The organism is Pseudarthrobacter sp. As-47, from assembly GCF_058215595.1.
In genome coordinates, this window is the sequence record NZ_CM177088.1 from 837,896 (window position 1) to 895,566 (window position 57,671).

At 63.8% G+C, this 57,671-nt stretch carries 39 protein-coding genes, 2 tRNA genes and 3 rRNA genes (2 of these 44 running past the window's edge); 29 read left to right on the forward strand and 15 right to left on the reverse strand.

The window, feature by feature from the left end; translation table 11 throughout:
• Window positions 1-95 carry the 3' end of an aldo/keto reductase gene (locus AC4BCK_RS04005; protein ID WP_174182100.1) on the forward strand. Its footprint begins 751 nt before the window's first position, so 95 of the gene's 846 nt are visible here — the last part of the coding sequence; its start codon lies off the left edge, out of view; it ends in the stop codon at window positions 93-95.
• A gap of 59 nt (window positions 96-154) precedes the next feature.
• On the opposite strand, the gene AC4BCK_RS04010 is transcribed toward AC4BCK_RS04005, so the two are convergent.
• Both AC4BCK_RS04010 and AC4BCK_RS04015 read right to left on the reverse strand, forming a co-directional pair.
• Window positions 155-340 carry a hypothetical protein gene (locus AC4BCK_RS04010; RefSeq protein WP_174182102.1) on the reverse strand — a complete coding sequence of 62 codons (186 nt, stop codon included), beginning with the start codon at window positions 338-340 and terminating at the stop codon, window positions 155-157.
• Between the two features lie 38 nt (window positions 341-378).
• Window positions 379-1,329 (reverse strand): hypothetical protein, encoded by a 951-nt coding sequence (locus AC4BCK_RS04015; protein ID WP_490566602.1) that lies wholly within the window; start codon window positions 1,327-1,329, stop codon window positions 379-381.
• Between the two features lie 235 nt (window positions 1,330-1,564).
• Here AC4BCK_RS04015 and AC4BCK_RS04020 point away from each other — a divergent pair, with 235 nt between their 5' ends.
• Window positions 1,565-3,214 carry a hypothetical protein gene (locus tag AC4BCK_RS04020; protein WP_490566603.1) on the forward strand — a complete coding sequence of 550 codons (1,650 nt, stop codon included), beginning with the start codon at window positions 1,565-1,567 and terminating at the stop codon, window positions 3,212-3,214.
• 195 nt (window positions 3,215-3,409) lie between these two features.
• Here AC4BCK_RS04020 and AC4BCK_RS04025 read toward each other — a convergent pair.
• From AC4BCK_RS04025 to tmk, 4 genes are all read right to left on the reverse strand, one after another.
• Window positions 3,410-3,482 (reverse strand) — tRNA-Thr (locus tag AC4BCK_RS04025).
• Between the two features lie 103 nt (window positions 3,483-3,585).
• The gene (locus AC4BCK_RS04030; RefSeq protein WP_490566604.1) at window positions 3,586-5,151 is read right to left on the reverse strand and encodes an alpha/beta hydrolase; all 1,566 of its coding nucleotides are present in this window, start codon (window positions 5,149-5,151) and stop codon (window positions 3,586-3,588) included.
• 16 nt (window positions 5,152-5,167) lie between these two features.
• Complete coding sequence (locus tag AC4BCK_RS04035; RefSeq protein WP_363938493.1) at window positions 5,168-6,310, reverse strand: DNA polymerase III subunit delta'; 1,143 nt, start codon at window positions 6,308-6,310, stop codon at window positions 5,168-5,170.
• Window positions 6,307-7,005 (reverse strand): dTMP kinase, encoded by a 699-nt coding sequence (gene tmk / locus AC4BCK_RS04040; protein WP_490566605.1) that lies wholly within the window; start codon window positions 7,003-7,005, stop codon window positions 6,307-6,309. Before tmk ends, AC4BCK_RS04035 begins: the two co-directional genes overlap by 4 nt.
• A 114-nt stretch (window positions 7,006-7,119) precedes the next feature.
• On the opposite strand from tmk, the gene AC4BCK_RS04045 reads away from it, so the two are divergent.
• Complete coding sequence (locus tag AC4BCK_RS04045; protein ID WP_400641555.1) at window positions 7,120-8,310, forward strand: trans-sulfuration enzyme family protein; 1,191 nt, start codon at window positions 7,120-7,122, stop codon at window positions 8,308-8,310.
• A 9-nt stretch (window positions 8,311-8,319) separates the two neighbouring features.
• Window positions 8,320-8,673: a DUF2516 family protein gene (locus tag AC4BCK_RS04050; protein WP_174178642.1), complete on the forward strand. Its 354-nt coding sequence runs from the start codon at window positions 8,320-8,322 to the stop codon at window positions 8,671-8,673.
• Window positions 8,674-8,769: 96 nt separating this feature from the next.
• Here AC4BCK_RS04050 and AC4BCK_RS04055 read toward each other — a convergent pair whose 3' ends face one another.
• Window positions 8,770-9,606 (reverse strand): class I SAM-dependent methyltransferase, encoded by an 837-nt coding sequence (locus AC4BCK_RS04055; RefSeq protein WP_400512734.1) that lies wholly within the window; start codon window positions 9,604-9,606, stop codon window positions 8,770-8,772.
• 97 nt (window positions 9,607-9,703) lie between these two features.
• On the opposite strand from AC4BCK_RS04055, the gene AC4BCK_RS04060 reads away from it, so the two are divergent.
• The gene (locus AC4BCK_RS04060; protein ID WP_251421643.1) at window positions 9,704-10,450 is read left to right on the forward strand and encodes a phosphoglyceromutase; all 747 of its coding nucleotides are present in this window, start codon (window positions 9,704-9,706) and stop codon (window positions 10,448-10,450) included.
• 212 nt (window positions 10,451-10,662) lie between these two features.
• Here AC4BCK_RS04060 and phoU read toward each other — a convergent pair whose 3' ends face one another.
• Window positions 10,663-11,325 (reverse strand): phosphate signaling complex protein PhoU, encoded by a 663-nt coding sequence (gene phoU, locus AC4BCK_RS04065; protein WP_104189080.1) that lies wholly within the window; start codon window positions 11,323-11,325, stop codon window positions 10,663-10,665.
• 205 nt (window positions 11,326-11,530) lie between these two features.
• Here phoU and AC4BCK_RS04070 point away from each other — a divergent pair, with 205 nt between their 5' ends.
• On the forward strand, window positions 11,531-12,781 hold the full coding sequence (locus AC4BCK_RS04070; protein ID WP_363958427.1) for a sensor histidine kinase: 1,251 nt from the start codon (window positions 11,531-11,533) through the stop codon (window positions 12,779-12,781).
• Window positions 12,778-13,458, forward strand: a complete 681-nt coding sequence (locus AC4BCK_RS04075) for a response regulator transcription factor (RefSeq protein ID WP_066273817.1) — start codon at window positions 12,778-12,780, stop codon at window positions 13,456-13,458. Before AC4BCK_RS04070 ends, AC4BCK_RS04075 begins: the two co-directional genes overlap by 4 nt.
• A gap of 126 nt (window positions 13,459-13,584) precedes the next feature.
• On the opposite strand, the gene AC4BCK_RS04080 is transcribed toward AC4BCK_RS04075, so the two are convergent.
• On the reverse strand, window positions 13,585-14,148 hold the full coding sequence (locus AC4BCK_RS04080) for a hypothetical protein (protein ID WP_374724860.1): 564 nt from the start codon (window positions 14,146-14,148) through the stop codon (window positions 13,585-13,587).
• 257 nt (window positions 14,149-14,405) lie between these two features.
• Here AC4BCK_RS04080 and AC4BCK_RS04085 point away from each other — a divergent pair, with 257 nt between their 5' ends.
• The 8 genes from AC4BCK_RS04085 to AC4BCK_RS04120 all read left to right on the forward strand — a co-directional run bounded on the left by AC4BCK_RS04085 (window position 14,406) and on the right by AC4BCK_RS04120 (window position 22,000).
• On the forward strand, window positions 14,406-14,888 hold the full coding sequence (locus tag AC4BCK_RS04085) for a CarD family transcriptional regulator (RefSeq protein ID WP_011690592.1): 483 nt from the start codon (window positions 14,406-14,408) through the stop codon (window positions 14,886-14,888).
• A 121-nt stretch (window positions 14,889-15,009) separates the two neighbouring features.
• Complete coding sequence (gene ispD / locus AC4BCK_RS04090; RefSeq protein WP_364275413.1) at window positions 15,010-15,792, forward strand: 2-C-methyl-D-erythritol 4-phosphate cytidylyltransferase; 783 nt, start codon at window positions 15,010-15,012, stop codon at window positions 15,790-15,792.
• Window positions 15,793-15,809: 17 nt separating this feature from the next.
• Window positions 15,810-16,310 (forward strand): 2-C-methyl-D-erythritol 2,4-cyclodiphosphate synthase, encoded by a 501-nt coding sequence (gene ispF, locus AC4BCK_RS04095; RefSeq protein ID WP_174178758.1) that lies wholly within the window; start codon window positions 15,810-15,812, stop codon window positions 16,308-16,310.
• Between the two features lie 9 nt (window positions 16,311-16,319).
• Window positions 16,320-17,795, forward strand: a complete 1,476-nt coding sequence (gene cysS / locus AC4BCK_RS04100; RefSeq protein ID WP_400598130.1) for a cysteine--tRNA ligase — start codon at window positions 16,320-16,322, stop codon at window positions 17,793-17,795.
• 102 nt (window positions 17,796-17,897) lie between these two features.
• Window positions 17,898-18,887, forward strand: coding sequence for a 23S rRNA (guanosine(2251)-2'-O)-methyltransferase RlmB (gene rlmB / locus AC4BCK_RS04105; protein ID WP_066273821.1), 990 nt, complete (start codon window positions 17,898-17,900; stop codon window positions 18,885-18,887).
• Between the two features lie 105 nt (window positions 18,888-18,992).
• Window positions 18,993-21,104 carry a glycogen debranching protein GlgX gene (gene glgX, locus AC4BCK_RS04110; RefSeq protein ID WP_366285618.1) on the forward strand — a complete coding sequence of 704 codons (2,112 nt, stop codon included), beginning with the start codon at window positions 18,993-18,995 and terminating at the stop codon, window positions 21,102-21,104.
• 33 nt (window positions 21,105-21,137) lie between these two features.
• Window positions 21,138-21,635, forward strand: a complete 498-nt coding sequence (locus tag AC4BCK_RS04115; RefSeq protein ID WP_174178630.1) for a guanyl-specific ribonuclease — start codon at window positions 21,138-21,140, stop codon at window positions 21,633-21,635.
• An 8-nt stretch (window positions 21,636-21,643) separates the two neighbouring features.
• Window positions 21,644-22,000, forward strand: a complete 357-nt coding sequence (locus AC4BCK_RS04120) for a barstar family protein (protein WP_174178628.1) — start codon at window positions 21,644-21,646, stop codon at window positions 21,998-22,000.
• Window positions 22,001-22,015: 15 nt separating this feature from the next.
• Here the strand turns inward: AC4BCK_RS04120 and AC4BCK_RS04125 are convergent, their stop codons facing one another.
• Together AC4BCK_RS04125 and glgP are read right to left on the reverse strand one after the other, a co-directional pair.
• Complete coding sequence (locus tag AC4BCK_RS04125) at window positions 22,016-23,800, reverse strand: thiamine pyrophosphate-requiring protein (protein ID WP_490566606.1); 1,785 nt, start codon at window positions 23,798-23,800, stop codon at window positions 22,016-22,018.
• Window positions 23,801-23,848: 48 nt separating this feature from the next.
• The gene (gene glgP, locus AC4BCK_RS04130) at window positions 23,849-26,467 is read right to left on the reverse strand and encodes an alpha-glucan family phosphorylase (protein WP_174178624.1); all 2,619 of its coding nucleotides are present in this window, start codon (window positions 26,465-26,467) and stop codon (window positions 23,849-23,851) included.
• Between the two features lie 192 nt (window positions 26,468-26,659).
• Between glgP and AC4BCK_RS04135 the strand changes: the two genes are divergently transcribed.
• From AC4BCK_RS04135 to AC4BCK_RS04170, 8 genes are all read left to right on the forward strand, one after another.
• Entirely contained in the window at window positions 26,660-28,702 is a 2,043-nt protein-coding gene (locus AC4BCK_RS04135) for an alpha-1,4-glucan--maltose-1-phosphate maltosyltransferase (protein ID WP_490566895.1), read from the forward strand.
• Window positions 28,699-30,495 (forward strand): maltose alpha-D-glucosyltransferase, encoded by a 1,797-nt coding sequence (gene treS / locus AC4BCK_RS04140; RefSeq protein WP_174178622.1) that lies wholly within the window; start codon window positions 28,699-28,701, stop codon window positions 30,493-30,495. Before AC4BCK_RS04135 ends, treS begins: the two co-directional genes overlap by 4 nt.
• A gap of 1 nt (window position 30,496) precedes the next feature.
• Window positions 30,497-34,192, forward strand: coding sequence for a 1,4-alpha-glucan branching enzyme (locus AC4BCK_RS04145; protein WP_490566607.1), 3,696 nt, complete (start codon window positions 30,497-30,499; stop codon window positions 34,190-34,192).
• A gap of 465 nt (window positions 34,193-34,657) precedes the next feature.
• Window positions 34,658-36,180: ribosomal RNA gene (locus AC4BCK_RS04150) — 16S ribosomal RNA — on the forward strand.
• Between the two features lie 532 nt (window positions 36,181-36,712).
• Window positions 36,713-39,839, forward strand: a 23S ribosomal RNA gene (locus AC4BCK_RS04155).
• 214 nt (window positions 39,840-40,053) lie between these two features.
• A 5S ribosomal RNA gene (rrf, locus tag AC4BCK_RS04160) occupies window positions 40,054-40,170 on the forward strand.
• Together the 16S, 23S and 5S rRNA genes form the textbook arrangement of a ribosomal RNA operon.
• Before the next feature lie 586 nt (window positions 40,171-40,756).
• Window positions 40,757-41,248: an SRPBCC family protein gene (locus tag AC4BCK_RS04165; protein ID WP_363938910.1), complete on the forward strand. Its 492-nt coding sequence runs from the start codon at window positions 40,757-40,759 to the stop codon at window positions 41,246-41,248.
• A gap of 95 nt (window positions 41,249-41,343) precedes the next feature.
• On the forward strand, window positions 41,344-42,726 hold the full coding sequence (locus tag AC4BCK_RS04170) for an FAD-binding oxidoreductase (RefSeq protein WP_490566608.1): 1,383 nt from the start codon (window positions 41,344-41,346) through the stop codon (window positions 42,724-42,726).
• 2 nt (window positions 42,727-42,728) lie between these two features.
• Here the strand turns inward: AC4BCK_RS04170 and AC4BCK_RS04175 are convergent, their stop codons facing one another.
• The 4 genes from AC4BCK_RS04175 to AC4BCK_RS04190 form a co-directional block, all read right to left on the reverse strand.
• The gene (locus tag AC4BCK_RS04175) at window positions 42,729-44,144 is read right to left on the reverse strand and encodes a DUF4032 domain-containing protein (RefSeq protein WP_490566609.1); all 1,416 of its coding nucleotides are present in this window, start codon (window positions 44,142-44,144) and stop codon (window positions 42,729-42,731) included.
• A 181-nt stretch (window positions 44,145-44,325) separates the two neighbouring features.
• Window positions 44,326-45,408 (reverse strand): ABC transporter ATP-binding protein, encoded by a 1,083-nt coding sequence (locus AC4BCK_RS04180; RefSeq protein WP_174179677.1) that lies wholly within the window; start codon window positions 45,406-45,408, stop codon window positions 44,326-44,328.
• A 230-nt stretch (window positions 45,409-45,638) separates the two neighbouring features.
• On the reverse strand, window positions 45,639-46,475 hold the full coding sequence (gene otsB, locus AC4BCK_RS04185) for a trehalose-phosphatase (protein WP_490566610.1): 837 nt from the start codon (window positions 46,473-46,475) through the stop codon (window positions 45,639-45,641).
• Window positions 46,465-47,967 carry an alpha,alpha-trehalose-phosphate synthase (UDP-forming) gene (locus AC4BCK_RS04190; protein ID WP_490566611.1) on the reverse strand — a complete coding sequence of 501 codons (1,503 nt, stop codon included), beginning with the start codon at window positions 47,965-47,967 and terminating at the stop codon, window positions 46,465-46,467. The genes otsB and AC4BCK_RS04190 overlap by 11 nt, the downstream gene beginning before the upstream one ends.
• Window positions 47,968-48,148: 181 nt before the next feature.
• Here AC4BCK_RS04190 and AC4BCK_RS04195 point away from each other — a divergent pair, with 181 nt between their 5' ends.
• The 6 genes from AC4BCK_RS04195 to AC4BCK_RS04220 all read left to right on the forward strand — a co-directional run.
• A complete protein-coding gene (locus AC4BCK_RS04195) occupies window positions 48,149-49,021 on the forward strand; it encodes a DsbA family protein (RefSeq protein WP_251425819.1) in 873 nt (290 codons plus the stop codon).
• A gap of 162 nt (window positions 49,022-49,183) precedes the next feature.
• Window positions 49,184-49,260: transfer RNA gene (locus AC4BCK_RS04200), tRNA-Thr, on the forward strand.
• A gap of 137 nt (window positions 49,261-49,397) precedes the next feature.
• Window positions 49,398-49,625: a helix-turn-helix transcriptional regulator gene (locus AC4BCK_RS04205; RefSeq protein WP_490566612.1), complete on the forward strand. Its 228-nt coding sequence runs from the start codon at window positions 49,398-49,400 to the stop codon at window positions 49,623-49,625.
• 107 nt (window positions 49,626-49,732) lie between these two features.
• Window positions 49,733-50,866, forward strand: a complete 1,134-nt coding sequence (locus tag AC4BCK_RS04210) for a tyrosine-type recombinase/integrase (protein ID WP_490566613.1) — start codon at window positions 49,733-49,735, stop codon at window positions 50,864-50,866.
• Window positions 50,867-51,071: 205 nt separating this feature from the next.
• Entirely contained in the window at window positions 51,072-56,252 is a 5,181-nt protein-coding gene (locus AC4BCK_RS04215; protein WP_490566614.1) for a DEAD/DEAH box helicase, read from the forward strand.
• A protein-coding gene (locus tag AC4BCK_RS04220) for a DUF8741 domain-containing protein (protein ID WP_490566615.1) crosses the window boundary here: on the forward strand, window positions 56,249-57,671 show its 5' end (the start). The gene runs 1,439 nt beyond the window's last position; 1,423 of the gene's 2,862 nt are visible here — the first part of the coding sequence; it begins with the start codon at window positions 56,249-56,251; its stop codon lies off the right edge, out of view. Before AC4BCK_RS04215 ends, AC4BCK_RS04220 begins: the two co-directional genes overlap by 4 nt.

Sequence of the window (57,671 nt, forward strand, 5' to 3'; positions counted from 1 at the left end):
ACGCCGAGGACATCGAGGCGATCAACGCCCTTGACCGCTCGGCCCAGGGCGAAGGCCGCATCGGCGCAGACCCGGCTGTTTCCGACTTCGCGTAACTGCCAGGCGGCGCCCGCGCCAGGGCTTTAGCCGCGCTTTGTGTTTAAGCGGAAACTGTTTAGGCGGCTGTGCGGAGCTGCTCTATGGCCACGGCGTCAACGACAGCCCAGCTGTCCTCCCCGGCGCAGTGCCGGCTGGCGAAGCGCTCCGCCTCTGCCAGGGTGTCAAAGACCTCAGCCCGTGCCCGGCCGCAGTCGGCGTCGAAGTACGTGACGTGAAATTCCTGTACCAGTTGCTTTTCCATGAATCCAGTCTGCAACCGGGGTCTGACAATCACGGGAATCAGTCCCGCGTGTTGCCCAGCCGAAGGACCCGTTCCTGCGCAAGGACTGCCGTTCGCTCGGCTTTGTCCGCGGCCCGCACCGCCTGTTTCGCCTCGGCGACGGTGGCCGCCAGCTTCTTCTTTGAGCGCTCCAGCTGTTCTTCTGCTGTCCCCAGCCGGGCACGAAGATCTGCGGCCTCCCGGACCAGTTCCGCAATGTCGGTCCGTAGGTCGTCGGCCTGGTCCTGCAGCTCCCGTGCCGCAAGGGCCGCCGCGGCCTCTGCTGCCTGTGCTTCTTTTAGGACCGCCCTGGCCCTTTCCAACGCCGGCGGTGACGCAGGCCGCGGAGTCTGCCGGACCGCCTCAAGCCGCGGCTTGTCCGGCTTGCGCTGTTGCGGCGCTGCCGCCGTCGTCGAACGCATCTTCCTGCCGGCGGGAGCTGCGGCAACGGGCGGAAGGACCGAGGGGACTGCCACGGTGCCGTCCAGGTCAACGGCGTTCACGCCGTCTGCCTGCAATGTCTTGAGCAGCCGCCCGCTCCGCACGGCCGCTGCTGCTCCCTCATCCGCTGTCAGCGCGCGAAGTGTCTCCTCGACCTCGCCTGCCATGGAATCGCTGATGGCCCGGCCGTGCTCCCGGGCCACGGAACGGGCGGTGTCGACCGCGGCGGCGAGCGAAGTGCGGCGCTCACGTCCCAGGTCACGGAGCGACGCGGCGTCCAGCGCCACCTGTGCCGCGCGCATCCTGCCGCCGAGTTCCGTCAGCTGGGCCAGGACATCCGGTTGGTGCTGGGCCAGCATATTCACCGCCCAGGCGGCAACCGAGGGCTTCGGCAGTGCCCGCACCGCAGCCGCCAGCTCTTTGTCCGCCGAGGCTGCTTCCTTGGCAGCACTGGCCCGGGCTGCCACAAAATCTTCCAGCGGCCCGGCGTAGAGCTGGTTGGCGACCTCTGCCAGGACCTTGTCTTCCATGCACGCCATCTTAGATACCCGACGCACACGCGCCCCAACAACCGGCGGCATGACGCCGGTTGTTGGGGCGACCGTGGTAACCGCCGCAACCGCGCGGGATATCCTCCGCCGGAGTTCCTTGGGTCAGAGACGCTCTCCGAAGGTGTTCATCCCGGGCTTGGGCGCGCCCGGGACCCTGCATGATCACCCACGGATACGATGCCACTGCATCATTGGAAGCTTTCAAGGGGGAAGCATGTCTAAAACCATTCCGCAGGCATCGAAGAGGTCTCGTGCCTGGATCTGGCTGATTGTAATCGGCCCCATTCTGAGTGTTGTTGGTCTCATCACAGGTTTCGCGAGTGCAGGAGCGGCGTGCAGAAGCGTCGTTGGCCCGAAGGAAGGGTTGGTCAAGCCGTACGGGACGTTGCAGGGCATGGGTGGTGGGGAACGCACCTGTGAGAGTGTCATGGACGCCGTGGCTGTGCCGACGTGGACCTTCATCGTGCTGGGACTCGTCCTGTTCCTCACCGGGATCATCGTCCGTTCCGCCACCAGGAAGCGGGCATATGTTGCGGGGGAACAGCGGCCTACAAAACAGGGAGTCAATCGGCGGTCAATTCTTCAGGGTGCGGTGGCGTTTTTCGCGACGGCCCTGGCCGGCGCGGCTCCGGCGTACGCGAATGGAAACGTCCGGTATGTCAGCGCATCAGGTTCAGACGGTAATCCGGGAAGCGTGACGGCACCCTGGCGCACGCTTGCCAAGGTACGCTCAGCCATGGCATCGGGCGACCTGCAACGCGGTTCCACTGTCCTGTTCAAGCGCGGGGACGACTTTTACGGGTCCATCCATATGCCGTCCCTGATCGGATCTTCAGGAACGCTGACTATCGGCGCGTACGGTGAGGGAGCTCGGCCCCGTTTACTGGGCTATAAGGTGAGCAAGGCTGCATGGACGCAGTACAGCGGGAACATTTGGAAGCTGAACATCGCGGCGAACAGTGGCCAGTATTTGGGCAACACGTCCGAGGCTTCCACCAACGTGGGATTTCTGAAGGCTGCTGGCATGATTCACGGCCGGAAACGTTGGGCTATTTCCGAGTTGGCGGCAGACTGGGAGTTTTTCAGCGATTCCACGTACGTGTACGTTCGCTTGGGGGTAAACCCTGGGGCGGGCGTGGCCATTTCCGTTCAACGGGACCTTTTGCGGCTGGCCTCGCACACCACAGTGCAGGACCTGTACCTTGGCGGCACCGGAGCGCACGGTGTTACTACCGGCGGCAAGAACGTTGTTATCCAGCGGAACGAAATCGAGTGGATAGGCGGTTCTGCCCTCTCGGGAACTACGCGATACGGCAACGGGGTGGAACTTTACGTGGGCGCGGCGAGGGTCATGATCCGGGAGAACGTAATCCGGCAGACGTACGACGTCGCGCTGTCGGCACAGGGTACCGGCACGGCAGGCTGGACCGACATTACGTGGGAATCCAATCGGCTTGAGAACTGCAACATGTCGCTGGAACTGTGGGGTAAGGGCGGCGGCACGGGATTTCTTAGGTGCAGGTTCATAAACAACACCTGCATTGACGCCGGCTACTCGTGGGCCGCACTCATCCGGTCCGACCGGGACGGCAAGGGAACGCACCTGTTGACCTATTCCATGGAAGTCCCTGTGGACGTGGAAATCACGGGCAACAGTTTCCTTGGGGCGCGGGACAACTACACCCGCAACAGCGGCGACAGGCAAATACCCGCCGGGATCATCACCCATCGCAACACCATCAAGCTGGGCGCCGGTAAAAAGATCGCGTACGGGGCTGAAAACCCGGAGACCAGCGAACAGGCCGCGCAATGGCAGGCGCGGACGGGAAGGGAGCAGGCCTCAATCTTCGCTGTGAGTTACTGACGGCCTAAAACAAAGGAAACCGGCCATCCCAGCAGCGCACCTACTACCGTCGCAGCCTGGACAGGCTGCGACGGTAGCTCTGCGTCTGCGGGTAATAATCCCAGCGCCAGCTGTGGACCTAAAAGGGGGTTACCGCTTAACCAGCGAAAAACCCCGGAAACCCCTAAAACTACGGGTTGTCCGGGGTTTATCCCGAGCTTCCTATCAGAATCGAACTGATGACCTTTTCATTACGAGTGAAACGCTCTACCGACTGAGCTAAGGAAGCACCGCACGAATCTCCGGCAAAACCGGGCGCTTCATGCAAGAGTCAACTGTAATAGAGTCCCGGCGCCCGGGTCAAAATGGGCGCCCGGGACAGGGTGAGGCCTTCAGCACACCGTGTTGTCGGCGGGAACCTGGCCGCTTACCAGGTAGCGGTCCACGGCGTCCTCGATGCAGCTGTTGGACCGGCCATAGGCGGTGTGGCCTTCGCCTTCCCACGTGAGGAGTGCAGCGTTGCCCAGCTGCTTGCGCAGCGATGACGCCCATTCCACCGGGGTGGCAGGGTCGCCGGTGGTGCCGATGACAACGATGGGGGAGCCGCCGTCGTATTCCACCGGCGACGGCGTGCGCACGCTCTCATACGGCCAGTCCACGCAGTTCGTGCCTCCGTATGCAAAGAAGTACCCGAAGGTGGGTGAGTCCTGCATCAGGCGCTGCTGCTCCGCACGCATGGCGGCTGTATCGGACTCCATGGGGTAGTCAAGGCAGTTGATGGCATTGAAGGCGAAGGTGGAATTGGACGTATACGTCCCGTTGGAAGAGCGGTCGGCCCCCAGGTCTGCGAGCCGCAGCATGAGGCTGACGTCTCCCGTCATTGCCGCTTCCAGGGCCTGGGTGAGGGCGGGCCAGCTTTGGTCGTTGTACAGCGGCGTGATCAGGCCGCTGACGAACATGGTGGCATTCACCACCCGCCCGTCCTTGGCGGTCCGCGGCGTTTGCTGGACCGCGGCGATCAGGTCGCGGATCTGCTGGACGCCGGAATCCACGTCCCCGCTAAGGGGGCAGCCGTCCTGGCCCTGGCAGCTGGCAACATAGGCGCGGATTGCCTTCTCGAACGCACGGGCCTGCCCGCTGGTCAGCTCTTCGTTGCTGATGGAGGGGTCCAGTGCTCCGTCCAGCACCATTCTTCCCACGTTGTCAGGAAACAGGGAAGCGTAGGTTGAGCCCAGGAACGTGCCGTAGGAGTAGCCAAGATAGTTGAGTTTCGGATCATTGACCACGGCCCGAAGAATGTCCACGTCCTTTGCGGAACTGACCGTATCGATGTTCCCCAGCACCGGACCCGTCTGCTCTTCGCATTGGGCCGCAGTCGCCTTGTTGTCCGCCAGGACCTCGGCAAGTCCGGCATCGGTTTCGAGGTCGTAGATCTTTGCCCTCGCGGCATCCCGTTCGGCGTCGGTCATGCACGTGACGGGGGCTGAGCGTTTCACGCCCCGGGGGTCAAAGCCCACAAGGTCGTAGGAGTCCCGCACGGCCTGTGAAAAATGCGTCCCGGCCGCATCCTTGACGAAGTCATAGCCAGACGCGCCTGGACCGCCAGGGTTGACCAGGAGGCTGCCGGTCTTCTTTCCCGTGCTTGGAGCCCGCAGCGCGGCAATCTGGATTGTCTCGCCGTCGGGGTTGCCGTAGTCCATGGGCACAGTCACGTTGGCGCACTGGAACTCGTTCTCGCACGGCTCCCAGACGACCTCCTGGGAGTAGAACTCCTCCAGCCCTTCCGGTGCAGACGCCACGATCGACGGGTCCGCCTTGGCGGTGGCCGCCTCCTGGCTGCGGACTTCACCATTCAGGAGGCTGCAGGACGCCAGGACCATGGCCAGGACCATGGCCCCGAGGGCGCGGACGCCGGCCGCCGCGAATCGCGGGCGTACTGGCAGGGGGCGGGCAGTCATCGGTCTCCTTGAAGGGCTAGATCAGGCTGGCTGCCATGGACTCAATGGTCAACAGCGGTGCAACGTTGGTGGTGGTGATGCGTTCGCGGGCTTTGTTGATGGCGTCCATCCGGGCGAGCGTTGATTCCGGCGTGGAGCGGTTGGCGAACTCCTCCAAATCACTCCTGAGCTCAACGTTCACGAGCTCCACGGCATTCCCGAGCTGGATGATCAGCACATCCCGATAGAAGGACAGGAGATCCGTCAGCGTCCGGTCCAGCGAGTCCGTGATGGACCGTTTGGCCCGCCGTTTCTGGTCGTCCTCCAGCTGCTTTACCTGGCTGCGCATGGCCGGAGGAAGCGTCCCGGAGTCCGGTGCGCCCAGTGTTGCCAGCAGCGCGGCCTTCTCCGCGGCGTCCCGTTCCTCATTGGAACTGTTGGCCTCTGCGGTGGCGATCTTGACCAGCTTGTCTGCCATCATCACTGCCGCGGTGACGCCCCGCAGGCCGAGCGGAAACCGGACAGTTTCCAGCCGGCGTTCCCTGGCGGCGGGGTCGCGCGCCAGCCGGCGGGCGATCCCAACATGGCTCTGCGCCGCCCGGGCCGCACGCTCAGCGAGCGCCGGATCCACGCCGTCGCGCTTCACCAGCAGGGCAGCGACGTCAGCGGCAGGCGGCAGCCGCAAAGCCACGCTGCGGCAGCGCGAGCGGATGGTCACCAGGACGTCCGCCGGGGACGGGGCGCAGAGCATCCACACGGTCCGGGGAGTGGGTTCCTCGATGGCTTTGAGGAGGACATTCGTGGTGCGCTCGGCCATCCGGTCCGCATCCTCCACCACGATGATGCGCCACCGGCCTGTCGAGGGCCTGTTGCCGGCGGTGGCCACCAGCTCCCGGGCTTCGTCAATGGTAATGGTGACCTTCTCGGTCCGGACGAACGTGACATCCGAATGGGTCTCACCCAGGATGGTCAGGCAGGCGGAGCAGCGGCCGCATCCGCGCTGGCTGACGTCGTCCTGGTCGCAGTTCAGTGCCGCGGCAAAGGCCCTCGCCGCGTTCGAACGCCCGGAGCCCGGCGGGCCGGTAAAAAGCCACGCGTGCGTGAGCCCCTCGCCGCTGGAGGCCTGCCGCAGTTGTTCGACGACGGCGGGTTGCCCCTGCAGGTCGTCCCACACCGTCACGGCCGGCCACCTGCCGACGGCTCATGTCCCGGAAGAATATCTGCCGGGACGCCGTGGTGCGCGGCCAGGAGACTGTCCACTCCTTCGAGGATGCGCTCCGCCAGCCCATCGACCGGGTTGTGGGCGGGCAGCACGAGATATGACTCCGGACGGCTGCGGGCCAGCTCCAAAAAGGCATCCCGGATACGGGTATGGAAGTCATCAGCTTCAGATTCCAGCCGGTCTTCGGCAGCATCGCCGGCTGTCCGGCGGCGGCGGCCAACGGCGGGCTCGACATCCAGCAGGACGGTGAGGTGGGGCTGCAGGCCGGAGGTGGCCCATTCGTTAAGGGACCGTACGGCGTCCTCGCCCAGTCCGCGTCCTGCCCCCTGGTAGGCCACCGATGAGTCGATGTAACGGTCCGTCAGGACGATCTCGCCGCGTTCCAGGGCGGGCCGGATGACCTGGGCGGCGTGCGCGGCCCGGGAAGCGGCAAAGATGAGCGCTTCCGTGCGGGCATCGATGTGGCCGTGGCCGTGATCAAGTACCAGCGAACGCAGTTTTTCGCCGATGGGAGTTCCGCCCGGCTCACGGGTACGCAGGACGGTGAGGCCCCGGGATTCCAGGGCTTCTGCAAGCCGGGCAGCCTGCGTTGATTTGCCGGCGCCGTCGCCGCCCTCAAACGCGATGAAAAGCCCGGCCCTTTGATTGCTCACCCATCAAGCCTACCGATCCCCGCTGACAAAACCGATCGGGCCTGTGGACGGAGGCCGGTGCCCCTGCGGGTAACAGCTTTCCGGGGGACTGCTGCCGGACAGTACGCTTTCACCATGAGTCTCTCCGAACAGCAGGCCGGCGCGCTGTCAGCCGAAACGGTGGTGGTTGCGGCCGGACGTCCCCCCAGGGAAAGGGACCAGCCGGTCAATCACCCTGTCGTCCTTTCCTCCACATACTTTGGCACCGGAGCCCTCGGGGACGGCGACCGTGGGTACGGCCGGTATTCCAACCCCACCTGGGATCCCTTCGAGGAGGCGCTCGGCCAGCTTGAAGGTTCCAAGCTGCCGGGGCTGCTCTACTCATCGGGGCTTGCGGCGGTCAGTTCGGCCCTTTCCCTGATCCCCCCAGGGGGAGTACTGGTCATGCCGATGCACAGCTACTCCGGTTCCTTGGTGATGGCTTCCGAACTGGCGCAGAAGGAATTCGTCGAACTGCGCACCGTGGACATCGCGGATACGGACGCCGTCAAGGCCGCCCTGGCACCGAATGGCCCCAACGCCCGGGCTGCTTCCATGCTGTGGCTGGAAAGCCCCACCAACCCCATGCTTGGCATCGCCGATATCGAGGCCCTGACGTCAGCCGCGCACGCCGCCGGCGCCATCGTCGTCACCGACAACACCTTCTCCACGCCCCTTGTCCAGCAGCCCCTGGCCTTGGGGTCCGACGTCGTCCTGCACTCGGTGACCAAGTATCTGGCAGGCCATTCCGACGTCGTCCTGGGCGCCTTGGTGACGTCCAACGCAGACATCCGCTCGGCCCTGCTCCACCACCGGACCATCCACGGCGGGATCGCGGGACCGTTCGAGGCCTGGCTGGCGCTGCGCGGACTGCGGACGCTGGCGCTGCGGATAGAACGCTCCCAGGCCTCTGCCACGGTGCTGGCTGAACGCCTTGGCGCACACCCGGCCATCGAGTCCATCCGGTTCCCTGGCCTGACCGCGGATCCCGGCCATGAACGGGCCAAGGTCCAGATGAAGGGGTTTGGCTCCATCATCTGCGTGCAGGTTGCCCCCGCCGCAGGACTGAGCGGCGCTGACACTGCCGACAAACTCGTCCGCGCGCTGCAGCTGTGGCTTCCCGCGACGTCGCTGGGCGGCGTTGAGTCCCTCATCGAACGCCGACGGCGGCACACCGCCGAGCCGGCGAGCGTTCCGGAGAACCTGGTGCGGCTGAGTGTGGGAATCGAAAACGTGGAGGACCTCTGGGCCGATTTGAAGCGGGCGCTGGACTCGCTGGGCGGCTAGGCTGGGCTTGTGGACGGTGAACTGATTATTCGGCCTGTAGAGCAGGCAGTGTTCTTTATTCTTGCGCTGGTGGCGCTCGGCCTTGAGCTGTGGGCTGTGGCCGACTGCGCCCGGCACCGTGCCAACGCGTTCGAGGCCACGGGCAAAAGGACCAAGACTTTCTGGCTCGCACTGACCGGCGGTGCAGCCCTGATTGGTGTCATCTCGTTCTTCGGCAGCGGAGGCGGCTTTTTCGGCACGCTCGGCCTGTTCGGCCTCGCGGCCGTAGTGGCCGCGTCCGTTTACCTTGCGGACGTTCGGCCGGCAGTCAAGGACGCAGGCCGGGGCGGCAGCCGCAACACCGGCCCCTATGGTCCCTGGTAGACCAGCCGGTGGACTGAACGCGCCTTTCTCAGCACAACCCACCCCAGGTTTCCCAGGGCCGCGAGCCTGCCCGCGGGGACCCCGCTTCCGGCGTCCTCAGGCCAGGGGAGCCACGGCGTCCCACCCCACGGTGAGCTCGCCCAGCCGCCACCGGGCCGGCCCGTCCTGCACCGGCCAGCCCGCGTCCCGCAACGTCCGGCACATGCCCTGCCACCGCTGCCTGTTCCCGAAGGACGCGAGCGGCGCGCACCCCAGCCATGCCCGGTCCATGGCCTGCATCAGGGCGTGGACCGGTTCTCCGGGAACGTTGCGGTGGATCAGGGCCTTGGGCAGTCTTTCGGCAACGTCCGAGGGCAGTTCGAAGCTTCCGAAACGGACTGAGATGCTGAGGGACAGCGGCCGTTCGGCGTCAAGCGCCACCCACGTGACGCGCCGCCCGATCTCATCGCAGGTGCCGTCGATGAACAGGCCGCCAGGGCTCAGGCGGTCCTGAACCAGCCGCCAGATACCGGGAACATCAGCTTCCTCGTACTGCCGCAGGACGTTGAACGCCCGTACCAGGACCGGCCGTCCCGCCACGGGCAGTTCGAAGCCGCCCAAGCGGAAGCTCAAGCCGGGCCGTTGCAGGGGGAGGGCGGCGCGGACGCGTTCCGGCTCAATCTCGATTCCAACGACCTGCACATCCTGGCGGACGGCAGCCAGCCGGTCAAAGAGTTCGACGGCGGTGGCGGGCGTCGCGCCATATCCCAGGTCCACCACCAGGGGGTCGGCGGCGTTCCGGAGCCGCCAGGCCTGCGGGCCGGCCAGCCAGCGGTCCACCCGGCGCATCCGGTTGGGATTGGTGGTTCCACGGGTCACGTTGCCCACCGGCCTGCCGGTGCTTTTCCTGCCGGAAATCTGCGGGGCAGTCACCCGTTCAGCCTTTTGCACCACGGCCCCACCTTATCCCCGCAGCCGGAGGTGCCGCGTCCCCGGGGCCGGGCTTGTAACGCTGGGCAGGCGGCGGCGGCGCTCGGCTAGGATGAAAATCATGACTTACAAGCTGATTCTGCTGCGCCACGGCCACAGCGAATGGAACGCCAAGAACCTGTTCACCGGCTGGGTGGACGTAGACCTCAACGACCAGGGCCGCACGGAAGCAGCACGCGGCGGCGAGCTCCTGGTTGAGAACAATGTTCTCCCGGACATCCTCTACACCTCCCTGCTGAAGCGGGCCATCAACACGGCCAACATCGCACTGGACAAGGCCGACCGCGGCTGGATCCCTGTAAAGCGCGACTGGCGCCTGAACGAACGCCACTACGGCGCCCTGCAGGGCAAGGACAAGGCCCAGACCCTCGCAGAGTACGGCGAGGAGCAGTTCATGGAATGGCGCCGCTCCTACGACACCCCGCCGCCCCCGCTGGACGACGACTCCGAGTTCTCCCAGGCGCACGATCCCCGCTATGCGGACCTGGGTGACGCACTCCCGCGCACGGAATGCCTCAAGGACGTCCTGGTCCGCCTGCTGCCGTACTGGGAGTCGGACATTAAGGAGGACCTCAAGGCCGGCAAGACTGTCCTGGTCACGGCCCACGGCAACTCCCTGCGTGCCCTGGTAAAGCACCTGGACGGCATCAGCGACGAAGCCATCGCCGGCCTGAACATCCCCACCGGCATCCCGCTGGTGTACGACCTGGACGAGAACTTCCAGCCGATCAAGCCCGGCGGCACCTACCTCGACCCGGAAGCCGCGGAACAGGCCATCCTGGCGGTAGCGAACCAGGGCAAGAAGTAAAACTTCGCGGTTCTTCGCCGGGTGCTCGGTCGTTCGCCCCGACGTCTCCCTAGCCTCGCAAGCTGGGCCAGGGAAGCCCGTCGTCGGGGCCCACCCTTGGACGCACTCCGGCCGAAGAACGCGCTGCGTCAAAAGTGAAACAACGACGGCGGGCTGGTCACCTGAGGTGGCCAGCCCGCCGTCGTCTGTTCCCGAAAAACTCCCGAGAATTTTTAGCTGTGTTCTGTCCCGGTGGGCTGCCAGGCGCCGGTCACCAGGTAGGTGACCTTCTGGGCCACCGAAACGCCGTGGTCCGCGAAGCGTTCGAAGTAGCGGCTGGCGAGGGCAACATCCACCGTGGTGGCGGGCGATTCCTTCCACTCCGGTGCGGCGATGGCCTTGAAGACGCTGAGGTGGAGGTCGTTGATGGCCGTATTCGCCTTGAGGATATCCCTTGCCACCTCCAGGTCGCGGGTTTCCAGGAGGACAGTCAGCTTGTCGGCGATTTCCTGGTCCAGCTCGGCCATGCGCTTGAAGGTGCCGGTCATGGATTCCGGAATGACGGTGGACGGGTAGCGCAGGCGTGCCAGCTGGGCAATGTGCCGGGCAAGGTCGCCCATCCGCTCGAGGGAGGCGCTCATCCGCAGCGAGCCCACAATCATGCGCAGGTCGCTGGCCACCGGCCCCTGCAGCGCCAGGATGTCGATAGCGCGCTCGTCGAGGCTGTTCTGCAGGAAGTCGATGCGGGCGTCCGCAGCGATGACGTCCTGCGCAAGGTCTACGTCCGCCACTTCAAAGGAGGTGGTGGCCTTGTCCATTGCTTCGCTGACCAGCCGGGAGATCTCCACGAGCTGGTCGCCGACCTGGGTCAGCTCTTCCTGAAAAACCTTACGCACGTGGGCGTCCTTTCCTTGTAACTCCCGCCGGGCCCGGTCCGGGCAGCGGGAATCGCGTCGCCAATCGGCACTCCAACTGGCTAGTCTGCCAGCACCGGGTAAACGGCGAGGCCCTTGAAGGTGAACGTTAGTTGAACCGTCGCAGGAGGAGGCCCGGACGCGCCGATCAGCGTCTTCCAGAGCATAAGGTGGAGCTGTGGATCCTATGCTCATCGGCTTGGTGGCCGGCCTTGTCGGCCTGGCGCTCGGCACGTTCGGGGTGCTCGCGTACCGGGTCAGCGAGCGGCAGCGGCAACTGCTGGACGTGGACACTGAAGAGCCGGCCCTGCCGCCGGGCGCTGCCGAGGTGCTGGCCGTCGTCGGCCGCGCCTTCGTGGTGGTGGACGCCGTGGACGGCGTGGTCCGGGCCAGCCCGGCAGCCTACGCCTACGGCCTTGTCCGCGGCCACACCGTGGTCCACAAGGAACTGCTGGACATGACGGCGGGTGTCCGGCGCGACGGCGTCATCCTTGAAAAGCAGCTGGAGCTTCCCCGCGGCCCGCTCGGCCAGGGAACCATCATCGTCCAGGTCCGGGCCGCCATGCTCGGTGAGGAATACATCCTGCTGCTCGCGGATGACCGCACGGAGATCACCAGGACCGAAGAGATCCGGAACGATTTCGTCGCCAACGTTTCCCACGAACTGAAAACCCCCGTGGGCGCCATCTCGCTGCTCGCCGAAGCCCTGGAGTCCTCGGCGGATGATGAACTTGCCGTCCGGCGCTTCGCCAAACGCATGCATAAGGAGTCAGGCCGGCTGGCGGCACTGGTGCAGGACATCATCGAGCTGTCCAGGCTGCAGGGGGCGAGCGTGGCGCAGCAGGGCAGGCCCGTTGACGTCAACGCCGTCATAGCCGAGGCCGTGGACCGGTCCCAGCTTCCGGCGGAGAGCAAGAACATCCGGATCGTGGTGGGCGGGCGGACAGACGCGAAGGTCTTCGGGGACCAGGACCTGCTGGTCACCGCCCTCCGCAACCTGATCGACAACGCCATCCGCTACTCCCCGGAAAATACCCGGGTGGGGATCGGCGTCCGCAGCAGGGAAGGCCTGGTGTCGATCTCTGTGACGGACCAGGGTGAAGGACTCAGCCCCGAGGACCAGGAACGCGTCTTCGAACGTTTCTACCGGGTGGATTCGGCACGGTCACGCCATACCGGGGGCACCGGCCTGGGCCTGAGCATCGTCAAGCACGTCGCCTCCAACCACGGCGGCGAGGTGACCCTGTGGTCCCAGCCCGGGCAGGGATCCACGTTCACCCTCCGGCTTCCCGAGATGGAAGGCCAGGACGGCGGGGAACAGGCGGATCCTGCCGCCGCCTCCGCCGCTGCCCCGGGCCCCCGGAAAAGCCTGGAAGAGCCACCTGTCACCCAAGGACCCGGCGCCGCCGGCGCAACAGAACGAGGAGCAACAGCTTGAGCAGGATCTTGATTGTCGAGGATGAGGAGTCGTTCAGCGATCCCCTGTCCTATTTGCTGGGCAAGGAAGGGTTTGAGGTGGAGGTCGTGGACAACGGCCTGGACGCCATCACCGAATTCGACCGGAATGGCGCGGACCTGGTGCTGCTGGATCTGCAGCTTCCCGGACTCTCCGGCACGGAAGTGTGCCGCCAGCTCCGGCAGCGGTCCAGCGTCCCGGTGATCATGCTGACGGCCAAGGACGCCGAAATCGACAAAGTGGTGGGCCTGGAACTTGGCGCCGACGACTATGTCACCAAGCCCTATTCCTCCCGCGAACTCGTGGCAAGGGTGAGGGCGGTACTGCGGCGCCAGGGCGAACCGGAGGAACTCGTCTCCTCCACCGTGCAGGCGGGGCCGGTCCGGATGGACATCGAACGCCATGTGGTCAGCGTGGGCGGGGAACAGGTGCTGCTGCCGCTGAAGGAGTTCGAGCTCCTCGAAATGCTGCTGCGCAACTCTGGCCGCGTGCTCACCCGCGGCCAGCTGATCGACCGTGTGTGGGGTTCCGACTACGTGGGGGACACCAAAACCCTGGACGTCCACGTGAAGCGGTTGCGCGGAAAGATCGAGCCTGATCCGTCAGCACCGCGGTTCCTGGTCACCGTGCGGGGGCTGGGCTACAAGTTCGAGCCGTAAGGCGCCGGCCCAGGCAGCCGGTTGACTTGCCGCAGGACAGGCGACAGTCTACGAATGACATACAAAAGGAGGGGCCGCCAGGCCCCTCCTTTTGTATGTGTGAATGTTGGCGGCCAGCGCGGCTGCCTAGTGGCCGTCGCCCCCGGCGGCTTCTTCGGATTCCGACGGCGACGGGCTGGCGGAGGTGGGTGCCGGAGTGCTCCCGGCCGGCAGGTACTCCTTGTATTCGGGCAGCGTGGTGTCCAGCACGGGAACCTTCACCGTGTTGCTGACGTTGGTGCCGTCTTCGCTGATCTTGACGTCCACGAGGGAGCCCGGGATTCCGCCCGTGGTGCTGAGGATGGCTTCGTCGGAGCTCTCGTTGAGCAGGGTGGAGGAGTTGGCCTTGACGGGAACTTCGGTCTGCGAACCTTCCGCGCCGTTGACCGTGAGGGTCACGTCCTGTGAAGAGGAGTTGTAGACGGCGCCGATCAGGCGGCCCGGCTGGTCCTCGCCCGCGGAGACGATCAGGATGTTCCGGAGCTGGAGCGGGCCGAGGTCGGCGATGATGCCGTCCGAGGCCTGGTAACGGGCGGTGGTCTGCTGGGAATTGGTGTACCCGCAGCCCGACGCCAGCAGGCCCACGCCAAGGGCGGCTGCCGTCAGTGCCAGTTTGCCGCGCTGGGCCCGGGTCATCGCAGTGAAACGCACGTCGCGTACTCCTCAAGAGTCTTGAAACATTAATCACGCATAGCCTATCCGCAAAGCAGGCCAAACGCGGATTCGGCGGTGTCACATCACCCTTCCTTCAGGCCCCTTGCATGCACTATTATCCGTGTTCGTCAAGGGGGTGGAGGGGTCCGATTAGGCCTATTTTCCGCGTATTTCTGCGGTTCCCGGCTCTCTTCCCGGCCGGTCATATGCCTGAATCGTGATAAACTGGTCAGCGGGAAAGGGGAAATGTCCACATGGTATTTGAGGTCGGCGAGACAGTAGTTTACCCTCACCACGGTGCTGCGAAGATTGAAGAAATCAAGATGCGCACCATCAAGGGCGAAGAGAAAATGTATCTCAAGCTCAAGGTGGCCCAGGGTGATCTGACCATTGAAGTTCCAGCAGAGAACGTTGACCTTGTTGGGGTTCGGGACGTAGTGGGCAAGGAAGGCCTGGAGCACGTATTCGATGTGCTTCGTGCCGAGTTCACGGAAGAACCCACCAACTGGTCACGTAGGTACAAGGCAAATCTGGAGAAGCTTGCTTCCGGTGACGTCATCAAGGTCGCAGAGGTCGTTCGCGACCTGTGGCGCCGCGATCACGACCGGGGCCTTTCCGCAGGCGAGAAGCGAATGCTGGCCAAGGCCCGGCAGATTCTGATTTCAGAACTGGCGCTGGCTGAGAAGACCGACGAGGAGAAGGCCGCAAGCGTTCTCGACGAGGTCCTGGCTTCCTAAGAATTGAACCCCGGTGTCACCTATGTGGCGCCGGGGCTTCTTTTTGCCCAAAAGCCGCACCTTAAGATTCAACCGCAGGTGCTCAGGCGCCCGCGGCCTGCAGGGACGTAGGCTAGTCCGCATGAGCGAAACACCCACCCGCCCGGTCACCGCAGTGATCCTGGTGGCAGCAGGTTCAGGGCAGAGGCTGGGCTACGGCATCCCGAAAGCCGCGGTGCCGCTGGGCGGCGAACCTATCCTGATGCATGCCCTCCGCGGCATCGTGGCCTCCGGAACCGGCAGCCAGGTGTGCATCGCGCTGCCCCCCGGAGAGGACACGCTCCGCCAGCTGTGCGAGGACTTCCGGCAGGAACTGGCCGACGGCGGTCCCCTCCTTTCCATCGTGGACGGCGGCGCCACCCGGGCAGAGTCCGTCCGTGCCGGCCTGGCGGCCCTGATGGACGGCATAGAGGCAGTGCTGGTGCACGACGCCGCCCGTGCCCTCACGCCGGAGTCGGTCTTCCACCGCGTCACTGACGCACTCGCCGCAGGGGCGGCTGCGGTCATTCCTGCCGTGGCGGTGGTGGACACCGTCAAGACGGTCGCGGCCACCACGGGGAAGGACGCCCACCTGGCGCCGGAGGTGGTGACCGGAACAGCGCCCCGCGAGGAACTCCGTGCGGTGCAGACTCCCCAGGGGTTCCACCTCGACACGCTGCTGAAAGCCCACGAGGCGGCGCGGGGCCTGGACCAGAACGAGTCAGCAGCGGTCACCGACGACGCAATGCTCGTGGAAATGCTCGGGATCCCCGTCCACGTGGTCAGGGGGTCCACCCAGTCCCTGAAAATCACCACTCCGCTGGACCTTATCCTCGCCGAAGGGCTCCTGGAGGGCCCGCTCGGTGCGCGCTGGGTGGAAGGCTAGCAATGGAACCTGCTGAAATGATCATTCCCCGCACCGGCATTGGCCTGGACGTGCACGCCTACGCCCCCGAAGACCAGCCCTGCCCGCTGTGGCTCGGCGGACTGCTGTGGCCCGGGGAGCGCGGCCTCGCCGGGCACTCGGACGGTGATCCCGTGGCCCATGCGGCTGCGGATGCGCTGTTCTCCGCCGCCGGGCTGGGTGACCTGGGCACGCACTTCGGCACGGACAGGCCAGAGTTCGCCGGCGCCGCGGGAACCACGCTGCTGGCCGAGGCGGCGCGGATTGTCCGCGCTGCCGGGTTCGAGATCGGCAACATTGCTGTCCAGTTCGTCGCCAACCGGCCCAAGTTCGGTCCGCGCCGGGAGGAATCGCAGCAGGTCCTGAGCGACGCCGCCGACGCGCCGGTGAGTGTCACGGCCACCACGAGCGACCACCTGGGATTTACCGGCCGGGGAGAAGGCATCTCCGCGGTGGCCACCGCTTTGGTGTATCCAAGGCCGCACCTTCCCATCAGCTAATCTGGAGCGGTGACCCTGCGCTTCTATGACACCGCCTCCGCCGAAGTCCGGAACTTCGTGCCCCTCCTCGAGGGCAAGGCCAGCCTCTACTACTGCGGGGCCACGGTGCAGGGCATGCCCCACGTGGGCCATATCCGCTCGGCCATCGCATTCGACCAGCTCACCCGCTGGCTGACCTACCGCGGCTTCCGGGTAACGGTGGTCCGGAATGTCACAGACATCGACGACAAGATCCTGGCCAAGTCCGCAGAATCCTTCGAACCCGGCTTCGACTCCGGACCGGACGCGGTCCGCGAGGAAGAGTGGTGGGCGCTGGCCTACCGTTACGAACAGGAATTCCTCAAGGCCTACGACACCCTGGGTGTCTCCCGGCCCACCTACGAGCCGCGCGCCACCGGCCACATCCCCGAGATGCACGCCCTCATCAGCCAGCTGATCGACCGCGGCCACGCCTACCCCGCCCCGGATGGCTCCGGAGACGTGTACTTCGATGTGCGTTCCTGGAGCAAGTACGGTGCCCTGACCCGGCAGAACATTGACGATATGCAGGCAGCGCCGGACGTCGAGGCCCAATTCAGCAACAGGAAAAAAGACCCACGCGACTTCGCCTTGTGGAAGGGTTCCAAAGAGGGAGAGCCGACGACGGCGAGCTGGGCCTCCCCGTGGGGCGCCGGCCGTCCGGGCTGGCACCTGGAATGCTCCGCAATGGTCACCAAATACCTTGGCACCGAGTTCGATATCCACGGCGGCGGCCTTGACCTTCGCTTCCCGCACCACGAGAACGAAATGGCCCAGTCCCAGGCCGCAGGCCACCCGTTCGCCAGCTTCTGGATGCACAACGGCATGGTGACTTACGAGGGCGAAAAGATGTCGAAGTCCATCGGCAACACCATCAGCCCGGCCGAGATGCTCGAACTCGCATCGCCGCGGGTGGTCCGCTACTACCTGGGGCAGGCGCACTACCGCTCCGTCCTGGACTACCGTCCCACTTCCCTGCAGGAGGCCGCGGCCGCCGTCGAACGCATTGATGGGTTCATTGCCAAAGCCACTACACGCTTTGGATCCGGCGCCGGCTTCGTCGAGGGCAACACCGGCACCGCCGCCGGGGCGCTGCAGGCGTTCTCCGAGGCCATGGACGATGACCTCAACGTCCCCCGGGCCCTGGCTGCACTGCATGAGACCGTGCGCGCCGGCAACACGGCCCTTGCCGAAGGCTCCGACCAGGACGGCCGTGATGCCCTGGCAGCGGTCATGACCATGACCGAAGTCCTTGGGCTCGACGCCGTCCAGCAGCCCCTCGAGGGCGGAGGCAAGGAACACGCCGCCTTGGGTGTTCTCGTTGAAGCGCAGCTCGCCGCCCGCGCCGAAGCCCGGGCCACCAAGGACTGGGCCGCCTCGGACGCCATCCGGGACACCCTGGCCGCCGCCGGCGTGGTGGTGGAAGACGGGCCGGACGGTCCCACCTGGAGCCTGAAGCGGGACTGACCGGGCCGCCGCCAGCAGGCACCTGGCTCCGGAGCGGGCGATTTTTCCTGGTTCAGTAGACTGGTAGGCAGACTCAGTCAACACAATCAAGGGTGGAACACAATGGCCAACAATGGTCGCCGATCGGTTAAAGCGAAGAAGGGCCCAACCATCGGGACCGGTGGCCACGGCCGCAAGGCCCTGGAAGGCAAGGGCCCCACGCCCAAGGCGGAGGACCGCCCGTACCACAAAGCGCACAAGGCCAAGCAGCTCTCGGAACGCTCCGCAGCCAAGCGCAACCCGGGCGCCCGCAGCGCCGGGGCAGCCCGGTCCGGTCCCAAGGGCCGCGCCACCGAGGAAGTCGTCACCGGCCGCAACTCGGTAGTGGAAGCCCTGCGCGCCGGCATCCCGGCCAAGGCACTGCACGTCGCCATCCGCATCGAAATGGACGACCGCGTCAAGGAATCGCTGAAGCTCGCGGCCGAGCGCGGCATCCCGCTGCTGGAAACAGGCAAACCTGAACTGGACCGGATGACCGATGATGCCGTGCACCAGGGCCTGGTGCTGCAGATTCCGCCGTATGACTACCAGGACGCCTACGAATTGGCTGAAGACACAGTCGATAAATGGAAGAAGGGCCACATCTCCAATGCGCCGCTCTTCGTGGCGCTGGACGGCATCACCGACCCCCGCAACCTCGGCGCCATCATCCGCTCGGTATCCGCCTTCAGCGGCCACGGCGTCATCGTCCCCGAACGCCGCTCCGTGGGAGTGACCGCCTCGGCCTGGAAGACCAGTGCCGGCGCCGCAGTCCGCGTACCAGTAGCCCGGGCATCGAACCTCAACAACGCCCTGAAGCAGTTCAAGAACATGGGGATCTTCGTCCTGGGCCTGGACGGCGACGGCGACGTTTCCCTGCCCGACCTGACGCTTGCTACGGAACCCGTGTGCATCGTGGTGGGCTCGGAAGGCAAGGGCCTCAGCAGGCTGGTCCGCGAGAACTGCGACCAGATCGTGTCCATTCCCATTGATTCCGCCATGGAATCGCTGAACGCCTCCATGGCGGTGGGCATCTCGCTTTACGAAGTCTCCCGGCAGCGGGCAGCCAAGTAGGAGGGGGCGGGAGCTTCCCGCTGCAAAAACCCTCCCCTGAGCAGTACCCGGCGCAGCCAAGGCGTCCGGGCAGGACACGTGCCGCTGGCGGCTAATATTTAGGTGATGGTCATGCCGCTCTTCGACACTGCTTCCACCATGGACGCCTCCACGGCCGTTCCGCTCGGTGTGAGTGTTCCGCGCGCCGATTCGGGAGGTTCACGCCACCGGGCGGGCGGGCGTGCCAACGTGGCCTGCTACGCGCCGGGCGTCTCCAGCCTGGACATCGCATACATCGCCCCTGGCGGGGAGTGGAAGCTCCAGTCGCTCCCCAACGTGACCCATGGCGTCCACCACGGGATCGTTGAGGACCTGCCGTACGGATCCCGCTATGGGTTCCGTCCGGCGTCCAGCGAGCAGTCCCTGCCCTTCGCCGTGCCCACGGCGGACGTTGATGACGACGGCGGCCAGCCGCTGCTGCTTGATCCGTACGGCAGGGCGGTGGACCAGCGCGATGGCTTCCTGACCAGCGTGCGCATGGCGGGGGACTTTGACTGGGGAACAGACGAACGCCTCCGGCTGCCGTGGCGCAACACGATCATCTACGAAGCACACGTCCGCGGACAAAGCATGCTCCACCCTGATGTTCCGGAGGAGCTCCGCGGCACCTACGCCGGCATGGCCCACCCTGCCATCATCGAGCACCTCACCAGCCTGGGAATCACGTCGGTGCAGCTGCTGCCGGTGCACTTCCACCTGGATGAACCCCACCTGCAGGACCTGGGACTGACAAATTACTGGGGCTACAACACGGCGGCTTTTTTCGCCCTGCACCCCGGCTACGCCACCCGTGCAGCCCAGGAGGCCGGCCCGCAGGCCGTCCAGGACGAGTTCAAGGGAATGGTCAAACTCCTCCACGCCGCCGGGCTGGAGGTCATCCTCGACGTCGTCTACAACCACACGGCCGAGGGCGGCCCCGACGGCCAGACCATCAGCTTCCGCGGGCTGGGGGAGCAGGCGTACTACCGGACGGACGGACACGGTAAGTACGTGGACACCACGGGCTGCGGAAACAGCCTGAACTTCGGTGAACCCCGCGTGGTCCAGATGGTGCTGGACTCCCTTCGGTACTGGGTGGACGAGTTCCACATCGACGGCTTCCGCTTCGACCTCGCGGTGACGCTGTGCCGGAATGCTGCCAACGACTTCGACCCCCGGCACCCGTTCCTCGTCGCCATTGCCGCGGACCCTGTCCTTTCGGACGTCAAACTGATTGCCGAGCCCTGGGATGTGGGCTACGGCGGCTGGCAGACCGGAAGGTTCCCGGGCGGCTGGGTTGACTGGAACGACCACTTCCGTGACGCGCTGCGGTCGTTCTGGCTGGCTGACCGGGCTGCCCTGGACGCCGGGGGCCACGGCGGGTCCCTGGCCAAACTCGCGGACGGGCTGTCCGGTTCCGCTGCCTTGTTCCAGGCCTCCGGCCGTTCCCGCCTGGCATCAGTCAACTTCATCACCTCCCACGACGGCTTCACGCTTAATGACCTCGTCTCGTTCGACCGCAAGCACAATGAGGACAACGGCGAAGAGAACAGGGACGGGCACGGAGACAACCGCAGCTACAACCATGGCGTCGAAGGCCCCACCGAGGACGGCGTGATCCTGGCCAGGAGGGCCCAGTCCCGCCGCAACCTCATGGCATCGCTGCTCATCTCCCTGGGCGTGCCCATGATCGCTGCCGGCGATGAGCTGGCGCGGACCCAGCAGGGAAACAACAACGCCTACTGCCAGGACAACCCCATCGCCTGGCTGGACTGGACCCGCACTCCGGAATCGCACGAAATGCTCCGCAGCACCAAGCGGTACATCCGCCTGCGCAAGGAGTTCCTGGCCGCGCAGCCCCACGACTTCCCGGTCCGGGACGAGCAATCGTACCTCCACTGGTTCGACCAGGACGGCCACCCCATGTCCATGGAACGCTGGAACGATCCCCACCACCGCGTGGTTCAGCTCCTGCTTGGATCCGACAACGGCGAGCTCGCCGGCCTCATGGTGGTGAACGGCAGCAACTCCGACGTCCGTATTACCTTGCCCCGCGTCACAGCGAAAGGCACCCACCCGCAGATGTTCGAGCTCCGCCTGACCACCTCGCCGCTCCACGAGCTGCGCCAGGGCGGCCGGGTGGCGTCAGGGGAGAAGGACCTCGTCGAAGCCCATTCCATCAGCATTTACCGCACCTAGCGCGGTATCGACCTAAGCCACGGGACCACAAGAATGCGCAACCGCTCCATCCTTCCCTTGCTGCTGGCCGGCCTGGCGGTACTGGCCCTGCTTGCTTTCGGCGGCACAGGTTTCCTGGACCAGCTGACGGAAGGCGCGACGCCGGAGGCCACCTCCAGTTCCGTGCCGGCGCCCGGTGCCGCTTCCGGAGAGCAGGCGGCGCCACAAACCCCAGCCCCGCCCGCGGCCGCGCCGGAGAATCTTTCCGGGCTGCCGGAGATTCGGGAATCTGCGCTTCCGGCCGAGGGCCGCAGGGTGCTTAACCTGATTCGTGCCGGCGGACCGTACCGCTACAACCAGGATGACCAGACGTTCGGCAACTTCGAACGCATCCTGCCGCGGCAGGACAGGGGCTACTACCGCGAATACACCGTGCCAACGCCTGGCGAGTCGGACAGGGGAGCACGCCGCATCGTGGCCGGGGCCGGTGGCGACAAGTACTACACCGACGACCACTACGAGTCCTTTAAGTTCATCGCGGAAGGCAGCTGAGCAAAACCATGAAGATCTACTCCGGAGACACCTGGACCCTGGAGGAGCTGCAGGAACAGGTGGCCGACGCCGGCCGCCGCAGCCTGGTGGTCCCCGCTGCGGACAGCAGGAAGGCTGTCCTGGAAGCCTTTGGCGAGGTCCTGGACTTTCCGGAGCACTACGGGGTGAATCTCGATGCGCTGAACGATTCGCTGCACGACTTTGCGGACAGCATCACGGACAACGGCAATCCTCCCGTCACTGTGCTGTGGCTGGTGGCTGCTCCCTTCCGCAGCGACAGGTCGTTCGGGATCATGTGCGAAATCCTCCAGGACGCCGAGCGCTACGCCGGGAAAGACCTGGCCGTTACCGCCATCCTGCTCTAGCCAGCCTTCGGGGTCCTACCCGCCGCGCTCTTCATGCGAGACATAGGTGCCAAGCAGCTCCGTTGCCCGGCTGCCGTCGTCCTCTGCCGCCAGGCCTTTGCGCATGTTCTCCGCCTTCTCCCTGCCGGCGGGGAACGGCGGCAGGAGCGGGACCTCTGGGTCTGTGAGTACTTCAATAACCACGGGGCGGTCTGCCGCGAAGGACTGGTCCCAGGCGTCGCCAATCAGCTCCGGATCTTCCACCCGGATGCCTTTAAGGCCCAGCAGGTCGGCGTAGCCGGCAAACGGAAAGTCGGGAAGCTCCTGGCTTGCTGCGAACCGTGGTTCGCCCTCCGACTCCCGCTGCTCCCACGTCACCTCCGTGAGCTCCCGGTTGTTGAACACACAGACCACGAACCGGGGATCCGTCCACTGCCGCCACCGGTGGGCCACTGTAATAAGTTCGGCGATGCCCGCCATCTGCATGGCGCCGTCGCCAGCTAAGGCTACGACCGGACGGTCGGGGTGGGCGAGTTTTGCCGCAATGCCGTAGGGGAGGGAACACCCCGTGCTGGCCAAGGTCCCGGAGAGGTGCGCCGGGACGCCCGGCGGAAGCACCAGCTGGCGGGCGTACCAATAAACGCAACTGCCGACGTCGACACTCAACAAGGCATCACCGGGCAGCCGTCCGGTCAGCTCGCGGACCACCCGTTCAGGGTTCACGGGTACGGCCGGCACGGCGGCCCGTTCCTCAGCCAAGGCCCGCCAGCGGGCAACTTCCTGCTCCACGTCCGTTTGCCACTGCCCTCTGGGACGCGGGCGCAGCCGCGGCATCAGGGCACGGAGCGCGGGCGCTGCATCACCCGCCAGGCCAACCTCAACCGGGTACCGGTTGCCGATCTTCCGCTCGTCAATGTCGACCTGGACGGCGCGCGCTGCCCCGGGCGGCGGATAAAACTCCGTCCAGGGATCGTTGGAGCCAACAATGACCAGCGCGTCGCAGTTGCCGAGCAGGTAAGCGCTGGCTGTGGTCCCCAGGTGACCCATGGTGCCCGCGGCGAAGGCAAGGGTCTCGTCCACATAGGGCTTGCCCAGCAGGCTGGTGGCAATTCCGGCGCCCAGCATTTCCGCCAGCGCCACAACCTCGTCCACAGCGTGCCGGGCTCCCTGTCCCACCAGCAGCGCGACGCGGTGCGAGGAGTTCAGCAGTGCTGCCGCAGCCTCCAGGTCCTTGTCCCGGGGAGTCTTGGCAGAGGTGCTCCACGACGGTGCGGTGACCACAATGCCGTGCTCCTGGTCCAGTTCCGGCGCCGGGGCGGACTGGATGTCATGCGGAACAATGACCACGCACGGCGAGGAGGTCGCCTTGGCGGTGCGGAAGGCCCGGTCCAGGACCATCGGCAGCTGTTCCGGAACGTTGACCTGCTGGACGAACTGTGCAGCCACGTCCTTGAACAGGGACATCAGATCGATTTCCTGCATGTAGGCCGAGCCCAGCACCGTGCGGCTCTGCTGCCCGACGATAGCCACCACCGGAACGCCGTCGAGCTTGGCGTCGTAGAGCCCGTTCAGCAGGTGCACGGCACCAGGTCCCTGGGTGGAGGTGACCACCCCCACCCCGCCGGTGTACTTGGCGTGGCCTACTGCCATGAAGGCAGCGGTTTCCTCGTGCCTTGCCTGCACGAACTCAACGCGTCCTTCGGCCCTCCGCAGGGCCCCCATGAAACCGTTGATCCCGTCGCCGCTGTAGCCGAAAACCCGGGTGACCCCCCAAGTTCCGAGGCGTTCCACAATGACATCGGCCACCGTGCCTTCGGTCATAAGGTCCTCCCGGGTGGTCAGGAACTGGGCGTAGGCGCTGGCTGTTGTCTAGGCGTTGACGATCAGTCCCAGTTCGGCTTTGGAGGCGAGGGCGTCGTGCCGCGGCAGGACCCGGACGGTGTAGCCGAACGGTCCCGAGCGGTCGATCACCAGGGATCCGCTGAACAAGTGGCGCCCGCTGCCCAGGTCCTCCTGCATCTTCAGTTCCATGACCGTGATATCCGTCAGGCTGTCGCTCTCTTCTGCCCGGCCGTAGGCCACTTCAACGGAGACGTCCTCGGGGGTGAGATTGTGCAGCGCCACATAGGCGTTGACCTGGAGGATGTCCCCGATCTGGGGATCCTCGGACACCCCAACAGAGTCCACGTGCTCCACATGCACCAGCGGCCAGGCCAAACGCACCTTCGCCGTCCAGGCCGCCAGGGTACGGGCCTGCGAGTAGGAGTTGGCGGAGGCGCTCCGCCCCGCCTCCGCCGCCGGGCGGTAGAGGATGTTCACATAGTCGCGCAGCATGCGTTCCGCGGAAACTGCCGGTCCAAGATGCGAGAGGGTGTGCTTGATCATGGAGACCCAGTGCGTGGGCACCTTCTCCGCCTCCGACGTCGAGGGCCCTGCAGCGCCCGCGCCCGCGGACACCGTGCTGCCGTAGAAGCGCGGGGCAACCTGCGTTTCCAGCAGCTCGTACAGCGCGGCTGCCTCGATGTCGTCCCGTTCCTCCGGGGATGCACCGTTGTTGGCGGTGGGAATCGCCCAGCCGTTCTCGCCGTCGTACATCTCATCCCACCAGCCGTCCAGGACGGACAGGTTCAGCGAGCCGTTGAGCGCCGCCTTCATGCCGGAGGTGCCGCATGCTTCCAGGGGCCGCAGCGGGTTGTTCAGCCAGACGTCACAGCCGGGGAACAGCGTGCGGGCCATGGCAATGTCGTAGTTCGGCAGGAAGGCGATCCTGTGCCGGACCGCAGGATCGTCCGTGAAGCGGACCAGGTCCTGGATCATCTTCTTTCCGGCGTCGTCTGCGGGGTGGGACTTGCCCGCGATGACCAGCTGGATGGGATGTTCCTTGTGCAGCAGCAGCGCCTTCAACCGTTCCGGCTCGCGCAGCATCAGGGTGAGGCGCTTGTACGTGGGCACGCGCCGGGCAAAACCGATGGTCAGGATGTCCGGGTCCAGGACCTTGTCCGTCCAGCCCAGCTCGGCATCTGCCGCGCCGCGTTTCTTCCAGGCAGCGCGGAGGCGGAGGCGGACATCGTCAACCAGCGCCGACCGCATCTCACGCCGGAGTGCCCACACGTCCGCGTCGCTGACGTTGTAGGCGAGGTCCCAGCGGCCGTTGGCTTCGGCCTCGCTGCCGAACTGGTCCCGAGCCAGCTTGGAGATGCGGCTGTCCACCCAGGTGGGCACGTGCACCCCGTTCGTCACCGACGTGATGGGCACCTCGGAGTGGTCGAAGCCGGGCCACAGTGCGGAGAACATGCCGCGGGAGACTTCGCCGTGCAGTTTGGCCACGCCGTTGGCGCGCTGGGCCAGGCGAAGGCCCATCACGGCCATATTGAAGACCGAGGGGTTGCCGTCAGCATAGTTTTCGCGCCCCAGTTCCAGGATGCGGTCAACCGGCACGTCCGGTGCCAGGCCGGCCTGGAAGAAGTGGTGGATCTGCGCGATCTCGAACCGGTCGATGCCGGCAGGAACCGGCGTATGCGTGGTGAAAACGGTGGAAGCCCGCCCGGCGGCAAGGGCTTCGTCAAACGTCAGCGCCTGCTCCCCGGCCATGAGTTCCTGGATGCGTTCGATGCCCAGGAAGCCTGCGTGCCCCTCATTGGTGTGGAACACTTCCGGAGCGGCAGTGCCGGTGAGCTGCTGGAAGGCGCGCAGCGCCTTGACCCCGCCCATGCCGAGCAGCAGTTCCTGCTGCAGCCGGTGGTCGCCGCCGCCGCCGTAGAGGCGGTCGGTGATGCTGCGGGCGGCGTCGTCGTTTCCGGGGACATTGGAGTCCAGGAGCAGCAGGGGAACGCGTCCGACGTCGGCGCGCCAGATGTGTGCCAGCAGGCGCCTGCCGTTGGGGAGGGGGAGTGCGATCTGCAGGGGGCGGCCGATGCCGTCCGCGGAAGGCTCCCGCAGCAGTGTGAGCGGCAGGCCGTCCGGGTCCAGGACCGGGTAGGTCTCCTGCTGCCACGCGTCCCGGGACAGCGACTGCTTGAAGTAGCCCGCCTGGTACAGCAGGCCCACACCGATCAGCGGCACGCCCAGGTCCGAGGCTGCCTTCAGGTGGTCGCCGGCCAGGATCCCCAGTCCGCCGGAGTACTGCGGCAGCACCTCGGTGATGCCAAACTCCGGGGAGAAGTACGCGATCGACGCAGGCGCATCGGGGCCCAGGCCCTGGTACCAGCGCGGTTCCTCAAGATAGCGGTCCAGGTCCTGCTCGGCTGCCCTTACCCGCTCCACGACCGCGCGGTCAGCAGCGAGCTGCTGGAATTCCTCGCGGCTCACCATCCCCAGGAAGCCCACCGGATCCTGGCCGCTTTCCTTCCAGAGGCGGGGGTTCAAACCCTCGAAAAGTTCCCGCGTGGGGCGGTGCCAGGACCAGCGCAGGTTGCTTGCCAGGCGGGCCAGCGGACGGATCGGTTCGGGGAGGACTGTACGGACGGTAAATCTGCGGATTGCCTTCACCTGCGTCACACTAACGGACAACATGCGCGGCCGGAACCAGCTTCGGGTCTCTTTTGGGTAAATGACAGATAGCGCAGAGGAAATGACGACTGACGCACCGAATTTAGTGCGCAGCCTTAGCATTCCTGCACATTTCTCGCTAACGTCGAGCTTGTGACGACTACATCAGGAACCAGTGCCGCATCAATGAAAATGTCAAAGGGCCTCATCGCTGACGGGCTGCGGTTCGGACGATTTCCGATCACCGCCGTGCAGCCGGTCGTGGAAGATGGCAAGTTCCCTGCCAAGGCCCTGCCGGGCGAAGGAATCGTGGTGGGAGCCACCGCCTTCCGCGAGGGCCATGACCAGCTGGGCGTCAGCGCCGTGCTCTTCGACCCCGAAGGCAACGAACGCCAGCGCGTCAGGCTCGCACCGCCGCGCGGGGAACGGGGCATGGGAACGGACCGCTGGGAGGGCGTGCTCACGCCGTCGGACACCGGTGACTGGTCCTTCGCGATCGAAGCCTGGCACGACCGCTACGGCACCTGGCACCACAATGCCGAGGTGAAGGTGGACGCCGGGATCGATGTGGAGCTCATGCTTGCCGAAGGGTCCGCGCTGCTTGCCGAAGCATCCGGCGACGACTCCCGGAACGAAGCGGACAGGGAAGCCCTGGGCCGGGCCGCCGGCACGCTTGCTGATGCGTCGCTGACCACCGAGGAACGCCTGGGCGCCGGGTTCAGCGCGGAGGTGGCGGACATTGTCGCCCGCCAGCCCATCCGGGAACTGGTGACCGTGTCCCGGCGGTTCCCCCTGCTGGTTGAACGTGACCTCGCCGGGCGCGGTGCCTGGTACGAGTTCTTTCCCCGCTCCGAAGGCGCCGTCAAGGACCACACCACGGGCGCCTGGACCTCCGGCAACTTCCGCACCGCTGCCCAACGGCTTGATGCCGTGGCGGCTATGGGCTTTGACGTCATCTACATGCCGCCCATCCATCCGATCGGCGTGCAGCACCGCAAGGGTCCCAACAACACGCTGATCGCAGGCCCGAACGATCCCGGGTCACCCTGGGCCATCGGGGCAGCGGAAGGCGGCCACGACGCCATCCACCCCGACCTTGGCACATTCGATGACTTTGATGCCTTCGTGGCGCGGGCCAACGGGCTGGGCCTGGAAGTGGCCCTGGACCTTGCGCTCCAGGCCGCCCCGGACCACCCCTGGGTGCAGTCGCACCCCGAGTGGTTCACCACCCGCGTGGACGGCTCCATCGCCTATGCGGAAAATCCCCCGAAGAAGTACCAGGACATTTATCCGCTGAATTTCGATAATGATCCTGAGGGCCTCTCAAACGAAATTCTTCGGATTGTGCTGCTGTGGGTAAGCCACGGCGTAAAGATTTTCCGGGTGGATAACCCGCATACCAAGCCCGTGTGGTTCTGGGAATGGCTCATTGCGCAGGTCAACAAAAAGGTTCCCGGGGTGGTGTTCCTGGCCGAGGCCTTCACCCGGCCGGCCATGATGCACGCCCTTGGCCGGGCAGGGTTCCAGCAGTCCTACACCTACTTCACCTGGCGTAACACCAAGAAGGAAATCGAGGCGTACTTTACGGAAGTAAGCCACGAGTCCCCGGCGTTCTTCCGCCCCAACTTCTTCGTCAACACTCCGGACATCCTCACGGAATACCTGCAGTTCGGCGGGCCTGCGGCCTTCAAGATCAGGGCCGCGCTGGCGGCGACGGCCAGCCCGTTGTGGGGCGTCTACGCCGGCTACGAACTGTACGAGCACGTGGCCCGGCCCGGCGCTGAAGAGTACATCGACAACGAAAAGTTCGAGTACAAGGCACGTGACTGGGACGCCGCCGCCCAGTCCGGCCGGACCCTTGCCCCGTACATCACCAGACTCAACGAGATCCGCCATGCCCACCCGGCGCTGCAGGACCTCCAGAACCTGACGGTCCACCACAGCACCGACAACGCCACGGTGGTCTACTCCAAGCACAAGACCCTTCCGGACGGGTCCAAGGACACCCTCATCATCGTGGTGAATGTTGATCCGCATGGAACCAGGGAATGCACCGTCTCGCTTGACCTGCCCGCGCTGGAACTCGACCCCCAGGACCTGACCCACAATGGGGGCTTCCACGTGGACGACCTCATTTCCGGGGAGAGCTGGGAATGGGGCGAGTACAACTACGTCCGCCTCGACCCGCATGTCGAGCCCGCACATATCCTGCGCGTGAGGAGAATGCATCAGTGAATTTCAACCCGCAGGGTTCGGGCCAGCATTTCACCCCAAAGAGCACGTTTGAGTTAAATGCCCCGGGCCTGCAGCATGATCCGCTGTGGTACCGGAAGGCGGTGTTCTACGAGGTGCTTGTGAGGGCCTTCGCGGATGCGAACGGCGACGGCTCCGGTGACTTCTCCGGACTCATCGACAGGCTTGACTACCTCCAGTGGCTGGGTGTGGACTGCCTGTGGCTGCCGCCGTTCTTCCAGTCACCCCTGCGGGACGGCGGCTACGACATCTCGGACTACAACTCGGTCCTGGACGAGTTCGGCACGATCAGCGACTTCAAACGCCTCGTGGCGGAGGCCCATGCGAGGGGCGTGCGGGTGATCATCGACCTGCCCCTCAACCACACCTCAGACCAGCACCCCTGGTTCCAGGAGTCGCGCAAGGACCCGGACGGCCCCTACGGGGACTTCTACGTCTGGAGCGACACGGACGAGAAGTACCAGGACGCACGCATCATCTTCGTGGACACCGAGGAATCCAACTGGACCTTCGACCCCATCCGCCGCCAGTTCTTCTGGCACCGGTTCTTCAGCCACCAGCCGGACCTGAACTTCGAGAACCCCAAGGTAATTGGGGCACTGTTCGATGTGGTCCGGTTCTGGCTTGACCAGGGCATCGACGGGTTCCGTGCAGACGCCATCCCCTACCTGTATGAGGAGGAAGGGACCAACTGCGAGAACCTTCCGGCCACGCACGAGTTCCTCCGCAGGCTCCGCACCATGGTGGACGAAAGCTATCCCGGCCGGGTCATTATTGCCGAAGCCAACCAGCCACCTAATGAAGTGGTGGAGTACTTCGGGACAGAGGAAGAGCCCGAATGCCACATGGCCTTCCACTTCCCGATCATGCCGCGCCTGTACTACGCACTGCGTGACCAGAAGGCCGCCCCCATTATCGAAACCATGCACGACACCCCGGAAATCCCGGACGGGGCACAGTGGGGCACCTTCCTGCGGAACCATGACGAGCTGACGCTGGAAATGGTCACGGCCGATGAACGCGCCGCCATGCTGGGCTGGTACGCCCCCGACCCGCGCATGCGGGCCAATATCGGAATCCGGCGCAGGCTCGCGCCCCTGCTGGACAACTCCCGCGCCGAAATCGAACTGATCAACGCGCTCCTGCTTTCGCTGCCAGGCAGCCCGTTCCTCTACTACGGGGATGAGATCGGGATGGGCGACAACATCTGGCTTGAAGACCGCGACGCCGTGCGCACGCCCATGCAGTGGAACCCGGACCGGAACGCCGGCTTCTCCAACGCGGATCCGGGCAAGCTCTACCTGCCTCCCATCCAGTCCCTGGTCTACAACTACGCCATGGCCAACGTGGAGGCAGAGGCCGCCCATTCAGGGTCGCTGCTCCGCTGGACAAGGCAGATCCTGAGTGTCCGCAAGAACCACCCGGCGTTCGGCCTGGGCGCCTTCAAACACGTTGAGGCGGACCATGACGCCGTACTGGCGTATCTCCGCGAGCTGCCCAAGGACAATTCAGCCGGCGTCGACGGGGAGACCATCCTCTGCGCGTTCAACCTCTCGCAGCATCCGGTGGCGGCCCAGTTGCGGGTCCCGCAGTTCGCCGGGCGCGGGTTGCGCGACGTCTTCGGCGGCCAGCCGTTCCCCGGCATCGGTGAGGACGGAAACCTCACCCTGACCCTCGGCAGCCACGACTTCTTCTGGCTGCGGATCCGTTCAGCAGCCTCCAACCCATCGTCGCCGTACACGCAGGCGATGCCGATTCTGTCGATCGAGAACTGATATGAACCAGCCCATACTGACCCCCGCCCTCACCTCCCTGCTCCAGGAATGGCTGCCACGGCAGCGCTGGTTCCCGGTCAAGACGCCCGACTTCGAGATGTCCCAGGCCGGCAGCCTTGGGCTGGAGGATCCGTCCGGCCACGCCGGCCTGGCCGTATTCCTCCTGCGCGTCACCACGCAAACGCCCGACGGCGGCACCCGGACCGCCGTCGTCCAGGTCCCCTTGAGCTTCCGGCACGCGCCGGCAGCCGGAATGGAGCGGGCGCTGGTTGGCCAGGCCGCCGGGATGGACCCGTCCAGGACCTGGGTTTACGACGCCGTCCACGACCCCGACTTCGTGGGCAGCTGGCTGGAACTCATCCGGCACGAGGAAAAGGCGCCCAACGGCACTGCAGCAGGCTTCCGCGTCCCTGGGGAGTTCCGGCTCCCCACTGCCCGCGGAGTTGTGAAGGTGCTGTCCGGCGAGCAGTCCAACAGTTCAGTCATTGTGGACGACGGCGACTCCGCCGCGATCGTGAAATTCTTCCGCGTGCTCTCGGAGGGGACGAATCCCGAGGTTGAGGTGGGTGCCGCCCTCACGGCTGCAGGTACTTCCGAAGTTCCGGCCACCCTTGGCTGGGTGCGCGGCGAGTGGCTCGGCCATGGCCTGCCCGCGTCCACAACGGCCAAGGGGCCCCGGTACGTCCAGGGCGTGCTGGCGGTAGCGCACGAGTTCCTCGCAGGCGGCCGCGATGCATGGCGCCTTGCTGTCGATGCCGCCCGCTCGGGCACCGACTTCACGGCAGAAGCACATGCCCTGGGTGCAGCCACGGCCACCGTGCACCAGCGTCTGGCCCAGGCGCTGGGGCAGGCCGCCGAGCCGCAACCCGGGCAGGTCATTGCGCCCGCAGTAGCCCAGCGGGTCCGCCAGGCGTGGGCAGAGGCCGGTGCCGCCGTCGGACCTTACGACGACGCCTTGGACGCGCTCCTGGGCCGTCTTGACCATGCGCCCGCCGGTGCGCTGCAGCGCATCCATGGGGACCTCCACCTGGGGCAGATACTCCAGGTTCCCGGCCATTCGGGAACCGAGGCACGGTGGGTGATCCTCGATTTCGAGGGTGAACCGCTGCGGCCCGTCGCCGAGCGGAACGTCCCTGATGTTCCCCTGCGGGACGTCGTCGGCATGCTGCGGTCCTTCGATTACGCGGCCGGCGCGGCCCAGCGCGAACAGGAGGGCGCGCAGGTGCCTGCAGGCTGGGTTGACGACTGCGCGGAGGCCTTCCTGGCCGGGTACGCGGGGGTCACTCCCGGAACGGTGGACAGGGAGTCGCCGCTCTTTGTGGCATTGTGGCTGGACAAGGCACTGTACGAAGTAGTTTATGAAATGCGTAACAGGCCCGACTGGCTGGCGATCCCCGTGAACGCCTCCAGGCGGCTCCTGGGCAGCAATGGCGCCTGCGGCAACGCCGGGGCAGCATCGGAAGGTAACGAAATGACAGGCTCAGCACAAACTGACCGGCCGGGGGTGCCGCTGAAGGTCGACGAAGGCACCCTTGGCAGGATCGCCAACGGTGAACACCACGCCCCCCACTCTGTGTTGGGCGCGCACCTTGACGATTACGGCCACGTCACTATCCGTACGGTGAAGCACCTTGCGGAAGCAATCTCCGTCCTCACGCCGGCAGGCGAGGTCCCCATGGAGCATGAGGCACACGGCGTGTGGGTTGCCGTCCTCGAGCCGCTGCAGCAGGGACACGTACCCGACTACAGGCTCTCCGTCACCTACCCGGGCGCGGATCCGGTCACCGTGGACGATCCCTACCGCTACCTGCCCACCGTGGGCGAAGTGGACCTGCACCTCATCGGTGAGGGCCGCCATGAAAAACTGTGGGAAGTCCTCGGCGCCCACGTCCAGCACTACAAGTCCGCGATGGGGGATGTGGACGGTGTCTCCTTTGCAGTCTGGGCGCCCAACGCACAGGCTGTCCGGGTCAAGGGCGATTTCAACGCCTGGGACGGCCGGGAAAACTCCCTGCGCTCGCTGGGTTCCTCGGGAGTGTGGGAAATCTTCGTCCCGGGCGTTGTAGCAGGGGCGTGCTACAAATTCGAAATCCGGACCAAGGCCGGCCACTGGGTGGAGAAGGCCGACCCCCTGGCCTTCGGAACCGAGGTGCCGCCCCTGACTGCGTCCAGGGTCGTGGAGCCTTCCTACGCCTTCAAAGACCAGGAGTGGATGGAGGCCCGCGCCCAGCGGGACCCACACAACTCGGCAATGAGCGTCTACGAGGTTCACCTCGGTTCATGGCGCCTGGGCCTGGGGTACCGGGAACTGGCCAAAGAACTCGTGGAGTACGTTAAGTGGCTCGGATTCACCCATGTGGAGTTCATGCCCGTGGCCGAGCATCCGTTCGGCGGATCATGGGGTTACCAGGTCACCTCCTACTTTGCACCCACTTCACGATTCGGCCACCCCGACGAGTTCCGCTACCTGGTGGACACCCTGCACCAGGCAGGCATCGGCGTGCTGCTTGACTGGGTTCCTGCCCACTTCCCCAAGGACGCTTGGGCGCTTGCCCAGTTCGACGGCGAACCCCTTTACGAGCACGCGGATCCCAACCTGGGCGAACACCCGGACTGGGGCACGCTGATCTTCGACTTCGGACGCACTGAAGTCCGGAACTTCCTGGTGGCCAACGCCCTGTACTGGCTGGACGAGTTCCACATTGACGGCCTGCGCGTGGACGCGGTGGCTTCAATGCTGTACCTGGACTACTCCAGGGAGGAGGGGCAGTGGCAGCCCAACCGCTTCGGCGGCCGGGAAAACCTCGAAGCCATCTCCTTCCTCCAGGAAGTCAACGCCACGGTGTACAAGACGCACCCCGGCGCTGTCATGATCGCCGAGGAATCCACGGCATTCCCCGGTGTGACCGCGCCGACCAGCCACGGCGGGCTGGGTTTCGGCCTCAAATGGAACATGGGCTGGATGCACGACTCCCTCAAGTACGTCGCGGAGGAGCCGATCAACCGCAAATGGCACCACGGAACAGTCACCTTCTCGTTGGTGTACGCCTTCACGGAAAACTTCCTGCTGCCCATCAGCCACGATGAGGTAGTCCACGGCAAGGGATCCATGTTGCGGAAGATGCCCGGAGACCGCTGGCAGCAGCTGGCGAACCTGCGTGCCTTTTTTGCCTACCAGTGGGCGCACCCGGGCAAGCAGCTCATCTTCATGGGCACGGAATTCGGCCAGGAAGCGGAATGGTCCGAACAGCACGGGCTCGACTGGTGGCTTGCCGACATCCCCGCGCACAAGGGACTGCAGCTGCTGACCAAGGACCTCAACGAGCTGTACGCATCCACCCCTGCGCTGTACACCCGCGATAACGAGCCCGGCGGCTTCCAGTGGATCAACGGGGGAGACGCCGACCGGAACGTCCTGTCCTTTATCCGCTGGGACAAGGAGAACAACCCGCTGGTCTGCGCCATCAACTTCTCGGGAGCACCGCACGTCGGGTACACCCTTGGTGTACCCGAAGCCGGGGCCTGGACGGAAGTGCTGAACACAGACGCAACGACCTATGGCGGATCCGGTGTCCTCAACTCCGGTCAGCTGACGGCCACGGACAAGGGGCAGGACGGACAGCCGGCAACCCTCAGCGTCACGTTGCCTCCGCTGGGCGCCGCCTACTTCAAGCCTGGAGCTCCGGCCGCAGGCTGACACCGGCTCGACGGAAAAGCCCGGAATCCCCGTGGTTCCGGGCTTTTTCATGTCCTGTTGCCGGCGTGCAGGGGAGGGTCCGCTGCCCGGTTGGCCTTCTGGAAAGAGTGGTGGTAGAGTTTATTTCCGCGCTGCTCCACGGAGTCAGACGGAAAAACCGACACTCAAGCCCCTGGCTAAAGAGAGTCGCGGACGCCGGTTTGACAAGTGAGAAGACAGCCGGTAAGTTTGAGAAGTTGCTCCGGAGCGATCCACGGTGTTTGTTTGCTGGTGGTGGTGCCGGGTGTGTCTGTTGTTTGAGAACTCAATAGTGTGCCAAGTTTGTTGATACCAATTGTTTAGTGATTGGTTGAATTGACTGGATCGTCCGCCCCTGTGGGTGGTCTGGTTTTTACAGCTGGTTTCAAATTTTGTGCAGCCTTTTTGTCCCGTTTTCCCGGGGCTGGGGGTTGTGTCTGTTTTACTTCAACGGAGAGTTTGATCCTGGCTCAGGATGAACGCTGGCGGCGTGCTTAACACATGCAAGTCGAACGATGATGGGAGCTTGCTCCTGGATTAGTGGCGAACGGGTGAGTAACACGTGAGTAACCTGCCCTTAACTCTGGGATAAGCCTGGGAAACTGGGTCTAATACCGGATATGACTCCTCATCGCATGGTGGGGGGTGGAAAGCTTTTTGTGGTTTTGGATGGACTCGCGGCCTATCAGCTTGTTGGTGAGGTAATGGCTTACCAAGGCGACGACGGGTAGCCGGCCTGAGAGGGTGACCGGCCACACTGGGACTGAGACACGGCCCAGACTCCTACGGGAGGCAGCAGTGGGGAATATTGCACAATGGGCGCAAGCCTGATGCAGCGACGCCGCGTGAGGGATGACGGCCTTCGGGTTGTAAACCTCTTTCAGTAGGGAAGAAGCGAAAGTGACGGTACCTGCAGAAGAAGCGCCGGCTAACTACGTGCCAGCAGCCGCGGTAATACGTAGGGCGCAAGCGTTATCCGGAATTATTGGGCGTAAAGAGCTCGTAGGCGGTTTGTCGCGTCTGCCGTGAAAGTCCGGGGCTCAACTCCGGATCTGCGGTGGGTACGGGCAGACTAGAGTGATGTAGGGGAGACTGGAATTCCTGGTGTAGCGGTGAAATGCGCAGATATCAGGAGGAACACCGATGGCGAAGGCAGGTCTCTGGGCATTAACTGACGCTGAGGAGCGAAAGCATGGGGAGCGAACAGGATTAGATACCCTGGTAGTCCATGCCGTAAACGTTGGGCACTAGGTGTGGGGGACATTCCACGTTTTCCGCGCCGTAGCTAACGCATTAAGTGCCCCGCCTGGGGAGTACGGCCGCAAGGCTAAAACTCAAAGGAATTGACGGGGGCCCGCACAAGCGGCGGAGCATGCGGATTAATTCGATGCAACGCGAAGAACCTTACCAAGGCTTGACATGAACCGGTAATACCTGGAGACAGGTGCCCCGCTTGCGGTCGGTTTACAGGTGGTGCATGGTTGTCGTCAGCTCGTGTCGTGAGATGTTGGGTTAAGTCCCGCAACGAGCGCAACCCTCGTTCTATGTTGCCAGCACGTGATGGTGGGGACTCATAGGAGACTGCCGGGGTCAACTCGGAGGAAGGTGGGGACGACGTCAAATCATCATGCCCCTTATGTCTTGGGCTTCACGCATGCTACAATGGCCGGTACAAAGGGTTGCGATACTGTGAGGTGGAGCTAATCCCAAAAAGCCGGTCTCAGTTCGGATTGGGGTCTGCAACTCGACCCCATGAAGTCGGAGTCGCTAGTAATCGCAGATCAGCAACGCTGCGGTGAATACGTTCCCGGGCCTTGTACACACCGCCCGTCAAGTCACGAAAGTTGGTAACACCCGAAGCCGGTGGCCTAACCCCTTGTGGGAGGGAGCTGTCGAAGGTGGGACTGGCGATTGGGACTAAGTCGTAACAAGGTAGCCGTACCGGAAGGTGCGGCTGGATCACCTCCTTTCTAAGGAGCACCTACAGATTGTTCGTGCCGTGTATGCGGTGCGGGGGTTTGTCAGGAGTACAGCCCGTTGCGCAGACGATTGTTCTGCGGCGGGTGCTCAAGGGTGGAATATCAGCGAATAGCGGCTGCCGGTCTTTTCCGGTGCTTAGTACGGTTCCTTCCTTTGTGGGGGTTCCTGGAAGGGTGCTGGTGTGGGATGGGTGGTTTAGTGTTTGGCACACTGTTGGGTCCTGAGGCAACAGGGCCGTGATGTCTTGCCCCTTCTTTGTTGTGGGGGTGGGGGTTGCGGGTTTGTGTGTTTCTGGTTTCCTGGCTGCAGCGATCATGCATGTTTGTGTGTGTGGGGTGTGTGGTACGGGGTTGTTGTTTGAGAACTACATAGTGGACGCGAGCATCTTTTATAAGAAGCAATTTCCAAGAATATGAACCTGGATCTGGCTGCGCGTGATGGTGTCATCCTTTTGGGGGTGGTGTTGTTGGGTGTGGTTGGTTTCTGTGGTTCTCTCGAAAATTAGCGTTTTTGATCTTTTGTGGTCAAGTTTTTAAGAGCACACGGTGGATGCCTTGGCATTAGGAGCCGAAGAAGGACGTAGGAATCTGCGATAAGCCTGGGGGAGTCGATAACCGGACTGTGATCCCAGGGTGTCCGAATGGGGAAACCCCGCCAGGGGCGCGAGTTGCCTGGTGACCCGCATCTGAACACATAGGGTGCGTGGAGGGAACGCGGGGAAGTGAAACATCTCAGTACCCGCAGGAAGAGAAAACAATAGTGATTCCGTTAGTAGTGGCGAGCGAACGCGGATCAGGCTAAACCGTTCCATGTGTGATAGCCGGCGGGCGTTGCATGGTCGGGGTTGTGGGACTTTCCGTACTGTCTCTGCCGGGGCAGTGGGGTGTGATGTGCAGGCATAGGTGAACGGTCTTGAAAGGCCGGCCAGAGAGGGTGTTAGCCCCGTAACCGTAATGTTGTGTACCGCCCGGATGAGTATCCCAAGTAGTACGGGGCCCGAGAAATCCCGTGCGAATCTGTCAGGACCACCTGATAAGCCTAAATACTCCCTAATGACCGATAGCGGACCAGTACCGTGAGGGAAAGGTGAAAAGTACCCCGGGAGGGGAGTGAAACAGTACCTGAAACCGTGTGCTTACAATCCGTCGGAGCCAGTCTGATTCTGGTGACGGCGTGCCTTTTGAAGAATGAGCCTGCGAGTTAGTGTTACGTCGCGAGGTTAACCCGTGTGGGGCAGCCGTAGCGAAAGCGAGTCTGAATAGGGCGTTGCAGTGGCGTGATCTAGACCCGAAGCGAAGTGATCTACCCATGGCCAGGTTGAAGCGACGGTAAGACGTCGTGGAGGACCGAACCCACTTCAGTTGAAAATGGAGGGGATGAGCTGTGGGTAGGGGTGAAAGGCCAATCAAACTTCGTGATAGCTGGTTCTCCCCGAAATGCATTTAGGTGCAGCGTTGCGTGTTTCTTGCTGGAGGTAGAGCTACTGGATGGCTAATGGGCCCTACAAGGTTACTGACGTCAGCCAAACTCCGAATGCCGGTAAGTGAGAGCGCAGCAGTGAGACTGTGGGGGATAAGCTTCATAGTCGAGAGGGAAACAGCCCAGACCACCAACTAAGGCCCCTAAGCGTGTGCTAAGTGGGAAAGGATGTGGAGTTGCGAAGACAACCAGGAGGTTGGCTTAGAAGCAGCCATCCTTAAAAGAGTGCGTAATAGCTCACTGGTCAAGTGATTCCGCGCCGACAATGTAGCGGGGCTCAAGTACACCGCCGAAGTTGTGGCATTCAGATATTAGCTAAGCCCTTGTGGTTCAGGCGTCTGGATGGGTAGGGGAGCGTCGTGTGGGCGGTGAAGTCGCGGTGTAAACCAGCGGTGGAGCCTACACGAGTGAGAATGCAGGCATGAGTAGCGAAAGACGGGTGAGAAACCCGTCCGCCGAATGATCAAGGGTTCCAGGGTCAAGCTAATCTGCCCTGGGTAAGTCGGGACCTAAGGCGAGGCCGACAGGCGTAGTCGATGGACAACGGGTTGATATTCCCGTACCGGCGAAAAACCGCCCATGCTGAACAGGGGATACTAACTGCCCGAGACCTGCCCGATCGCCCTTGTGGTGTGAGGGTTTTGGTGGAGCGCAGGACCTGATCCTGGGAGGCAAGCGTATTAACAGGTGTGACGCAGGAAGGTAGCCAAGCCGGGCGATGGTTGTCCCGGTCTAAGGATGTAGGGCGAACGGTAGGCAAATCCGCTGTTCATGATGCCTGAGATCTGATGGGACCCCCGTTTGGGGGGATTTGGTGATCCTATGCTGCCGAGAAAAGCATCGACGCGAGGTTTTAGCCGCCCGTACCCCAAACCGACACAGGTGATCAGGTAGAGAATACTAAGGCGATCGAGAGAATTATGGTTAAGGAACTCGGCAAAATGCCCCCGTAACTTCGGGAGAAGGGGGGCCCCAACCTTGATACACCCTTGCGGTGTGGAGGGGATCGGGGCCGCAGAGACCAGGGGGAAGCGACTGTTTACTAAAAACACAGGTCCGTGCGAAGTCGCAAGACGATGTATACGGACTGACTCCTGCCCGGTGCTGGAAGGTTAAGAGGACCGGTTAGCCGCAAGGCGAAGCTGAGAATTTAAGCCCCAGTAAACGGCGGTGGTAACTATAACCATCCTAAGGTAGCGAAATTCCTTGTCGGGTAAGTTCCGACCTGCACGAATGGAGTAACGACTTCCCCGCTGTCTCAACCATAAACTCGGCGAAATTGCAGTACGAGTAAAGATGCTCGTTACGCGCAGCAGGACGGAAAGACCCCGAGACCTTTACTATAGTTTGGTATTGGTGTTCGGAGTGGCTTGTGTAGGATAGGTGGGAGACGTTGAAGCCCGGACGCCAGTTCGGGTGGAGTCATCGTTGAAATACCACTCTGGTCACTTTGGACATCTAACTTCGGCCCGTAATCCGGGTCAGGGACAGTGCCTGATGGGTAGTTTAACTGGGGCGGTTGCCTCCTAAAAAGTAACGGAGGCGCCCAAAGGTTCCCTCAGCCTGGTTGGCAATCAGGTGTCGAGTGTAAGTGCACAAGGGAGCTTGACTGTGAGAGAGACATCTCGAGCAGGGACGAAAGTCGGGACTAGTGATCCGGCGGTACATTGTGGAATGGCCGTCGCTCAACGGATAAAAGGTACCTCGGGGATAACAGGCTGATCTTGCCCAAGAGTCCATATCGACGGCATGGTTTGGCACCTCGATGTCGGCTCGTCGCATCCTGGGGCTGGAGTAGGTCCCAAGGGTTGGGCTGTTCGCCCATTAAAGCGGTACGCGAGCTGGGTTTAGAACGTCGTGAGACAGTTCGGTCCCTATCCGCTGCGCGCGCAGGAAATTTGAGAAGGGCTGTCCTTAGTACGAGAGGACCGGGACGGACGAACCTCTGGTGTGTCAGTTGTACTGCCAAGTGCACCGCTGATTAGCTACGTTCGGATGGGATAACCGCTGAAAGCATCTAAGCGGGAAGCTCGCTTCAAGATGAGATTTCCATACACCTTGTGTGTGAGAGGCCCCCAGCCAGACCACTGGGTTGATAGGCCGGATGTGGAAGCGAGGACTAACGACTCGTGAAGCTGACCGGTACTAATAGGCCGATAACTTACACCACACACCCTTTTCGTGAACGGATTCAAAAGACGTTCACACCAGGAGAGGGTAAAAAGAAAAAACAAGACTGCTTGCGTCCACTATGTGGTTCCCAACCAACAAACCCGCCACGGGCACGTTGCGACAGGAACACAACTGAATAACAACACCACAATGTTGTAACCACAAAGATTTCCCACCCCCGGCATCAGACCCGGGCGGACGGGTACAAGGGTTACGGCGGTCATAGCGTGGGGGAAACGCCCGGTCCCATTCCGAACCCGGAAGCTAAGACCCACAGCGCCGATGGTACTGCACCCGGGAGGGTGTGGGAGAGTAGGTCACCGCCGGACACACATTAAAATGGTCGAGGCCCCAACCACCACGGTTGGGGCCTCCCACATTTAAACCCCCACCACACAAAAACCGGCCCGGCACCGCTCACAGCCACCACCAGGGCGCCCCCATCCAGGCCCCCGGCACACCCCACATCAAGTGAGAGAGCATCCCGCGAAACCCTCTTCCACTTAATGCAGCCCATCCAGTGATCCTCGTCCACATAATGCGCGCCCCCGGCGGACCCTCTTCCACTTAATGCAGTCCATACAGCAACGCTCTTCCACTTAATGCCGGCCCCCGGCGAACCCCCCCCCACCACCCACCGCAGAACAACCGACAAACACCCCCTTCACACCCCCATCGAGTGAGAGAGCGTCCCGGGACACCCCGCATCGAGTGAGAGAGCGTCCGGGGACACCCCGCATCGAGTGAGAGAGCATCCCGGGAAACCCCACATCAGGTGAGAAAGCATCCCGGGAAACCCCACATCAAGTGAGAGAGCGTCCCGGGAAACCCCGCATCGAGTGAGAGAGCGTCCCGGGAAACCCCCCATCAGGTGAGAGAGCATCCCAAGGGGGAGGGGCGGCAAAGTTGGGCAGCATGGACAGCCTCTTCAGCCACAAGCACGAACCGTCCGGAGGTGACGGCCACGCTGCTTTCGAGATCTTGGAACCCGTGGTTCACACGGTGGTAGTACCGGGAAGCGTCGCGCATGCCTTCGCTGGCTTCACCGACCATACCCACCTCTGGTGGCCGCTGGAATCCTACGGCGTCTATGGGGCCGGCTCCTACGTGGAGTTCGAGGAGAACCTCATCCTTGAGACGGCGGACGACGGCCGGACCAGCATCTGGGGAACCTTGGATGATTGGCAGCCTCCGTTGTCATTCCACGCGACCTGGCATCCCGGTACTACGGCGCTGTGGTCCACCGAGCTTCTGGTCGCCTTCCGTGCAGTCCCCGAGGGAACCGAGGTGCGGGTCTTCCACGACGGCTGGGAGGGTTCCGAAGATCCGCCCGCCACGCGAGCCAAGTACGCCGGTGCCTGGCCCGGGATCCTTGCCAAATACGCCCGCTTCATGGGCGCGGCCTGAGCCTGCACGCACCCTGCGCCGCGCGCCAGCCCAGGCAGCCGCCACCCGGCCGCGCCTGGTTTCCCCCCTAGACTGGGGATAATCTGCGACGACGTATGGAGGCCAGGTTGGGTAGCGTAGTTGACGAGTTGGAGAGGATCCTGGCACCCGGGCAGGTGGACGCCGGCGAGGTTACCCTCCGCCGGTATGCCGTGGACCAGGCACCTGTGATCGACTTCCAGCTGCCGCTCGCTGTTTTTTTCCCGGAATCCGTGGCGGATGTCCAGGCTGTCGTACGCGCCTGTGCCGGCACCGGCGTCGCCATCGTGGCACGGGGCGCGGGCACTGGTGTGTCCGGCGGGGCCCACGCCACGAAGAACTGCATCGTCCTGTCCCTGGAGCGCATGGACCGCATCCTCGCGCTCAACCCCGATGACGAAACGGCCGTCGTGGAGCCGGGCGTCGTCAATGCCGTCCTCAACGACGCAGCCGCGGCTCATGGACTCATGTACGCGCCCGATCCCGCCAGCTTCCGCACGTCAACCATCGGCGGGAACGTGGCCACAAACGCCGGCGGGCTGCGCTGCGCCAAATACGGGGTCACCCGTGACTCAGTCCTCGCAGTGGACGTTGTGCTCGCGGACGGCTCACTCATCCATACCGGCCACCAAACGTTCAAAGGCGTAGCGGGCTACGATCTCACAGGACTATTTGTGGGCTCCGAAGGGACGCTCGGCATCGTGGTCGGTGTTACCGTCCGCTTGAAGTACTTGCCCCGCGACGTGCACACCGTCGCAGCGTTCTACCCTGACTTCCGGCAGGCCGCCGCAGGCGTCCTGGCAGTTGGAAGGGCCCGGGTCCAGCCAGCCATCATGGAACTGCTTGACGGCGGCACGCTGGCCCAGCTCGATGACATCCACGGATCCGACCTCACAGCCCGGGGCCGTTCCCTGCTCCTGATCCAGACCGACGGGTTTGGCGCGGCTGCAGAGGCGCAGGTGGTCCGCGACGTGCTGCTGGCCGGCGGTGCAGCCGTCAGCACTGAAGCCAGCGAGGAGGCTGAACGGCTGGTGGAGCTCAGGCGCCACAGCCGCGGAGTGGAGGTCGACGACGAATACCGCGTGGGGGAGGACGTCGCCGTTCCCCGTTCCCGGCTGGTCGACTACGTTGCAGCCCTGGATGCCATGGCGTCGGACCACGGAGTGCACCTCAAAGTCGTGGCCCACGCGGGAGACGGCAACCTGCACCCCACCTTCTGGATCGACCGTACGGGCGGCAGTGTGGACGCCGTCGCCCTGGAACGCCTCCATCGGGTCCTGGACGAGTCCATCACCGCCGCGCTGGCCATGGGCGGCACTATCACCGGCGAACATGGGGTGGGGCAGTACAAGCTGCGCTGGCTGGGCCAGGAGCAGCCGGAACCGGTCCGCGAGATCCAGCGGAGGATCAAGGAACTGTTCGATCCTGAGGGTATCCTCAACCCGGGAAAGGCGATCTGACCCTAGTCGTCCGAGTCCGGGTATTCGTCGATCGACTCATCGTCCCCGTAGCGGGACTCTTCCGTTTCCACTTCGAGGATCTTCAACATGCCCGTGTCCGGGTTCAGCATGATCGCGGCTTCATCCCGGCGGTGGCGCAGGATGGAGTCGATGTAGGACTGGACGGCCTCCGCCAGCGGAATGTGCCGCTCCTGCTTCTCCGACATGTACCAGCGGTGCTCCAGAACCTCATGCACCACTTCTGCCGGTTCCAGCTTGCCGGAAAGGTCCCGTGGAATGGACCTGACGATCGGCTCGAAGATCTGGCTCACCCAGAGGTGGGCGCTGTATTCCTCGTCCATGTTCGGGTTGTTGTCGGCCCGGAAGGAGTCCATGTCGTTCAGCAGCCGGCGCGCCTGGTTCTCCTGCGCGTCGATGCCCGTGAGGCGCAGCAGCCGGCGCTGGTGGTGCCCGGCGTCCACCACCTTGGGCTGCAGCTGGATGGTGGACCCGTTCTGGGTGGTCTTGATGGCGTATTCCTCGACGTCAAAGCCGAGTTCGTTAAGCCGCCGGATCCTTGCACTCACGCGCCAGCGCTCACCGAGTTCGAAGGACTCCTTCTCTGTGAGTTCCGCCCAGAGCCGGCGGTAGCTGTCCATGATCAGCTCGCTGGTGGCCACAGGGTCCACCTTTTCCTCGATCAGCCCGCCATCGAGCAGGTCCATCAGTTCACCGGCAATGTTCACGCGTGCGATCTCAAGGTCGTATTCGCGCTGGCCCGTGGACAGGTCCGGATAGAGCTCGCCGGTCTCCGCGTCCACCAGGTATGCGGCGAACGCGCCGGCGTCGCGCCGGAAAAGGGTATTGGAGAGCGACACGTCGCCCCAGTAGAAGCCGATGAGGTGAAGACGCACCAGGAGCAGGGCCTGGGCGTCGATGAGGCGCGTCAGGGTGTCCTTGCGGAGCATCTGGGAGAAGAGGGCACGGTACGGCATGGAAAACTTCAGGTGCCTGGTGACGAGCACCGGGTTCAGCGGGCGTCCGTCCAGGGTGGTGCGGCCGGTGATGACGGCGACGGGCTCCACGCAGGGGACGTCAAGGCGGGCCAGCTTCCGGAGCATGTGGTACTCGTGGCGGGCCACGTGCTCGGAGGTTTCCTTGATGGCGATCACGGAGCCGCCAAGGTGGGCGAAGCGCACGATGTGGCGGGAGATGCCCCGGGGGAGGGCCGCCAGGTTTTCCGCCGGCCAGTCCTCCAGGGCGATGTGCCAGGGAAGGTCCAGCAGTTCGGGATCGGCCGCAGCCGCCGTGATGTTGAGCGAGGAAACCGAGGCCGCCTTGCCGTCATCGGCGCTGGCGGCAACAAACCGCGGCAGTTTGCCGATCTGCGCGTAGTCGGTGGGTTCGTCGTGCCACTGGGCGCTGTATTCCTCGGTCATGGGGTCAATTCTTCCGTACATAGGGGCGGCCAGCTAATTCTTTTGTCCGCCCGGTTAAAGGCCGACGGCGGCCCGCACCGTTTCGAAGGGTGCGGGCCGCCGTGGGTTGGTTTGATGCCGGCAGGTGGGCCCACGCCGGCAGGGTTCCCTAACCGAAGCGAGGTTAGGGAACCAGTGGGGACTAGTCGCCCAGGCGCAGGCCGGTCTTGGTGTCGAACAGGTGCACGTGGCCCGACTGCGGCCGGACGTAGATGACCTCGCCTTTCATCGGGGGGCGGCGGCCGTCGACGCGTGCCACGATGTCGTGGTCCTTGCCGTCAAGGGTGGTGTGGCCGTAGACGTAGGCGTCGGCACCGAGCTCTTCGACGACGTCGACCTCGACCTTAAGGCCTTCGCCCTGCGGAGCGGTTTCGAGGTCTTCCGGACGGCTTCCGAGGGTGACCGTGGAGCCGTGTGCTTCTTCCAGGACGTTGCGCGGCACGGGGTACACCGTTCCGCCGAACTGGACGCCGCCGTCGACGACGGGAAGTTCGAGCAGGTTCATGGCGGGCGAGCCGATGAAGCCGGCAACGAAAACGTTCTTGGGCTTGTCGTACAGGTTGCGCGGGGTGTCAACCTGCATCAGCAGGCCGTCCTTCAGCACAGCAACGCGGTCACCCATGGTCATGGCCTCGACCTGGTCGTGGGTCACGTAGACGGTGGTGACGCCCAGGCGGCGGGTCAGCGAGGCGATCTGAGTACGGGTCTGGACGCGGAGCTTGGCGTCCAGGTTGGAGAGCGGCTCATCCATGAGGAAGACCTGCGGGTTACGCACGATGGCGCGGCCCATGGCGACACGCTGGCGCTGGCCGCCGGAGAGTGCCTTCGGCTTGCGGTCCAGGTACTGCTCAAGGTCAAGAAGCTTGGCTGCTTCGCGGACGCGCTCGGCGCGCTCTTCCTTGGAGACGCCTGCGATCTTCAGGGCGAAGCCCATGTTGTCGGCCACAGTCATGTGCGGGTACAGCGCGTAGTTCTGGAAAACCATCGCGATGTCGCGGTCCTTCGGCGGAACGTCGGTGACGTCGCGGTCGCCAATGAGGATTCGGCCGGCGTTGACGTCCTCGAGGCCTGCCAGCATGCGCAGGGAGGTGGACTTGCCGCAACCGGAGGGTCCAACGAGGACCAGGAATTCGCCATCGGCGATGTCGATGTTGAGCTTATCGACGGCGGGCTTATCTGTGCCCGGGTACAGACGCGTAGCGTTATCAAAAGTAACTGTAGCCACAGTTATCAATCCCTTCACCGGCAGGTACGTGCCGGACGATCCGTTGTGAATGGTTCATGTTTGTTCAGTTGTGTGTTGCTGGCGCAATTCCGCCGAGGCGGAGGAGCGCTGAGTGACGCCGCACGGTTCTTGTGCGCCACATCACAAGCAAGAGTATGTCAGATGTTCTCGCAATGGTGGCAAATGTTACGGGCGTCACACGTGAGCTTGCACAACCTCCGTGCGCTTCCTCACTCTGCGGCTGTTCCCGGATCTTCCTCAGCAACGGCGATGCTTCGCTCCTGAAGCAGGACCTCCAGCAGTTCCGCCACGTGGACCGGCGCCTCCACCCGGTACTGGGCCTGGGTGAAATCGAGGCCCACTTTGACGCCGACGTCCCCTGGTTTGAGCCGCGCCAGCGCATCCTCGTCCGTGGTGTCGTCGCCGGCAAACAGGACCCCGGTGGCGCCGGTGATCTGCCGCAGGAAGGTGACTCCCTCGCCCTTGGAGGCGTTGACGACAGAGGTCTCAAGCACCCGCTTGCCGTCCTTGAGGAACACCCCTTTCCTGTCCTGCAGCACGGAACGCGCAGCTGCCACGGCATCGTCGGCGACGTCATCGGAGGCGAGGCGGGTGTGCAGCACCACCCCGGCAGGCTTGTCCTCGAGCATCGTCCCCGGTGCTTCCTTGACGATGTCCTCCAAGACGGTTCGCACCTCCGCGAGGAGCGCTTTTTGCCCGGGATCAAGCGTCAGCCCGGTGGATCCCGGGCCCAGCCACGCCTCTGCTCCGTGGCTGCCGATCAGGAGGGTATTCACCGGAGGGGACGCGACCGCCCGCAGGCTGGCGAGGGCACGCCCGGAGATGAGGGCCGTCGTCGTTCGTGGAAGGACAGCCAGCCCGGCAAAAGCCGCTGCGGAGCGTGGCAGGGGCCGGGCATCGTCGGCATGGCCGACGATAGGCGCCATGGTTCCGTCGAAGTCCATGGCCACCAGCAGGTGCTCGGTGCCGGCGATCTGCCGGATGGCCTCCCGAAGTTCAGGAGTCAGCGCGAGCTTGTCCTTCGCGTGGCGGGCATCAGGAGTCATCACGGACCACCTTTTCGTTGAGCGCGTGCAGGAAGTCGGCAGACCAGTGGTCCACATCGTGCTCGAGGATTTGCTTGCGCATCGCCCGCATCCTGCGGCCGGCCTCCCTGGGCTGCATCTCCACGGCGCGCATGATGGCGCTCTTGAGCCCGTCGATGTCGTGGGGATTCATCAGCAGGGCCTGCTTGAGCTGGTCGGCTGCGCCGGCGAACTCACTCAGGACCAGGGCGCCGTCGTTGTTGGTGCGTGCGGTGACGTATTCCTTGGCGACGAGGTTCATGCCGTCCCGGAGGGCTGTCACCAGCATGACGTCGGCGGCGAGGTACAGCGCCACCATCTCCTCAACGGGGTAGCTGTGGTGCAGGTAGCGCACGGCAGTGTTCTCGATGGTGTCGTAGGTGCCGTTGATGTGGCCCACGGTGCCCTCCACCTCCTCGCGCAGAAGCCGGTACTGCTCAACGCGCTCGCGGCTGGGGCTGGCCACCTGGATAAGGGTGGCGTCGCCGACAGAAAGCTTGCCGTCCGCCAGGAGCTCCTCGAAGGCCTTAAGGCGGTGCCGGATGCCCTTGGTGTAGTCCAGCCGGTCCACGCCAAGCAGGATGGTCTTGGGGTTGCCAAGGTCCTGGCGGATTTGGCGGGCCCGCTCAACGATTTCCGGTGTGGCGGCGAGCTCGCTGATATGCCGGACATCGATGGAGATGGGGAAGGCCTGGGCCCGGGCGATGTGGGTGATCTGCCCGTCAGGACCCTTGACGTGCACCTGCTGCTGCTTGACGCTGGCGCCCAGGAAGCGGCGTGCGGACCGCATGAAGTTGCCGGCATCGCTGGTCCGCTGGAAGCCCACCAGGTCTGCGCCGAGGAGCCCGTCGATGATTGCCTGGCGCCATGGCAGCTGGGCAAAAATCTCCGGCGGAGGAAAGGGAATGTGGTTGAAGAATCCGATGCGGAGGTCGGGCCGCGCTTCGCGCAGCATGCGCGGCACCAGCTGGAGCTGGTAGTCCTGCACCCACACCGTGGCGCCCTCGTCGGCATGACGGACGACGGCGTCGGCGAACCTTCGGTTGACCTTTCGGTAGGAGTCCCACCAGGTCCGGTGGAACTCAGGCGGTGCGATGACGTCATGGTAGAGCGGCCAGAGGGTGGCGTTGGAGAACCCCTCGTAGTACAGCTCCACGTCGTCGGTGCTGAACTGGACCGGGACGAGGTCCATGCCGCCGTGGCTGAAGGGTTTGACCGTCTCGTCCGGCGCGCCATGCCACCCCACCCACGCGCCGTCTGTCTTGGTCATCATGGGCGCCAGTGCTGTTACGAGACCGCCGGGGGAGCGACGCCAGCCGGAGCCGTCGTCCCCGCTCTCACCGGGGGCACAGCGGTCCACAGGCAGCCTGTTGGACACCACCATGAAGTCGTACTTTGTTTCGCCGCCGTGGCCTGCTCCGGCGGCGCCGGACGTCGCCGGGGCGGTGTGTTTTTCCTGGACGGGTGTTTGCATTGCGGCCCCCTGGGGTTTGCTTGTGCCTCTCTGCCCACCCTAACGGGACGGAATCTTCCGTGCTATTCGGCCTTTCGTCAACCCCGCCAATACTTGAAGGAGCAAGCTCCCAGCTTTCTCCCCTAAAATGTATGGAGTTGCCACAAAGTGGTCCCCCCACGTCAACCGACCCAAGGAACACATGAGCCCTGCAAACGAAGTCCGTAAGTCCAAGGCTGAGCGAACCGCGGAGGCGCGGGAAAAGGCGCGCCTGATCCGTGAAGCGCAGCTGAAAAAGGACAAGCGCAACAAACTGCTCATCGGCTGGGGCATCGTGGCGGCCGTCGTGGCCATCCTGGCTGTTGTCGCCTTGGTGGTGACCACCAGCATCAGGCAGAACACCCCCATCGCCGACCAGGGCCCCGTGCCCGCCAACGCAAACGTCAACGGCGGCGTGACCCTCCTGGCCAACACCGACGTCAAGCAGACGGACCCTGCCACCGTCGACGTGACCACGCTGACCAAGCCCGAGACCCCGCCCAGCCCCGTGGTGGCGCCGGGGGCAGAAGCCGAAGAAGGGCAGCCCGTCAAGGTCATTGCCTACATCGACTTCATCTGCCCGGTCTGCCTGCGCTTCGAAGAGACTTACAACGAGGCCCTGACGAGCCTTCGCAATGAAGGCAAAATCACTATGGAGTACCGGCCCCTGGGCTTCCTGGACCGCCAGTCCAGCACCAACTACTCATCCCGGTCCGCCAACGCGGCTGCATGCGTTGCCGACACGGCCCCCGACAAGTACGGGGAATACGTCAATGTCCTCTTCGAGAACCAGCCCGCCGAAGGCGGTGCGGGCCTGTCCGATGACAAGCTGAAGTCCCTTGCCAGCGACATCGGTGCGGACATCAACAGCTGCGTGGATGACAAGACCTTCCGCCCCTACGTCAAGTACTCCACGGAGCTGGCAGCAAATACCGGGATCACCGGTACCCCCACGGTCTTCATCGACGGCAAGCAGTGGGACGGCGCCACCGACCTGAACGCCGAGATCCAGGCGGCAATCGACGCCAAGGCCTAAAGCCTTCACGCACCCGTACACCCAGCGGCCCGTTCCCGGATTCTTCCGGGAGCGGGCCGCCGGCGTTAGCCTTGAATCCTGTGGAGCCGCCGGCGTTTTTACCACCGGCACCAGTTGGGCTAACCTTATCTAGCGCCGTTCAGGCGCCTGCCCTCAGGGCACGCCTCCTTAGCTCAGTTGGCCAGAGCACCGCTCTTGTAAAGCGGGGGTCGTCGGTTCGAATCCGACAGGGGGCTCCAGGAACCCCTCTATTCCGGCGATTTTGCCCGATATAGAGGGGTTTTTCATGCCCGAAGATGACGCACAACACGCTTACAACACGCTTTCAATAAAATTGGGGATCGCCCGTCGGGGCTTGGGGCGCATAGAAGACCCCATGACAACGAGAATGAAGGCCTTGGGACCGGTTACGGACCAAGGCAACGCAGAGCAGCTCATGACCACCGGCGAGGTGGCCGTCTGGCTGCAGGTGGCTCCCAAAACCCTCCGCAACTGGCGATCCGCTGGCATCGGGCCGATGGCCCTGAAGCTTCACGGCGCTGTTCGCTACCAGCGTGCCGCAGTTGAGGCATGGGTTGCCGATACCTCGAAAGCAGCAGGCTGATGGGGCGGTCAAGCCTCCCGCTGGGGGCATGGGGGACAATCAGTGCGAAGAAGGACGCAGCGTCTGGGAAGTGGCGGGCAAGTTGCCGGTTCCGTGGATATGACGGTGTGACAAGGGCTTACAGCAAATTCGGCTCCACAAAGGACAAGGCCAAAAACGCACTGCTGACGTCTATGATTCAACGCCAGCAGGAGAAATGGCGCTTGGCTGAAAATCCTTCGCTGAAGGACGTGGCAGAAAAGTGGCTCCTGAGCATCGAAGTTCCGGAAGTAGTAGTCGACGAGAACGGGAACATGGTCTCGGTCGGGAGCACGGAGGCAATTCGCCGACAGACATGGGACCAGTACGAGAGCATCGTTTACAACCTGATCGCACCGGATCTCGGTGCGCTGAAGATTAAGGAAATCACTACGTCGACGTGCGATCGCTTCCTCCGGTCACTGGTAAAGAATGGAAAAGGGCATACGAAGGCCCGGCTGGCGAAAACGGTGCTCAAGCAGATCATGTCCTACGCAGTCCGGCACGACCTTTATGTCTGGGGCAACCCAGTGGTTGAAGTGGATCGCCTCAGGAAGCCACGCAAAAAGCCCGTAGGGCTCAATGAGTCGACCGTCATGGAAGTCCGTGAAGCTGTGCGGAATTGGGGATTGGAACCCGGGCGCTTCGGTCCGCGGCCAAGCAGCGTTCTTGCAGATGTCGTGGATGTGCTGCTTGGCACGGGGGCCCGCATCGGCGAAGTACTTGCGATCCGGCTCGAAGACATCGATTTGTCAGGCGACGTGGGAAGGATCGCCATAACCGGCACCCTAGTGGAACCGCGGCACGGCCCCAAGTATCGGCAAGACCTCCTGAAGAACGCCGGCAGCGAACGGATCATCCCGGTGCCTGGGTTCGTCGTGGACGTGCTTGCACGCAGGATTGCAGAATCTCCGGCCAACAATGCAGCTGGTGCGCTGTTCTGGTCCAGGCGCGGAACCTACATGCAGGCCTCCAGCGTGAGGAGGCAACTGCGCGCCGCCCTGGAAGCGGCGGGCGTTGAAAACGCCCACCTGATTACGCCGCACGCGTTCAGGCGTACAGTGGCGACCCTCCTCGCCCGGGAAGTGGAAGACAGAGCAGCTGCCTCCATGCTGGGTCACGCGGACTTGACCATGACGCATGCCGCATACATTGAACGGCTCAAAGAGGTTGATGATTACACGGCTGTACTGGACGGTCTTGCGCCGCACCCCCGTTCTTAGCCCGACCGGTGCTGTCTCGCCGTCCACACGAATAGGACTGGCTGCGGTGAGACGTCTGCTGGCACTGGAATGAGCCGTCGATCGGTCTTGACGGCTCATTCCAGTCTTCAGGGCGGCCGGTCGGACTGTGGTTTTGCGAAGCGCGTGACCCGGCCCGGCTAAACTTCGCTGTAGTTATCGAAGGTCTTGTCAACAGGGGGCACGCGTGGATGCGTTCGGAATTCGTGAAAAGCTGATCGCCGGCTACCGGTCCTTCACGGAAGGCTTCGTTGACATCCAGGACCCGCGAATCAAGGACGCCGTCGTCGAACTCGGAGACAAGGGACGGCAGTGGCCCGACCCTTGGCTGTCCCTGAATCCCTCGTTCAGCTCTGGCGGACGCGTAGACGAGCTCGTTCGGCGCGGGCTCCTTCACCCCGACTGTGATGCCATTTTCAGGCCCAAGAAGGACGCCAGCGATCGAGGCTCAGCGCCTATCACGCTGCATAAGCATCAGCGCGATGCCATTGAAATCGCCGCCAAGAAGGAGTCATACGTCCTTACGACTGGCACAGGCTCGGGCAAATCACTTTCGTACATAGTCCCAATTGTGGACCGCGTCCTCCGCGAAGGGACGGGTAAGGGCGTCAAGGCCATCATCGTTTACCCGATGAACGCCCTGGCCAACAGCCAGATGGAGGAGCTATCCAAGTTCCTCGACAACGGATTTGACGGCAAGCCGCCGGTCACTTTCGCACGTTATACCGGACAGGAACGCGGAGAGATCCGCGAGAACATCCTTAAAAACCCCCCGGACATCTTGCTGACTAACTACGTCATGCTTGAGTACGTCCTCACCCGACCGGAGGAGCGGCAGTCCCTTATCCGAGCGGCCTCCGGTCTCCAGTTCCTCGTTCTGGATGAACTGCATACGTATCGCGGCCGGCAGGGCGCGGATGTTGCCATGCTCGTACGCCGCTTACGGGACGCTTGTAACGCTCAGAGCACCTTGCAGTGCATTGGCACGTCCGCCACGATGTCGAGCGGTGGAACAGTCGCTCAGCAGCAGAGGGACGTCGCCGAGGTCGCTTCCCGGATGTTTGGAACCCTTGTTTCGCCGGAGCACGTAGTGACCGAGACCTTGGTCCAAGCGACCACCAACCAGCACCGATCGGACCAGGATCTGAAGGTTGCTGTGAGAGAACGCGGTGACGCCGAGTACAGCAGCCCCACGCTCGACGGCGGATACACGCTGATGACCTCAGATCCGCTGGCGTCTTGGATTGAGGACACCTTCGGACTGACAACGGAGCCAGAATCCGGCAAGATCATCCGCAGACAACCACAGACCGTCACCCATGCCGCAGAGGAACTGGCTGAGCAGACCGGGGAAACAGCAAGCAGCTGCGCCACCGCTATCCGGGCGACTCTCCTTGCGGGGGCGAGGGCAAAGCACACTGAGACCAACCGTCCGCTGTTCGCCTTCCGCCTACACCAGTTCATTTCAAAGGCCGGCTCCCTCTATGCCACGGCGGAGTCCGAGGACACGAGGCTCATCGAGACAGACTTCCAGCTGACCGTTGGAGAGGCCGAGAAGCGGCTCTACCCCCTCGCTTTTTGTCGCGAGTGCGGTCAGGAATACCTCATGGCACGGTTGACCGAAACTGGCGGCGAATCACGCTTTATCGCCCGGCACGAACTGAAAATGCAGGATACCGGCGGCCCGGACAATGGCCAGGACGGGTATCTGTACATTTCCACTGCGCAGGAATGGCCGGAGCAGGCAATCGAAGCGGGTCGTATCCCTGCCTCCTGGCTCAACGAGGCGGTGTCTGGGAATCGAGTCATCGAATCCAAACGCAAGCGGATTCCGTCGCGCTACCGCGTCCAGCCCGACGGCGCAGCGGGTCGGGACAACGAGTACACGCAAGACGATGGCCAGCTCGCCGCCTGGGTCCCGGGAAGTCTTGGTTTCTGCCTCAACTGCCAGGTCACCTATGAATCCGCCCGGAGCGGTGAATTCTCCAAGGTGGTGACGCTCGACCAAGAGGGCCGCAGCAGTGCCATGACAGTGATTGCAACGAAGCTGGTGCAGCTATTGAAATCCGGAGCCGGTCGTGATTTAAGCCCGCGCGCCAAGAAGCTTCTGACGTTCGTAGACAACAGACAGGACGCGTCGCTTCAGGCCGGCCACCTGAACGACTTCGTCCAAGTGGCCCAGCTTCGCTCTGCCCTCTACCGGGCAGTCGCCTCAGCCGGCGATGCAGGAGTTGAAGCCATGGAGCTGGGCGATGCAATCATCAAAACGCTCAGCCTGGCATGGTCCGACTATGCGCGCACTGAAGACCCGCTGGACCCCAAGCCAACTAAGCGGGCCCTGAACGACGTGGTGACCTACCGTGCGCTGCGGGATTTGCAGCGCGGTTGGCGGATCACCCTGCCCAACCTTGAACAAACGGGTCTCCTGATAGTGGACTACCCTCTCGCCAAGAACTTGGCGGAACAGGAGCGCCGTTGGGAAAAAGCTCACTACGTGCTCCGGGACGCGGACCCCGGCAAGCGCGAGGAAATCATCCGGGTCCTGCTGGATGAGTTCCGCCGCGTTCTTGCCATCGACGCCGAGGAACTGACGGCGGACTGGCTGGACCGCGTCAAGAACCGCAGCCGGGAATTCCTGACGGGTATTTGGGCTTTGCCAGAGCAGGAATCTGCTGCCAGCGTCGGAATCGTGACCACGGAGCCCAAGAAGATGGCTTACCGGACGACCCTCCCCGTGACCTCCTACGGAACATTTGGCCGATGGCTAGCCAAGACAGCCTCGCCCGGCACCAAGCTCAAACGCGCCGAGGTGGACGAAGTCATCGCGTCGCTCTTCCAAATTCTGCTCGAGACCGGCTTCATTGCCGAGGTCATCGAAGGCAAGGTCTCAGGCTACCGCCTCAAACTGTCCAGCATGGTTTTGAGGAAGGGCGACGGCGAATACGGCGCCCCCGATCTGCTCCGCCGCACCTATCATGCCGACCAGAAGCCCCGTGTCATCCAGTTCTTCAAGGACCTGTACCTGGAGCAAGGACAGGAGCTAGCTGGGCTCAAAGCGGCGGAGCACACCGCCCAGGTACGTGCAGAAGACCGGGAAGCCAGAGAACAGGCGTTCCGCGAGGCAGAACTTCCCCTGCTGTTCTGTTCTCCAACCATGGAGCTGGGCGTCGACATCGCCGACCTCAATGCGGTGGCCATGCGCAACGTTCCGCCCACGCCGGCAAACTACGCGCAGCGCAGCGGCCGCGCGGGGCGCTCGGGCCAGCCGGCCTTGGTCCTGACCTACTGCGCCACCGGCAGCCCTCATGACTCCTATTACTTCGAACGCTCGGAGCTCATGGTCTCCGGGCAGGTACAGCCGCCGAGGTTGGACTTCGCCAACGAGGACTTAGTCAGATCGCACGTCCACGCCATCTGGCTAGCTGAGGCCTTGACCGCAACCAGCTCGGGTCTGGGTAAGTCCATGAGCGGACTGCTCAAGCTTGAAGACAAGAGCTACCCACTTCAGCCAGAGATCCGATCTGTTCTAGCTGATGAACAGGCCGCGAAACGCGCCAAGGTGTCGGCAGAGGGCCTCCTGCGAAGCATCGAAGGGGAACTCAAGGACACGTCATGGTGGACTGGATCCTGGTCCGACGCCGTCATTGACAACGCTCTGACCAACTTCGATCAGGCCTGCGAGAGGTGGCGGCAGCTCTACCGGAGCGCCATCACCGAGCAGGACGCCGCTCACCGAGCCAGCCAGGACCATTCCACTGACTCGAAGCAACGCGAGGCCGCAGCCAACCGGCACCGTGAGGCGCAGCAGCGCCTGGAGATCCTCCTCAATGACAGCGACTCAAAGGGCCAATCGGATTTCTACACACTGCGTTATTTGGCTTCAGAAGGCTTCCTTCCGGGATACTCTTTCCCGCGGCTGCCATTGGCTGCCTTCATCCCGGGCATCCGAAGAGGCAAAGACAACAACAGCACCTGGTTGCAACGCTCGCGTTTCCTGGCGATAAGCGAGTTCGGACCGGACTCGCTGATCTACCATGAAGGCGCCCGGTACCAGGTGAAGCGTGTCAGCCTGCCACGGGACTCTGACGGCGGGGGCGTGGGAGACGTTGTCCTCGGTGAGGCCCGTGTCTGCGTCGCCTGTGGCTACTTGCACCAGCGCGAGGCCGGACTCGACATCTGCGAATCGTGCAATGAACCGCTGACAGGCAGCTGGTCAAACCTGATGCAGTTGCAGTCCGTCATCACCCGCCGCCGCGAACGGATCAGCGCGGATGAGGAGGAACGCAACCGCCAGGGATTCCAGCTGGTCACGAACTACCGATTTGCACCACACGGTAAGAAGCCGGGCCGCTCCGATGCGCAGATGGTGAACGGCGGGGCAGTCATCGGTGCAGTGCACTACGGCGACGGAGCCACCGTCCGGGTGACCAACCTGGGTCGACGGACCCGGGCCAACCAGGATCGGCATGGCTTCTGGCTCGACCTCATCACGGGCGAATGGCTGTCGGAAAAGAAGGCCACCGCGGATACCGGAGAAGCGAGTGAGGCCACCGACGCGGATGATATGACCGTAGAACAGTCTAAGAAGAAGCAGATGGTCACGCCTTACGTTGAGGACCGCCGCAACATCGCCGTTGTCCGCTGGGCGGAGAACGTGACGCCCGCAGAAGCAACCACCATGCAGTTCGCCATGGAACGCGGAATCGAGACCGTGTTCCAGCTGGAGGACTCCGAGCTCTCCAGCGAGCTTTTGGCTGACAGTGAGGATCGGGGACGTCTGCTGTTCATCGAGGCCGCGGAGGGCGGCGCCGGAGTGTTGCGCCGGCTGCAAAGCGAGCCGGACGCCATGGCCAGGGTCGCCGCCAAGGCGCTGGAAATTCTGCATGTCGATGCCGCTACGGGCAACGACATGAAAAACACCTGCGTCCGTGGCTGCTACCGGTGCCTGTTGTCGTACGGCAACCAGCGTGACCACGAAATCATCGACAGGAGGCTCGTCATAGACCGGCTGATGCAGTTGGCGGGCGCTGTCACGGTGGCCGCCGCACCGACGCCGAAACCCAAGCACGCTATGCCTCCTGGAACTGTGGTCAGCCCGCGGGCCCAAAGCCTGCTGGACTACCTGCTGCAGAACGGGCGAAATCTGCCCGATGAAATCGGCCCCAGCATTGAGGGGAATGTTGTGGATTTCGTCTACACCACTAAGTTGTCGGTGGGCATTGCTGTGATTGTGGAGGACGTGTCCAGACCTCCCGTCGATGACCTGGCACTTACGTACGGCAACTGGAACGTCATCAGGTGCAGTCAGGACGAAGACATTGAAGCATTTGTTAGTGGACACACGAACGTATTTGGAGTGGTGGAGTGACTAGTACGACGGCCGAGCACAGTTTTGCGGTGGGCTCGCTAGTAGCGGCCCGCGGCCGGGAATGGGTAGTTCTGCCCGAGAGCACCCCCGACTTCCTTGTCATCCAGCCCCTGGGCGGCACTTTGGACGACATCGCCGGAGTCATCCCCTCCATCGAGGAAGTGAGCCCGGCGTCCTTCGGTCTGCCGCTGGCAACCGACCTGGGCGATGACCGCAGCGCCCGGCTGCTCCGCGACGCGCTTCGTATCGGGTTCCGCTCCAGCGGTGGCCCGTTCCGTTCCCTGGCAGGGTTGAATGTGAGCCCGCGCCCATATCAGCTCGTCCCACTGCTGCTGGCGCTCCGCCAGGATGTCGTGCGCCTCCTGGTCGCCGACGATGTGGGAATTGGCAAGACTATCGAGGCTGGACTGATCGCCTCCGAGCTCCTGGCTCAGGGCGACGCCAGCGGACTCGCTGTCCTATGCCCACCGAGCCTAGCCCAGCAGTGGAAGCAGGAACTTTCTGAGAAGTTTGGTATTTACGCCGAGCTGGTCCTGCCAGGGACAGTGAAGCGGCTGCAGAGGGAAGCCGGCTACGACAAGTCCATCTTTGAGTATTTCAAACACACGATTGTTTCCACTGACTTCATCAAGTCCGAGTCCAAGCGCCACGACTTTATGCGGACCGCACCGGACCTGGTGATTGTGGACGAGGCCCACGGCGTCACTGCTGATGACTCCGGCAAGGGCGGCGTCGGCCGCACGCAGCGGTACGAGTTGGTGCGGGGACTGGCCGATGACCCGGACCGTCACCTCGTGCTGGTGACGGCAACGCCGCACAGCGGTAACGACGGTGCCTTCCGCAACCTGATCGGCCTGCTGGATAACAGCCTCAAGACTGTGGACCTCTCTACCGAGACGGGCCGCCGCAAACTCGCGGACCATATGGTCCAGCGCCGGCGCGTGGACATCCGCAGCTACCTGAAGTCGGACACCAAGTTCCCCAGCGACCGGCAGACAGTCGAGGTCGCCTACAAGCTCTCGCCGGAGCACCGGGCGTTCTTCGACGCCGTCCTGAACTACGTCCGCGGCCAGGTGCAGGACACCTCCGGCAGCAAACGCGACCAACGCATCCGCTGGTGGTCCGCGCTGTCTTTGCTGCGTGCCATGGCTTCCTCGCCTGCATCGGCCGCCGCTACCCTTAACACCCGTGCTGTCGCTGGGGATGCTGAATCGGACGCCGCCGCCGAGAAGCGCGGCATGGCAGTGGTGATGGACCAGGTGGAGGACGACGGCGGCGAAGGCATCGACGTCGTGCCCGGCTCCCGGCCGGATGCCTTGGATGAAACATCGTGGGAAAAACGTCAGCTCAACGCGTTCCTCAAGACAGCAGGGGAGCTTCAGGCCAAGCCCGGGCAGGACGCTAAGCTTCAGCTCTTGG

Excerpts from the sequence above, each read along its gene's own strand:
- AC4BCK_RS04135 (WP_490566895.1), top strand. The coding sequence starts at position 26,660 with ATGTCAAAGGGCCTCATCGCTGACGGGCTGCGGTTCGGACGATTTCCG.
- AC4BCK_RS04085 (WP_011690592.1), top strand. The coding sequence starts at position 14,406 with ATGGTATTTGAGGTCGGCGAGACAGTAGTTTACCCTCACCACGGTGCT.
- AC4BCK_RS04190 (WP_490566611.1), bottom strand. The coding sequence starts at position 47,967 with ATGCAAACACCCGTCCAGGAAAAACACACCGCCCCGGCGACGTCCGGC.
- AC4BCK_RS04120 (WP_174178628.1), top strand. The coding sequence starts at position 21,644 with ATGAAGATCTACTCCGGAGACACCTGGACCCTGGAGGAGCTGCAGGAA.
- AC4BCK_RS04195 (WP_251425819.1), top strand. The coding sequence starts at position 48,149 with ATGAGCCCTGCAAACGAAGTCCGTAAGTCCAAGGCTGAGCGAACCGCG.
- AC4BCK_RS04060 (WP_251421643.1), top strand. The coding sequence starts at position 9,704 with ATGACTTACAAGCTGATTCTGCTGCGCCACGGCCACAGCGAATGGAAC.
- AC4BCK_RS04115 (WP_174178630.1), top strand. The coding sequence starts at position 21,138 with ATGCGCAACCGCTCCATCCTTCCCTTGCTGCTGGCCGGCCTGGCGGTA.
- AC4BCK_RS04125 (WP_490566606.1), bottom strand. The coding sequence starts at position 23,800 with ATGACCGAAGGCACGGTGGCCGATGTCATTGTGGAACGCCTCGGAACT.
- rlmB (WP_066273821.1), top strand. The coding sequence starts at position 17,898 with ATGGCCAACAATGGTCGCCGATCGGTTAAAGCGAAGAAGGGCCCAACC.
- AC4BCK_RS04165 (WP_363938910.1), top strand. The coding sequence starts at position 40,757 with ATGGACAGCCTCTTCAGCCACAAGCACGAACCGTCCGGAGGTGACGGC.
- AC4BCK_RS04070 (WP_363958427.1), top strand. The coding sequence starts at position 11,531 with ATGCTCATCGGCTTGGTGGCCGGCCTTGTCGGCCTGGCGCTCGGCACG.
- otsB (WP_490566610.1), bottom strand. The coding sequence starts at position 46,475 with ATGACTCCTGATGCCCGCCACGCGAAGGACAAGCTCGCGCTGACTCCT.
- AC4BCK_RS04170 (WP_490566608.1), top strand. The coding sequence starts at position 41,344 with ATGGAGGCCAGGTTGGGTAGCGTAGTTGACGAGTTGGAGAGGATCCTG.
- AC4BCK_RS04020 (WP_490566603.1), top strand. The coding sequence starts at position 1,565 with ATGTCTAAAACCATTCCGCAGGCATCGAAGAGGTCTCGTGCCTGGATC.
- AC4BCK_RS04145 (WP_490566607.1), top strand. The coding sequence starts at position 30,497 with ATGAACCAGCCCATACTGACCCCCGCCCTCACCTCCCTGCTCCAGGAA.
- AC4BCK_RS04030 (WP_490566604.1), bottom strand. The coding sequence starts at position 5,151 with ATGACTGCCCGCCCCCTGCCAGTACGCCCGCGATTCGCGGCGGCCGGC.
- AC4BCK_RS04205 (WP_490566612.1), top strand. The coding sequence starts at position 49,398 with ATGACAACGAGAATGAAGGCCTTGGGACCGGTTACGGACCAAGGCAAC.
- glgX (WP_366285618.1), top strand. The coding sequence starts at position 18,993 with ATGGTCATGCCGCTCTTCGACACTGCTTCCACCATGGACGCCTCCACG.
- AC4BCK_RS04045 (WP_400641555.1), top strand. The coding sequence starts at position 7,120 with ATGAGTCTCTCCGAACAGCAGGCCGGCGCGCTGTCAGCCGAAACGGTG.
- ispD (WP_364275413.1), top strand. The coding sequence starts at position 15,010 with ATGAGCGAAACACCCACCCGCCCGGTCACCGCAGTGATCCTGGTGGCA.
- ispF (WP_174178758.1), top strand. The coding sequence starts at position 15,810 with ATGATCATTCCCCGCACCGGCATTGGCCTGGACGTGCACGCCTACGCC.
- AC4BCK_RS04010 (WP_174182102.1), bottom strand. The coding sequence starts at position 340 with ATGGAAAAGCAACTGGTACAGGAATTTCACGTCACGTACTTCGACGCC.
- AC4BCK_RS04175 (WP_490566609.1), bottom strand. The coding sequence starts at position 44,144 with ATGACCGAGGAATACAGCGCCCAGTGGCACGACGAACCCACCGACTAC.
- AC4BCK_RS04015 (WP_490566602.1), bottom strand. The coding sequence starts at position 1,329 with ATGGAAGACAAGGTCCTGGCAGAGGTCGCCAACCAGCTCTACGCCGGG.